At 41.5% G+C, this 57,671-nt stretch carries 50 protein-coding genes and 4 tRNA genes (2 of these 54 cut by a window edge); 33 read left to right on the top strand and 21 right to left on the bottom strand.

The genetic code is table 11. The annotated features are described in order from the left end of the window. A protein-coding gene (locus J1N51_RS13695) for a HEPN domain-containing protein (protein ID WP_208831804.1) crosses the window boundary here: on the bottom strand, positions 1–412 show its 5' portion. The gene continues 236 nt to the left of window position 1, outside the view; 412 of the gene's 648 nt are visible here — the first part of the coding sequence; it begins with the start codon at positions 410–412; its stop codon lies beyond the left edge, outside the window. Positions 413–654: 242 nt separating this feature from the next. Here J1N51_RS13695 and J1N51_RS13690 point away from each other — a divergent pair, with 242 nt between their 5' ends. From J1N51_RS13690 to J1N51_RS13675, 4 genes are all read left to right on the top strand, one after another. Next, entirely contained in the window at positions 655–984 is a 330-nt protein-coding gene (locus tag J1N51_RS13690; RefSeq protein ID WP_208831803.1) for a hypothetical protein, read from the top strand. Between the two features lie 4 nt (positions 985–988). After that, on the top strand, positions 989–1,288 hold the full coding sequence (locus J1N51_RS13685; protein ID WP_208831802.1) for a hypothetical protein: 300 nt from the start codon (positions 989–991) through the stop codon (positions 1,286–1,288). Between the two features lie 200 nt (positions 1,289–1,488). Further along, positions 1,489–1,839, top strand: a complete 351-nt coding sequence (locus J1N51_RS13680) for an HIRAN domain-containing protein (RefSeq protein WP_208831801.1) — start codon at positions 1,489–1,491, stop codon at positions 1,837–1,839. A gap of 2 nt (positions 1,840–1,841) precedes the next feature. Then, the gene (locus tag J1N51_RS13675; protein ID WP_208831800.1) at positions 1,842–3,074 is read left to right on the top strand and encodes a hypothetical protein; all 1,233 of its coding nucleotides are present in this window, start codon (positions 1,842–1,844) and stop codon (positions 3,072–3,074) included. A 17-nt stretch (positions 3,075–3,091) separates the two neighbouring features. Here the strand turns inward: J1N51_RS13675 and J1N51_RS13670 are convergent, their stop codons facing one another. The 5 genes from J1N51_RS13670 to J1N51_RS13650 form a co-directional block, all read right to left on the bottom strand. Continuing rightward, positions 3,092–3,703, bottom strand: a complete 612-nt coding sequence (locus tag J1N51_RS13670) for a site-specific integrase (RefSeq protein WP_208831799.1) — start codon at positions 3,701–3,703, stop codon at positions 3,092–3,094. A gap of 41 nt (positions 3,704–3,744) precedes the next feature. Then, positions 3,745–3,821, bottom strand: a tRNA-Pro gene (locus tag J1N51_RS13665). Between the two features lie 74 nt (positions 3,822–3,895). After that, a complete protein-coding gene (locus tag J1N51_RS13660) occupies positions 3,896–6,439 on the bottom strand; it encodes an EAL domain-containing protein (protein WP_208831798.1) in 2,544 nt (847 codons plus the stop codon). A 58-nt stretch (positions 6,440–6,497) separates the two neighbouring features. Next, on the bottom strand, positions 6,498–7,103 hold the full coding sequence (dcd, locus tag J1N51_RS13655; protein ID WP_208831797.1) for a dCTP deaminase: 606 nt from the start codon (positions 7,101–7,103) through the stop codon (positions 6,498–6,500). 19 nt (positions 7,104–7,122) lie between these two features. Further along, a complete protein-coding gene (locus tag J1N51_RS13650) occupies positions 7,123–8,325 on the bottom strand; it encodes an Mrp/NBP35 family ATP-binding protein (RefSeq protein ID WP_208831796.1) in 1,203 nt (400 codons plus the stop codon). A gap of 110 nt (positions 8,326–8,435) precedes the next feature. On the opposite strand from J1N51_RS13650, the gene metG reads away from it, so the two are divergent. After that, positions 8,436–10,469: a methionine--tRNA ligase gene (gene metG, locus J1N51_RS13645; RefSeq protein WP_208831795.1), complete on the top strand. Its 2,034-nt coding sequence runs from the start codon at positions 8,436–8,438 to the stop codon at positions 10,467–10,469. 199 nt (positions 10,470–10,668) lie between these two features. Continuing rightward, positions 10,669–12,321 carry an AMP-binding protein gene (locus J1N51_RS13640; protein WP_208831794.1) on the top strand — a complete coding sequence of 551 codons (1,653 nt, stop codon included), beginning with the start codon at positions 10,669–10,671 and terminating at the stop codon, positions 12,319–12,321. 80 nt (positions 12,322–12,401) lie between these two features. Here J1N51_RS13640 and uvrB read toward each other — a convergent pair whose 3' ends face one another. Both uvrB and J1N51_RS13630 read right to left on the bottom strand, forming a co-directional pair. Beyond that, on the bottom strand, positions 12,402–14,423 hold the full coding sequence (gene uvrB / locus J1N51_RS13635; RefSeq protein ID WP_208831793.1) for an excinuclease ABC subunit UvrB: 2,022 nt from the start codon (positions 14,421–14,423) through the stop codon (positions 12,402–12,404). A gap of 20 nt (positions 14,424–14,443) precedes the next feature. Further along, entirely contained in the window at positions 14,444–15,838 is a 1,395-nt protein-coding gene (locus tag J1N51_RS13630) for an MATE family efflux transporter (protein ID WP_208831792.1), read from the bottom strand. 617 nt (positions 15,839–16,455) lie between these two features. Here J1N51_RS13630 and J1N51_RS13625 point away from each other — a divergent pair. From J1N51_RS13625 to J1N51_RS13560, 14 genes are all read left to right on the top strand, one after another. Continuing rightward, a tRNA-Asn gene (locus J1N51_RS13625) sits at positions 16,456–16,532 on the top strand. A gap of 20 nt (positions 16,533–16,552) precedes the next feature. Beyond that, a tRNA-Asn gene (locus J1N51_RS13620) sits at positions 16,553–16,629 on the top strand. An 18-nt stretch (positions 16,630–16,647) separates the two neighbouring features. Beyond that, a tRNA-Asn gene (locus J1N51_RS13615) sits at positions 16,648–16,724 on the top strand. Positions 16,725–16,908: 184 nt separating this feature from the next. Next, positions 16,909–18,840: an EAL domain-containing protein gene (locus J1N51_RS13610; protein ID WP_208831791.1), complete on the top strand. Its 1,932-nt coding sequence runs from the start codon at positions 16,909–16,911 to the stop codon at positions 18,838–18,840. 150 nt (positions 18,841–18,990) lie between these two features. Next, on the top strand, positions 18,991–19,572 hold the full coding sequence (gene rsxA / locus J1N51_RS13605; RefSeq protein ID WP_208831790.1) for an electron transport complex subunit RsxA: 582 nt from the start codon (positions 18,991–18,993) through the stop codon (positions 19,570–19,572). Beyond that, positions 19,572–20,132: an electron transport complex subunit RsxB gene (rsxB, locus tag J1N51_RS13600; protein ID WP_208831789.1), complete on the top strand. Its 561-nt coding sequence runs from the start codon at positions 19,572–19,574 to the stop codon at positions 20,130–20,132. The genes rsxA and rsxB overlap by 1 nt, the downstream gene beginning before the upstream one ends. Positions 20,133–20,144: 12 nt before the next feature. Next, positions 20,145–22,235: an electron transport complex subunit RsxC gene (gene rsxC / locus J1N51_RS13595; protein WP_208831788.1), complete on the top strand. Its 2,091-nt coding sequence runs from the start codon at positions 20,145–20,147 to the stop codon at positions 22,233–22,235. Between the two features lie 5 nt (positions 22,236–22,240). Then, complete coding sequence (gene rsxD, locus J1N51_RS13590) at positions 22,241–23,305, top strand: electron transport complex subunit RsxD (RefSeq protein WP_208831787.1); 1,065 nt, start codon at positions 22,241–22,243, stop codon at positions 23,303–23,305. Beyond that, positions 23,305–24,051, top strand: coding sequence for an electron transport complex subunit RsxG (gene rsxG, locus J1N51_RS13585; protein ID WP_208831786.1), 747 nt, complete (start codon positions 23,305–23,307; stop codon positions 24,049–24,051). The genes rsxD and rsxG overlap by 1 nt, the downstream gene beginning before the upstream one ends. Positions 24,052–24,074: 23 nt before the next feature. Continuing rightward, complete coding sequence (locus J1N51_RS13580; protein WP_208833446.1) at positions 24,075–24,821, top strand: electron transport complex subunit E; 747 nt, start codon at positions 24,075–24,077, stop codon at positions 24,819–24,821. A gap of 22 nt (positions 24,822–24,843) precedes the next feature. Beyond that, positions 24,844–25,533 carry an endonuclease III gene (gene nth / locus J1N51_RS13575; RefSeq protein WP_208831785.1) on the top strand — a complete coding sequence of 230 codons (690 nt, stop codon included), beginning with the start codon at positions 24,844–24,846 and terminating at the stop codon, positions 25,531–25,533. Positions 25,534–25,697: 164 nt separating this feature from the next. Then, positions 25,698–26,219, top strand: a complete 522-nt coding sequence (locus J1N51_RS13570; protein ID WP_208831784.1) for a DUF6841 family protein — start codon at positions 25,698–25,700, stop codon at positions 26,217–26,219. Positions 26,220–26,327: 108 nt separating this feature from the next. After that, positions 26,328–26,870 carry a cytochrome b gene (locus J1N51_RS13565; protein ID WP_208831783.1) on the top strand — a complete coding sequence of 181 codons (543 nt, stop codon included), beginning with the start codon at positions 26,328–26,330 and terminating at the stop codon, positions 26,868–26,870. Between the two features lie 31 nt (positions 26,871–26,901). Continuing rightward, positions 26,902–27,468: a YceI family protein gene (locus J1N51_RS13560; RefSeq protein WP_208831782.1), complete on the top strand. Its 567-nt coding sequence runs from the start codon at positions 26,902–26,904 to the stop codon at positions 27,466–27,468. A gap of 114 nt (positions 27,469–27,582) precedes the next feature. Here J1N51_RS13560 and J1N51_RS13555 read toward each other — a convergent pair whose 3' ends face one another. The 3 genes from J1N51_RS13555 to fadR form a co-directional block, all read right to left on the bottom strand. Further along, positions 27,583–29,688: a TonB-dependent receptor plug domain-containing protein gene (locus J1N51_RS13555; protein ID WP_208831781.1), complete on the bottom strand. Its 2,106-nt coding sequence runs from the start codon at positions 29,686–29,688 to the stop codon at positions 27,583–27,585. 173 nt (positions 29,689–29,861) lie between these two features. Beyond that, positions 29,862–30,215 (bottom strand): DUF1289 domain-containing protein, encoded by a 354-nt coding sequence (locus tag J1N51_RS14800; protein ID WP_208831780.1) that lies wholly within the window; start codon positions 30,213–30,215, stop codon positions 29,862–29,864. A 110-nt stretch (positions 30,216–30,325) separates the two neighbouring features. After that, entirely contained in the window at positions 30,326–31,039 is a 714-nt protein-coding gene (gene fadR, locus J1N51_RS13545) for a fatty acid metabolism transcriptional regulator FadR (protein ID WP_208831779.1), read from the bottom strand. 202 nt (positions 31,040–31,241) lie between these two features. On the opposite strand from fadR, the gene nhaB reads away from it, so the two are divergent. The 4 genes from nhaB (at position 31,242) to J1N51_RS13525 (ending at position 39,840) form a co-directional block, all read left to right on the top strand. Beyond that, complete coding sequence (nhaB, locus tag J1N51_RS13540; protein ID WP_208831778.1) at positions 31,242–32,825, top strand: sodium/proton antiporter NhaB; 1,584 nt, start codon at positions 31,242–31,244, stop codon at positions 32,823–32,825. 5 nt (positions 32,826–32,830) lie between these two features. Continuing rightward, on the top strand, positions 32,831–33,361 hold the full coding sequence (gene dsbB / locus J1N51_RS13535; RefSeq protein ID WP_208831777.1) for a disulfide bond formation protein DsbB: 531 nt from the start codon (positions 32,831–32,833) through the stop codon (positions 33,359–33,361). Between the two features lie 233 nt (positions 33,362–33,594). Beyond that, positions 33,595–35,778, top strand: a complete 2,184-nt coding sequence (locus tag J1N51_RS13530; protein WP_208831776.1) for a S8 family peptidase — start codon at positions 33,595–33,597, stop codon at positions 35,776–35,778. Between the two features lie 285 nt (positions 35,779–36,063). Further along, positions 36,064–39,840 carry an EAL domain-containing protein gene (locus J1N51_RS13525; RefSeq protein WP_208831775.1) on the top strand — a complete coding sequence of 1,259 codons (3,777 nt, stop codon included), beginning with the start codon at positions 36,064–36,066 and terminating at the stop codon, positions 39,838–39,840. Between the two features lie 57 nt (positions 39,841–39,897). On the opposite strand, the gene J1N51_RS13520 is transcribed toward J1N51_RS13525, so the two are convergent. Genes J1N51_RS13520 through prmB form a run of 5 tightly spaced genes read right to left on the bottom strand, consistent with a single transcriptional unit; the run spans position 39,898 to position 44,001 of the window. After that, a complete protein-coding gene (locus tag J1N51_RS13520; protein ID WP_208831774.1) occupies positions 39,898–40,182 on the bottom strand; it encodes a YfcL family protein in 285 nt (94 codons plus the stop codon). Next, positions 40,182–41,324 (bottom strand): ATP-NAD kinase family protein, encoded by a 1,143-nt coding sequence (locus J1N51_RS13515; protein ID WP_208831773.1) that lies wholly within the window; start codon positions 41,322–41,324, stop codon positions 40,182–40,184. Before J1N51_RS13515 ends, J1N51_RS13520 begins: the two co-directional genes overlap by 1 nt. Continuing rightward, on the bottom strand, positions 41,308–41,934 hold the full coding sequence (locus J1N51_RS13510) for an elongation factor P hydroxylase (RefSeq protein WP_208831772.1): 627 nt from the start codon (positions 41,932–41,934) through the stop codon (positions 41,308–41,310). The genes J1N51_RS13515 and J1N51_RS13510 overlap by 17 nt, the downstream gene beginning before the upstream one ends. Positions 41,935–41,952: 18 nt before the next feature. Then, positions 41,953–43,047: a chorismate synthase gene (gene aroC / locus J1N51_RS13505; protein ID WP_208831771.1), complete on the bottom strand. Its 1,095-nt coding sequence runs from the start codon at positions 43,045–43,047 to the stop codon at positions 41,953–41,955. 9 nt (positions 43,048–43,056) lie between these two features. After that, entirely contained in the window at positions 43,057–44,001 is a 945-nt protein-coding gene (gene prmB / locus J1N51_RS13500) for a 50S ribosomal protein L3 N(5)-glutamine methyltransferase (RefSeq protein WP_208831770.1), read from the bottom strand. Between the two features lie 83 nt (positions 44,002–44,084). Here prmB and smrB point away from each other — a divergent pair, with 83 nt between their 5' ends. Next, positions 44,085–44,717 (top strand): endonuclease SmrB, encoded by a 633-nt coding sequence (gene smrB, locus J1N51_RS13495; RefSeq protein ID WP_232842817.1) that lies wholly within the window; start codon positions 44,085–44,087, stop codon positions 44,715–44,717. A gap of 2 nt (positions 44,718–44,719) precedes the next feature. Here smrB and sixA read toward each other — a convergent pair whose 3' ends face one another. Continuing rightward, positions 44,720–45,199: a phosphohistidine phosphatase SixA gene (sixA, locus tag J1N51_RS13490; protein ID WP_208831769.1), complete on the bottom strand. Its 480-nt coding sequence runs from the start codon at positions 45,197–45,199 to the stop codon at positions 44,720–44,722. Between the two features lie 201 nt (positions 45,200–45,400). Between sixA and J1N51_RS13485 the strand changes: the two genes are divergently transcribed. Further along, positions 45,401–48,097: an insulinase family protein gene (locus tag J1N51_RS13485; protein ID WP_208831768.1), complete on the top strand. Its 2,697-nt coding sequence runs from the start codon at positions 45,401–45,403 to the stop codon at positions 48,095–48,097. A 136-nt stretch (positions 48,098–48,233) separates the two neighbouring features. Beyond that, positions 48,234–50,501 carry a bifunctional diguanylate cyclase/phosphodiesterase gene (locus tag J1N51_RS13480; RefSeq protein WP_208831767.1) on the top strand — a complete coding sequence of 756 codons (2,268 nt, stop codon included), beginning with the start codon at positions 48,234–48,236 and terminating at the stop codon, positions 50,499–50,501. Between the two features lie 74 nt (positions 50,502–50,575). Here the strand turns inward: J1N51_RS13480 and J1N51_RS13475 are convergent, their stop codons facing one another. After that, positions 50,576–50,779 (bottom strand): hypothetical protein, encoded by a 204-nt coding sequence (locus J1N51_RS13475; protein ID WP_208831766.1) that lies wholly within the window; start codon positions 50,777–50,779, stop codon positions 50,576–50,578. A 74-nt stretch (positions 50,780–50,853) separates the two neighbouring features. Next, positions 50,854–51,426 (bottom strand): hypothetical protein, encoded by a 573-nt coding sequence (locus J1N51_RS13470; protein WP_208831765.1) that lies wholly within the window; start codon positions 51,424–51,426, stop codon positions 50,854–50,856. A 97-nt stretch (positions 51,427–51,523) separates the two neighbouring features. On the opposite strand from J1N51_RS13470, the gene J1N51_RS13465 reads away from it, so the two are divergent. Beyond that, a complete protein-coding gene (locus tag J1N51_RS13465; RefSeq protein ID WP_208831764.1) occupies positions 51,524–52,342 on the top strand; it encodes a substrate-binding periplasmic protein in 819 nt (272 codons plus the stop codon). 45 nt (positions 52,343–52,387) lie between these two features. Here J1N51_RS13465 and J1N51_RS13460 read toward each other — a convergent pair whose 3' ends face one another. Further along, positions 52,388–52,720, bottom strand: coding sequence for a hypothetical protein (locus tag J1N51_RS13460; RefSeq protein ID WP_208833444.1), 333 nt, complete (start codon positions 52,718–52,720; stop codon positions 52,388–52,390). Positions 52,721–52,803: 83 nt separating this feature from the next. Next, on the bottom strand, positions 52,804–53,466 hold the full coding sequence (locus J1N51_RS13455) for a DUF2982 domain-containing protein (RefSeq protein WP_208831763.1): 663 nt from the start codon (positions 53,464–53,466) through the stop codon (positions 52,804–52,806). Between the two features lie 142 nt (positions 53,467–53,608). Here J1N51_RS13455 and msrA point away from each other — a divergent pair, with 142 nt between their 5' ends. The 5 genes from msrA to J1N51_RS13430 form a co-directional block, all read left to right on the top strand. Continuing rightward, on the top strand, positions 53,609–54,145 hold the full coding sequence (msrA, locus tag J1N51_RS13450) for a peptide-methionine (S)-S-oxide reductase MsrA (protein WP_208831762.1): 537 nt from the start codon (positions 53,609–53,611) through the stop codon (positions 54,143–54,145). A 392-nt stretch (positions 54,146–54,537) separates the two neighbouring features. Then, the gene (locus J1N51_RS13445) at positions 54,538–54,882 is read left to right on the top strand and encodes a VanZ family protein (RefSeq protein ID WP_208831761.1); all 345 of its coding nucleotides are present in this window, start codon (positions 54,538–54,540) and stop codon (positions 54,880–54,882) included. 2 nt (positions 54,883–54,884) lie between these two features. Beyond that, a complete protein-coding gene (locus J1N51_RS13440) occupies positions 54,885–55,820 on the top strand; it encodes a ketopantoate reductase family protein (protein WP_208831760.1) in 936 nt (311 codons plus the stop codon). An 83-nt stretch (positions 55,821–55,903) separates the two neighbouring features. Further along, positions 55,904–56,371, top strand: coding sequence for a Fur family transcriptional regulator (locus J1N51_RS13435; protein ID WP_232842816.1), 468 nt, complete (start codon positions 55,904–55,906; stop codon positions 56,369–56,371). 120 nt (positions 56,372–56,491) lie between these two features. Next, positions 56,492–57,671, top strand: the 5' portion of a protein-coding gene (locus J1N51_RS13430) for a choice-of-anchor I family protein (RefSeq protein ID WP_208831759.1). Its footprint extends 647 nt past the window's final position; 1,180 of the gene's 1,827 nt are visible here — the first part of the coding sequence; it begins with the start codon at positions 56,492–56,494; its stop codon lies beyond the right edge, outside the window.

Here is a 57,671-nt window from a genome sequence, read left to right as displayed (position 1 = left end):
TAGCCTTTACTTTGGCTTTGGAAAAGCGGTGTTTCCAGTCCTCCTCGGCTATTTTTCCGTTGTGGTAATCCCAAAACGGCTGAAACACATACTTATTATCCAGCAACACTCTAATACTTGAGGAAAACTCCTCCCAAGCCAGTTCAAAAAATCGATTTTTTTGGTCCAAATTTACAAGCTTACTCATAAACTGGGAGAACGCTTCTGACTGTGTATGTCTTAATACTTCAGTGTCTTGTGCATATGCAGCGTTAAATGCAATCCACAAGAATATAAACTCAGAGTCAAGGTCATGGTCACACATTTCAGCTTTTGCAAGCCAACTTAGAGAGCGATGAACACGCAAGGCTAAACTTTCTGAAAACGCATCACGAGTCGTCCGCTGCTTCTGCTTAAGAGAGGTAAAGTCCATTTTTATCTTTGTCCGTTATCTTTATTCAAAACTAACGTATCACATATTCAAGATCTGTCACTAAACAAAGTTACATCAGCTATAAGTAACAATGTGTGTACTATTTTATGTCATTGAATTAGGTACAATTTATGTTTAACCTCATTTTACGCAAGGATAGCGGTTCTCAAAAAGTGTTTATTTACTTTTACTTACCTGTCGATCTTTGCTTTCAAATTTCAATACTTTTTAAAGGATTTAAAATGAAAAAGTTAGCATTATTTGCGGCTGTTTTTATTATGGATGTTGAAGCAGAAATGGCGAAAAACTTAACTTCACCAATTGCAAATATCATGGTCACAGAAACAACAAACAGCCAACATTCGATTCAAAACTTATCTCCGTACACCACATCATTTGAAATAAATGGTGAACTTATCACCCTAAAGCCATCAACTGGCGTGTCGCTGGATTGTAAATTTTTTTCTGAATTAGAGTTAATTGTTAAGAACGTCGAGCATGACTACTTTGTAGTTCCATGCCAAAGCAAAGTCGTTCTTCAACCAACATTCAAAATTAAATACAAGGGATAAGTAAATGAAAAATTTAGCACTTATATTTACCGCAGTAGTACTTTCCGCTTGCGGTGGGACGAACGACGACGGTTCATCCAAATCCACTTACTCATCCTGTAAGATCACTAAATCAGAAGCACTTTTCGCAGAAGACCGTGACCAAGATTTAAAACAATGTTGGAATGCCGCTGGAAAAGGTTACGAGAGCCAAGGAGATGCTTTGCAATGGTGTGAGCGCCAAGTAAATTCTTACATAGCGTCTAGGTATGTAGTCGGTCACACAGTACAGTACATGGTCGAATCAACAAATTGTAAAAGCTAGTTCGAATAAGGAAGAGTTTGCATCCAAATAGAAATAAGCGGCTTGGGTGCAAATATTTATGTTCATCCAGACTCCTCTTCTAGGAAGTAATCACATTGATCTCTCAGAATTTTAGGCAGAAACATTGTCCAAAACCCAACTATAGACACCTGATTATCAGTGCTTTACGATGACCCTAGGCTTAACTACATGGATTGAGTATGGGTACATTTTTCACAAAGTTAGTTGGTGTCACACATGACTGCCCTAACGGAACAAATCGACAGAGAGTAATACGCAAATACGTCAAGGCAGGACAACGTGTGTTTCTAATTCGAGAACCTGAAAACCAATTCGACCCTGAAGCAATTGCGGCATGGATAGTCCACAAGGGCTTTTTCAAGAACACAAAGTATCACATCGGCTACATATCAAGCTCCATATCTTGTGACCTTTCTGGTGAGATTGACGACGGAAAAAGAGCAACTGCACAAGTGAAAAATGTTACCGGTGGCATTGGTGGTCAACCATTTGGAGTGAACATAGAAGTCAGTACAGCATTTAAGAAGTGATTATGAAAGCGAATTGGAAAGACAAATCAGAACAAACAGTAAAACATGCTCTAGCAAAGCTTGAGCCCATGTTCAAAGTTACAGACACAGGTAATGTTCAATGGGAGCTAGATCCAGAGCTATACCTTCAATTCTTGTATTCAAATGTCGCATGTAAAACTCCCTTATGCTTCGATACCCAACTTGAGCTCTTTTTTGAGGCATACCGAGAGTGCAGAGCAAAAAGTAACACCGTCGATGCAGATGAATTAATCAGTTCATTTCAATTAAAAGTCGAATCACAAGAAAGGAAGTCAAAAAACTTCACTTTAGTTACAACAATAAATGTCAATAACAAGTGCAAGTTAGACACAATGAGTATTGGTGAACTAGAAATCTCGTTTCAATCAACAATTGACAACAATCTTAAGTTAGAGAGAGAAGATAAATTAAAATCCATTCATGCCGCTTGCGACAAGCCAAGTGAAACAACATTTGTTGTTGTCAAAGCGAAGTCCTGTGGGGTCAAAACGTTCTTACATGATGCTCTAAGAGTCATCAATTTGTGCAGAGGAATGATTGAGCTGCAACTAGACTTGATTGGCAATAGGTTCGATTGGAGTAACAAAGAAGCTGTGTATCCATCAGCATCATTCACAAAACTGGGAAAATATCATTCAATTCACTGCGATAACGAGACGCACCTTTACCGTGAAGATTACCCAGAACCCACCAAATCAGTCTCATTTAAGAATATGCAACTCCTTAACCAGCAGCTAAAAAGCAACCTAGATAAAGTGCTAAAATCTAAGTTTAGCAAGCGACTCCAAACCATAGTTGACTCAATAATAGCGGCTTTAGATACTCAGCCCCCAAGCCTAAGATTCCTGCACTTATGGATTTCCGCTGAAATAATGTTAAACGCAAAAGAAGAAAAGACACTTGCACGCCGTCTAGCAACTCTCTTTGCCGATAGAGAGTTCCACTCAAAATTATTTGCAAGCTTAAAACAAGATAGAAACCACCATATACACCGCTTTGAGAAAACCAATTCAGTGGAGCTTAAGTGCAACGTTATGCGCAAGGCATTATCTTACTACTTCAACTTTCTCATAAACAACGAGTTAGAGCTAACGAAGTACGAGGACATCATTAGCTTCTTAGATTTTACACATGACCCAAAAGCCCTTGAGCATCAAAAAGCGTTGTTGGAAAAGCAAATAGCCTTTTTAGACAGTAAACTTCCAACAATCTAAATACAGTTCAATAATCACTATATGCCCAGGCAAAGAGTGTCAGTCTCATGGATTCTCTCGATGTAACTCCACATCTCCTCTTTGTTCTGGTACTTGCTGTAAAGGTTATAAGTCAGTGATAGTCGCTTATGACCTGCCAGCTGTGTTGCTAGTTGCTCAGGACAACCAATCTCTTCAAGTGCTGTCGCAAAGTGACCTCTAAACGAATGTAAACCAGTCTTGTAGCCTTCAAGCTTCTTGAATCGACTGGTTATCTTGCTGAACCATGAGGAGATACTGTTAATTGCTTCATCAACTAACACAAACTGTTCAACGTCGGACTGACTGGAATTACAAAAAACGTTCTGTTTTTTTTGCCCTTCGGGCCGCCATGAATGGCGTTCCAAATTGCTCCCGGCAATTTGGTGAACCGCTTCGCTGGTTCTTAAACCAAAGGGACTTCTGCTTGCAATTGAGTGTACTGAACACTCTGAGAGATAGACTAGATTAAATTGGTCGGACTGACTGGAATTACAAAAAACATCCTGTTTTTTGCCCTTCGGGCCGCCATAAATGGCGTTCCAAATTGCTCCCGGCAATTTGGTGAACCGCTTCGCTGGTTCTAAATCCAGAGGGATTTCTGCTTGCAATTGAGTGTACTGAACACTCTGAGAGATAGGCTAGATTGAATTGGTCGGACTGACTGGATTTGAACCAGCGACCCCTGACACCCCATGACAGTGCGCTACCAAGCTGCGCTACAGTCCGACAACAATTACTTTGAGATAATATAAAACTATCAAAGATTTGCAATTCAAATCTTTGGTTCTGCTGGCGAATGCTTAAAGTTCCACCAGCAGACTGCGATCTTTTTTGTAAAGCTCTTGTAGCCAACGCATATGTTCAATAAACGGCTTAGGTTTTGAGAACAAATACCCCTGCCCTACAGGACAACCAAATTCCTGCAAAATCTCGGCGACTTCTTTGTTTTCAATACCTTCAGCCACTGCGGTAACCCCAAGCTTTTTAGCCAACAACAGAGTGACTTCTGTGATTGTTTTGTTGCGCTCTGACACGTCTATATCCATGAAACATTTATCTATTTTAAGTTCATGAAACGGTAACTGACTCAAGTAATCTAGACTTGAATACCCAGTGCCAAAGTCATCAATCGCAATTTTAAAACCTTGATCGTACAACTCTGTGAGAACTTGCTTGGCATGTTTTGGGTCTTCAGCTGTGGCAGACTCTGTAACTTCGAACGTCACCGTTGATGGATCAACACCATATTTGGCTGTGGTCGTTAAAATATGTGCAACTAAGCCGTTATCATTAAAGTCTTTGCCCGAAATATTGATTGATACGTTAGTTTCAAATCCTAACTTATATAATTTTGAATGTTGCTCGAGGCCTTTGTTTATCACCCACTCCGTCAGTTGATGAATAACGCCCATCTCTTCCGCAATTTCTACAATATAATCGGGTGAAATAAATCCTTCAACTGGATGAATCCAACGCAACAACAACTCACTGCCGTGAACGCGCCTGGTTTCCATATCTATTTGAGGCTGATGATACAAGTCTAGATCATCGTCTTCTATCGCGGTTTGTAAATCTGCGGCCAACCTAAATTTTTGCTGAATATCCACACTTCGTTGCTCATCATACCGTGCCCACTTTTGGTCTAATTTACGTCCTACAACCAGAGCTTGCATCGTTGTACTAAGTAATTTTTCGCTCTCGGTAGTATCCTCTGGGAAGGTTGCCCAACCAGCTACAGTGCTGACCGACATTGCTAACCCGTCTACCTCAACAACAGTTGCAGCTGCGTTCTGTATCATCAAAAGCTTGTCTCGTAACGAATCAGCGTCGTTATTCCCAACAAACAATAATGCAAATCGAGACTCATCAATTCGGACAATTTGTAATGCTTTACCACTTTCGTCTCGGGCAAATGAGTATACGTTTTTCATTTCACGCGTGTAGCTGTGGATGTTTTTGAATAACCCACTGAAAAATCGATTGGCAGTCTCTGTCCCCAGCGATGGAATTACATCTTTACTTTGGGTAATTTCAAACACCATAAGAGCCATAGGCTGATCGGCATGGCCGGCATTTTTTATCGCACTTTCTAACAAAATTTGGTTTGGTAGGCCTGTCGCTAAATCGTGATTAACACGGTAGTCACGATCTATTTGGTTGGCTCTAAAGCGGTCCAATAACGCAACCGCCATAATACAAACTTCCAACATAACCCCTAACAAAGATGCATTTTTGGTAAAGAAGTTATAAGGCAAATCACCGTTGTACGTTGCGATAGAGATCAAAGCGCCTGCTAATAAAGGAATCCAAGACATAAGGTAGTATCGAACCCAAATTAGCTTTGTCTTAAGCACCATCAGCATTAAGACAACGGCATAGGAATATCCCAGTGCAACACACAAAAAGTACATTGGTAGCATGGTGCCTTCTGGTAACGCAATGCTTACAAAGCTTATTACCAAAAGGAAGTTTGAAAGATTTTGACCGATGCGAACAAACCATGGTTTGACAGTTTCAAAACGTAAGAAACTGATAGCAAACCTAATCGCGAACGCCAATGCCACAAAGTGGACCGGGATAATCAAATATTTGTTCGCCCACTGGGCTACGTCGGTTGGCAGAATAAAAAACGTAAAGCCATTGATCATACTGATGGCAATGACGGCGCCAGCAACGTAAATGATGTAGTGAAGATAAGATAAGTCACCCACACCACGATACATGAAGTAATTATAAATGATCATAATTACACCAATGCCAAACAAGCTTCCCAACAAAATAAGCTGGGCACTGGTTCTAAACTGAGAAGTCTCTATAGGCTCTATCAATATTGGTGTGGCAGGGGCACCATTGGTTTTAATTCGAATGTAAATGGTGGATTCTGGACTCATGCCACCAAATAAGCTTATTTGTGGAGAAACATGTTCATTGCCATATTGCGCCGTGTGCTGATCACCAAGCTTTTTATCAAAAACAACCTTACCGTCATAATGAGCATTAAAATGAATAAGATCGAGCGTCGGGTTATCAACTGTAATCGAAAATGCTCTATTGAAGCGTTCGTCACCATCTACTTTGATTTTGTACCACATTGAGAAATCAAGGGAGTCTGGCTTGTGCATTTCTTGTTTGTCGTTTGCAAACACACTATCTGGTAAGTTATGGACCTGTTCTATTGTGAGAGGGTTGGTCGTATCGTCGATATATTTTATTGAAAAGTGCTCAACTAAGTCGGCATTTGATCGGTCGCCGACATAGAAGATCGAATAAGAAAAACCCACCAGCACAATAGCTAGCCAAGCAAAAATGACAAAAAAATAAGTGTGTTTAAACTTAAAAGGCACCTACTGCTCCCTTTTAATAGACTTACTTTGATAGCCTATTGGTTTGTGTTTCCATTAATTATTGTACTGACTCGTCGTCTTCACGGTCGTGGTTGATTCTGCTACCCACGGCGCCGTCTTGGTTTTTGTACTTTGCATCGGTTCTTGATGTGTATGGCTTTTCGGCCGGGCCTGTCATTGTTTCAAAGCTAAGTGCACCAATTTTCATATGTGGTTTTAGCGCCAGTGGTAGTTTGCCAGAGTTATAAAACTCAAGAACAATGTTACCTGACCAACCAGGATCAATTCGGTGTGCAGTAACGTGAACCATCAAACCCAGTCGAGCCAATGACGAACGTCCATCTAACCAGCCTACAAGATTATTAGGTAGAGTAATTGACTCGTGTGTAATTGCTAGAGCTAACTCACCTGGGTGCAGAAAAAACGCTTGGTCTTCTTGCATCACAATTTCGTCGCCCATTACAGACTCTAATGCCTTTTGAGTGGCTTCTTTGGGGCCACTTAAATCTATATACGGAGCATGGTGATCCTGAAAAACACGGAACTTGTTTCCCAGCGTCAAATCTACCGTAATACCGGAGATCAACTCATTTGAAGGGCGAGGAACAATGTTGATTTCACCTGCATCTAGTTTTTTTATAATATCTGTATCACAAAGGCGCATTATTGGTTTCCGTGTCTAATTAGCTAATTGATATTGTTTTTGGACTGCGTTTAGAAAGTTGCATGATAAGAGATAATGCCATTTTCTCATACTCATAATTTGACTCTTTTAACGCCCAAGGGCAACCCTCATCACCAGCTTCTCGGACCATTGCATTAATCGGAAGTTGCCCTAGCAGTGGGATTTGATGTTTTTCAGCACATTTAGCGCCACCGTCACGACCAAACAAGTCGTGTTCGGCTCCGCAACTTGGACATATAAATTGACTCATATTTTCAACTACACCTAACACAGGAATGTTGACCTTGTTGAACATCTGAATGCCTTTTTCGGCATCGGCCAAAGCGACATTTTGTGGTGTAGTAACAACGATTCCGGCATGTGATTTAACCGTTTCTGACATTGTTAATTGTATGTCCCCTGTGCCAGGTGGCATGTCAACTAACAATACATCGAGTTCTGGCCAATTGGTTTCATTAATCACCTGCATTAAAGCGCGGGATGCCATAGGGCCTCGCCAAATCGTAGCTTTGTCTTCTGGAATTAAAAAGCCAATGGAATTTAAGTAAACACCGTGCTGATAAAAAGGTTCCATGGTTTTTTCATCGTGGGTCACGACGTTTTTACCCTGCAAGCCAAACATTAACGGCATTGACGGTCCATAGATATCGGCATCCAAGACCCCTGTTCTATAACCTTGTTTGGCTAATGTCACCGCTAAATTACTAGTGACAGTACTTTTGCCAACACCACCTTTACCAGAAGAAACAACGATAACCAATTTAGCTTGAGCTGGCTGACTCGGCGCTAATTCTGTTGGTTCGTAATAAAAGTTAATCACCGACTTTAACAATTTCGCCGCAATGGCTTCGTCCGTCTGCTTTTGATCACTCAAAACGCTTTTGTGTCGCAACGCCTCTTTCAACCCCTCAGTCAATTCTGAGCGGTAATGCTCTGGCTTAAACGGCACGCCAATTCGAATGTCTAAACTGTTAGTTACCTCGACGCTGATTTGGCCAAAAATACCACTAGGAAAATGTTGTGTGTTAACTAAGGGTAAAAGTTTAAAAACAAGTGCTTTAAGGCTAGATTTAGAAACGTCGCCGACACTAAGATTGGTATCTGTGTCGAGGGGGTGTTCTGTATTGATCTCAGATTCATGTTGAGGCTCTAGCTCGGAATTATTGTTAGTTTTTTTACCAAACCATTTGGAAAGTTTCATTTATTGAACATCTCGACACGTTATAGTGGTGCATAATGGTAACAAATTATGTAACATCACGGCCCTAAATAGTAGTGTTTACTAGTGATATTAATAAGGTTTCTGAGACTATGACAGCTCCTCGTAAAATTCTTGTGACAAGTGCCTTGCCATACGCCAATGGTTCATTGCATTTGGGTCACTTGATGGAATATATCCAAACGGACATTTGGGTACGTTTTCAAAAGGCACAAGGTAACGAATGTTACTATGTCTGCGCCGACGATGCGCACGGCACACCGATTATGCTTAAAGCGCAACAGCAAGGTATTAGCCCAGAAGAAATGGTTGCAGCTGTACGCGAAGAGCGCATCGTTGACTTTGCTGACTTCCATGTCGAGTTTGACAACTATCACAGTACTCACAGTGATGAAAACCGCGAACTTGCTTCGCTGATTTACAACCGTCTTAACGACGCTGGCTACATCGCCAAACGTTCTATTTCTCAGTTGTTTGACCCAGAAAAAGAAATGTTTTTGCCTGACCGTTTTGTAACGGGTACCTGTCCAACGTGTAAAGCACCAGATCAAAACGGTGACAACTGTGACAAGTGCGGTGCAACTTATAGTCCTGTTGATTTAATCGAACCAAAATCTGCGGTATCAGGCGCAACTCCTGTTCTTAAAGACTCAGAGCACTACTTCTTCGACTTGCCTAAGTTTGAGCCGATGTTAAAAGAGTGGCTTCGCAGCGGCAGTATCCAAGCTGAAATGGCCAACAAGCTAGAAGAATGGTTTGAACAAGGTCTACAGCAGTGGGACATCAGCCGTGATGCGCCTTACTTTGGTTTTGAAATTCCAAACGCCCCAGGCAAATACTTCTACGTATGGCTAGACGCACCAATTGGCTATATGGCGAGTTTCAAAAACTTCTGTGACAACAACCAAGTTGATTTTGACGCGTTTTGGCAAAAAGACAGCGACGCAGAGTTATACCACTTCATCGGTAAAGACATTATCTATTTCCACAGCCTGTTTTGGCCTGCAATGTTAGATGGTGCTAACTTCCGCCAACCAACTAACGTTTTTGCTCACGGTTTTGTTACTGTTAACGGCGAAAAAATGTCTAAGTCACGTGGTACCTTTATCAAGGCACGTACTTATCTTGATCACTTAAACCCTGAGTACTTGCGTTACTACTTTGCATCTAAGTTAAACAGCGGTATTACAGACCTTGACCTTAACCTAGATGACTTCGGTCAAAAGGTTAACTCAGACCTAATCGGTAAAGTCGTAAACATTGCAAGTCGTTGTGCAGGCTTTATCAAGAAGCGCTTTGACGGTAAGTTGTCAGCGAACATCGATAATCCTGATTTGTTAGCAGAATTCCAAGCGGCTAAACCTGCGATTATTGAAGCATTTGAGGGTCGTGAGTTTGCTAAAGCAGTTCGTGAGATCATGGCGCTTGCAGACAAAGCTAACAAATACATCGACGACAAGGCGCCTTGGGTAACGGTAAAAGATGAAAATCTACAGCAGCAAACCCACGATGTATGCTCTATGGGTATCAACTTATTCCGTATCTTAATGGCTTACTTAAAACCAATTCTTCCGGCAATGGCCAAAGAAGTAGAAGCCTTCTTAAACGACGAGCTGACATTTGATGGTATTGATGCACCGTTACAAGATCACAGCATCAATAAGTTTAAAGCTCTAATGCAACGCGTAGATATGGATAAAGTTGCCAACATGGTAGAAGACTCAAAAGAAAGCCTACAAGCAGCAGAAGAGACTAAACCTGCAGTAACAGGTCCATTAGCAGATGAGCCTATCGCAGACGAAATTGAGTTTGGTGACTTTGCCAAAGTCGATTTGCGTATCGCAAAAATCATTTCAGCCGAACATGTTGAAGGCGCAGACAAACTGCTTAAGTTCCAATTAGATTTAGGTGGCGAAACACGTCAAATCTTCGCAGGTATCAAAGCCGCTTACCCTAACCCAGAAGAGTTAATCGGTAAGTTAACGGTTGTGGTTGCGAACCTAAAACCTCGTAAAATGCGCTTTGGTATGTCAGAAGGCATGATCTTAGCAGCAGGTCCAGGTGGCAGTGACCTTTGGATCTTAGAGCCACATGAAGGTGCTCAACCAGGAATGCGCGCGATGTAATTCGCCGTTAGGTTTGAGCAACGCTTTAATTAAGCCAACCCCTGGGTTGGCTTTTTTTATAGCAAATTCGTTCCATTTATCAGCCATTTAATGAGATTTAACGCCAAATAGGTTGGCTAAGTCCTGAATTTTTATACATAATGGACGGATAACTATCAGCAGTGATTACATAAAACTATAACAATAAAAGGAAATCGGAATGGACGTAACAGTAATGAGTCCGATTCATTGGTTGGAACATTGGGTCAATGAAACACCCGACAAAGTGTTTTTACATCAACCGAAAAATCGCCAATACGAAACTCACACTTGGGCCGAGATCAAACAACAAGTTGAGGGCGTCGCAGCCAGTCTTCATCACCTAGGGCTTAACAAGGGTGACAAGGTTGCTATATTAGCCAAAAACTGTGCCGAATGGTTTATCGCTGATTTAGCTATCATGCGAGCAGGCATGGTGAGCGTTCCTATTTACCCTTCTGCCAATGCCGACACTATTCAATATGTCCTAACCCACTCAGAGGCGAAAGCTGCTTTTGTTGGTAAACTTGATAACCAAGACATGGCGGACCAAGGTGTTCCGGGCAACATAATTCGCTTAGGTATGGGTTATGATACGGTTCCGTGTCAACATAGTTGGGAGCAGCTTCAGTCACTTGGCGCGCCTATTCCTGAGTACCTGCCACAAATGGACGACTTAATGTCGATCATTTATACCTCAGGCAGTACTGGTAATCCTAAAGGTGCCATGATCAAGTATCAGGCATACAACTGGGCCAACAACAAAATTGTTGATGTGTTGAATTTTGACGCCAAAACCCGTTTTTTATCTTATCTACCATTAGCGCATATTACTGAGCGCTGTTTAGTAGAAGGGGCTGCATTCCACAGCAACATGACCATTTACTTCACTGAGTCACTCGAGCACTTCGTTGAAGACTTAAATTACGCCAAGCCTACGGTATTCTTCTCTGTACCTCGTTTATGGAGTCTGTTCCAGAAAAACATCATTGATAAACTAGGTCATAAAAAACTAGAGTTTTTGTTAAAGGTGCCAATTGTTTCGGGCCTTATCAAAAAGAAAATCCAAAAAGCATTGGGCTTAGAGCACGCTCAAATTGCAGCGTCAGGCTCAGCCCCTATTTCACCAGCATTGATTTATTGGTACCAAAAAATCGGTATCAATATTTGCGAAGCTTGGGGTATGACAGAAAACTGTATTTACGCTATCGGTAACTTCCCGTTCCGCGAAGAAGCGATTGGCACTATAGGTCGTGTGTTACCTGGCTGTGAGATTAAAATTGCGGAAAACGATGAGTTGTTGTTTAAAAGCGGTGGCCTATTTACCGGTTACTACAAAAACGAAGAAGCCACCAAAGAAGCATTTGATGAAGATGGCTTCTTTAAAACGGGTGACTTAGCTCGTCAAGAAGCCGACGGCTCAGTTCGAATTATCGGTCGCGTGAAAGACAACTTTAAAACCGCCAAAGGTAAGTTTGTTTCTCCTGTTCCGATTGAAAAACGCATGGCACAGGATCCGCACATCGAACTATTGTGTGTGTTAGGTTCTGGTATGGCCGCGCCAGTAGCGCTTGTACAACTTTCTGAAGGCGCGTCAGTTATGCCACGCCCACAAGTTAAAAAGTCACTTGCCGAAACTCTAAAGGACGTTAACGGTCATTTAGAAAGCCATGAGAAGATAGGTGCTGTTGTCGTCGTTGACGAGCCATGGACGCCTGAAAATGACATCCTAACCCCGACATTAAAAATCAAACGTCATGTCTTACACGAAAAATACGCTGCGCGTATTGAGATGTTAAAAGGCGACGTGATTTTATGGGAAGATGAGTTGTAATATTCTGCTTTAACTCAAATAAAAAACCAGTTCGAAAGAACTGGTTTTTTTATGCTTGTCACTAGTCAGAAAAAATACAGCTAGCTGTTTTTGATCAATTGAGCCTGTAAAGATTGAACTTGGTCTCGAAGCTCAGCGGCTTTTTCAAACTCAAGATCTTTAGCGTACTGCAACATTTTAGCTTCGAGCTCTTTAATTTCTTTACTAATTTCAATTGGCGACTTTTTGGCATAATCGGCCAAGCCTTCTTTAACTAGGATACGCTGCGCTGCATTTACTGGCTTATCTGCTTCACCTACGTCCATGATATCGGTAATTCGTTTGTTAAGAGCCGTTGGAGTTATGCCGTGTTTTTCGTTATGGGCAATTTGTTTCTCGCGGCGACGCTCGGTTTCATCAATAGCTCGGCGCATTGACTTGGTGATGCGATCGCCATACAAAATTGCTTTGCCGCGAATGTTACGAGCCGCACGACCTATGGTTTGTATTAGCGATCGGTCTGATCGTAAAAAGCCCTCTTTATCTGCGTCCAATATAGCAACCAGAGATACCTCAGGCATATCGAGGCCTTCCCTTAGTAAGTTGATTCCGACTAACACATCAAACTTACCTGCACGTAAATCTCGAATGATTTCAATACGCTCTACCGTATCAATGTCACTGTGTAGGTATCGCACTTTAATATCATGGTCTGACAGATAATCAGTTAGGTCTTCTGCCATACGTTTGGTCAACGTCGTAACTAACACTCGTTCGTCAACTTGCACACGCTTTTGAATTTCGGACATTAAGTCGTCCACTTGAGTTGCAATTGGACGTACTTCTATTTCAGGGTCTAATAGACCAGTTGGACGAACGACTTGCTCGGCAACTTCGCCATCAGACTGTTCTAGCTCATAATTACCAGGTGTGGCCGAAACATAAATGGTTTGCGGTGCCAGGCGCTCAAACTCATGGAATCGCAGCGGACGATTATCAAGGGCCGATGGCAACCTAAACCCATATTCGACTAGATTCTCTTTGCGTGAGCGGTCACCTTTGTACATAGCGCCAATTTGCGAAACCGTTACGTGGGATTCGTCAATGATCAACAGGCCATCACTTGGAAAATAATCAATAAGTGTAGGGGGAGCCTCGCCAGGCGAGCGATTTGATAAATATCTCGAATAGTTTTCGATACCAGAGCAGTACCCTAGTTCTTGCATCATTTCGATATCAAAAAGAGTACGCTGACTGATCCTTTGTTCTTCAATGAGCTTATTTGCTTCTTTTAGCTGTTGTTTGCGCTCTCTGAGTTCATCTTTGATATGATCGATAGCCTTTAAAATCTTCTCCCTTGGTGTCACATAGTGAGTCTTAGGGAATACCGTCGCGCGAGTTATTTTGCGCTCTAGTGCACCAGTAAGCGGATCAAACTCTGTGATGCGTTCGATTTCTTCATCGAATAACTCGACTCGAATAGCAAGCTTGTCTGAGTCGGCAGGAAAAATATCTATGACATCACCGCGCACTCTGTAACAACCGCGTTGAAAGTCAACGTCGTTACGGGTGTACTGCAACTCAGCAAGGCGCAATAAAATTTGGCGTTGATCGACAATGTCACCCTCTCGAAGGTGCAATAACATCTTCATGTACGATTGGGGATCGCCCAAACCATAAATCGCCGAAACTGACGCTATGATAATAACGTCTCTGCGTTCCATCAGGGCTTTTGTTGCGGACAAACGCATTTGTTCGATATGTTCGTTTATCGATGCATCTTTTTCAATAAAGGTGTCTGTTGAAGCAACATAAGCCTCGGGCTGATAATAGTCGTAATACGAAACAAAATACTCTACAGCGTTATTTGGGAAAAACTCTTTCATTTCACCATACAACTGAGCCGCAAGTGTTTTGTTGTGGGCCATAATTAAGGTCGGGCGTGATACCTGCTCTATCACATTAGCCATAGTAAAGGTTTTACCTGTACCAGTCGCCCCCAATAGAGTTTGATAAGCTAAGCCGTCGTTTAACCCTTCGACTAACTGCTTGATCGCAGTTGGCTGGTCGCCACTTGGTTCATATTGGCTGTTAAGTTCAAAAGGTCTTTCTAACTTTTGCATCAAACTTTACCTGTTTTATTTTATTTGGGTTCAACGGCACTTGCGTCCGCTTGACGGTCGTTGTTATGTTCTGCGGTAAGTGCGCTTCCTAACGTACGAGTGAACCATTGATAGGAGATCATCGCAGTAAACACGTTGCCAATTAAACAGCCAATGAACAAGCCTGGCAAACCAAACCACTCACTGCCCAAGTAAGCAAACGGCAGATAAAACACAAACAAACGGATCACACTAAGTACTAACGCTTGCATCGGCTTGTGTAACGCATTAAAAGACGAATTAGTTAAGATAATAATGCCTTGCAAACCATAGCCTAACGGCAGTGTATAAATGAACAACTTGATAATATTGAGTACCTCAGGATCGTCTTTGCTAAACGCCAATGCAATATAGTGCGCAACAATAACCAACAAAACATAGACCGCAAACTGCCAAATCATCACAAATTTAATGACCTGCTTATAGGCGTCAGATACACGTTGCCACTGATTAGCTCCGTAATTTTGAGAAATAAACGGCGGTAGCGTCATCGACAGTGCCAGTACCACCATACTTGCGATACTTTCGATTCGAGAACCAACCCCGAATCCTGCCACTGCTGCATTACCATGTACCGCGATCATGGCAGTTAAGATCGCCATAGCGATAGGAGTAAGCATATTAGCCCCTGCCGCTGGCAAGCCAATTTTTAAGATCTTACGGCTAATTTCTACAAGTTCTCCGAGCCTAATCAAATGTGTCGCAATCAAGCCTCTCTTAATAGCAAGAACATAAATGATCACTACCAAGCCGACCGCCCATGAAGTCACGCTGGCAATCGCGGCCCCTGCAATACCCATCGCCGGTATAGGTCCAAAGCCAAATATCAAGATAGGGTCGAGTACCGCATTTATAAGGCCCGTCCCAGCCATTAACATACTCGGCGTTTTGGCGTCTCCTGAGGCCCTTAATATGGCATTACCTATCATAGGTAGCATTAAAAACACTGAACCAATGTACCAAATATCCATGTACTCTCGGATCAACGGCAACGTTTTATCCCCAGCGCCAAGCGCCTGAAAGATCTCGTCTGTATATAGATACATTGTACTTGCCAATATGATCACCAGTACGATACCCATTATCAGCGCCCCTTGGCCGTCGTTTTTGGCTTCGCTGACATTGCCACTGCCGTTGGCCTTGGCAATAATTGCAGAGGTGCCAATCCCTAAGCCTATTGCCAAACTAATAACAGTGAAGGTAACGGGAAAGGTAAAACTGATTGCGGCTAGAGGCTCAGTACCTAACAAGCCAATAAAAAAGGTGTCGATGAGATTAAAAGACATTAACATCACCATCCCAAACAACACTTGTTTTGTCATCTTTGACAACGTTGGTGCGATGGGTGCGGTTAATAAATCTTGCGAAGACGACATAGAACTTATCTTTTTGGGAGAATATGGCCCTATTCTAAAGAATGTTTTAGATCGGTTCACCCTTAGAATGTGGTTTTTTGATCACTTTTTAACTTATTAACAGAAGATCCTAAAATTTCATTTTTTCAACAATTTTTTTCGTATTTTTGAGCAAAAAATACTGGGTTTGTGCACAGCCCTCAGGTTATCCCTGAATAACTTGATTAAAAATCGCACCAAGCTATTAAAAAAAACACAAAACACCACCTAACCTATTGTTTTTATTGAATATCACAAAATTTACTATTTTTTTTGTTTGATAGTATTGACACCCGAATTTACTGGCCTAGAGGATTGTATTACATTATCACCCACAGAGTTATCCACAGAATCAGTGGATAACAAGCTGAACCCCTTGATTTTCGTAACATGTGGATCATTTTTAAACGATCGTCCATTACGGTGGATAAATTAAGATCGAAACGAGTCTGAATATTGAACAATAATTTTCTATTTGATTAGAGATTGAACAAACGGTTAAAAATATGAGATTTCGAGACAATTTGTAGTTGACAGGTCAGTGCCGTCTAATTAACATTGCGCCCCGTTGTTCAGCACACATGTGTTGACTTCGTGATTCCCCCTTAGCTCAGTTGGTTAGAGCGACGGACTGTTAATCCGCAGGTCCCCCGTTCGAGTCGGGGAGGGGGAGCCACCTTTTATAAAGTATTTTGTTCCCCCTTAGCTCAGTTGGTTAGAGCGACGGACTGTTAATCCGCAGGTCCCCCGTTCGAGTCGGGGAGGGGGAGCCACTTTATAAACTAATTTGTTCCCCCTTAGCTCAGTTGGTTAGAGCGACGGACTGTTAATCCGCAGGTCCCCCGTTCGAGTCGGGGAGGGGGAGCCAAAATTAGCCTTCTTTCTTTCCTTGTACTATCTTACTTAAACAAATCCAGCTAACGTTTCTAAATTGTTTATTTAACAGATTTTTTCTGATTTAATATCCAAAATTCTATTAATTTGTACTTAGCTGCCAAAGACATACATTCACAGTCTATTCAGCGCAAAGTCAGTGTAGCCAAGGAGCACCAATGAACAAGCTGAGAAATCTGCTTATCATTCAAATTGTTAGCGGCATATTTATTGGACTTATTTTAGTCATCGCAAGTCTAATTATGGTATCGGACTTGATTGAAAACCAACAAATAGACAACACCAAACTAGTCCAACTTCTCGCTGACAACAATATAGCTGACGATCCCAAATTACTTTCTCAACAAATAAAAGAAGGTGTGGCGGTAGATTATCTAACGATCCGAGATAAAGACGGCAATCAACTTTATAGCTACACGCGACCAGATAACCAAAGAGCCTTTCTCGCTACTGTTTTAGAAAGTGTTGACCTATATACCAAGCCTCGTACCGTGTCGGCGAACGGTGGCACACTGATCATAGAGTTCCACTCTAATTATAAAAAGCTACTATCACCGTTTTTAAATACAGTCATCGCCGCGTTTTTATTACCGATTGTGATCATTATTGTCAGCTTTATGCTGTTTAAGTCCTATATCAAAGTAACATTTGTGAAAGCTTCAGAAAGTATTGCTAACCTTATTCGTCAGTTTATAAAAACTAAGTCGATTGATGCTAGCCAAGCCTTCAAACACTTTCCTATCCAATTTTCGTCAACGATTACAGCGATTAAGCAACTGAGTAAGTTTGTTAACTCTACCCTTTCTGAATACGAAAAGTCGGCAACTGAGCTTAAATCAGAGGCATTCAAGGACAGCTTGACTGACCTGCCAAACCGCACCAAGTTTGTGGAGTTTTTTGAAACCGAAGTTACCAACTCCGACAAAGCCAATCCATTTGGTGTTCTCGCTTTACTAAGAGCGACAGAACTACAACACATAAACCAAAGTAAAGGTTATCAAGAGGGTGATAAGTACATCAAAGGCTTATCTGAAATCTTGTCAAAAGTGGGTGATACATATAACGGTGCCAAAATTTATCGTTTGAATGGTTCGGACTTTGGTATTGTCATACCTAATATTACGGCCAAAGAAGCAGATTCCATGGCACAAACAGTCCACTCCCGACTAAATGAGTTTATGCGCACTTCTGAACTGCCTGCGATTGGTAGCATGGGTATAGTGACCTACTCCAAAGAAAAGCCATTAGGTGAATTACTGGCCTCTGCAGACACGGCGATAAGTTTGGCACAAACCAAGCACGTAAATGCTTGGCACATTCACAAAGATTCTAATTTGACCCAAAGTGCCACATCCGCGTTTGGTAACCAAAACTGGCGTCAGATCATTGATGAGGTTATTGCTAAAGATAATGTGACCTTATTATTCCAGCCTATCCACGCAGCTAATCGCGGCTCCAAGGCTTACACCGAGGTATACTCTCGCTTTAAATCTGACGATGGCCAAGTATTACCAACGGCTTCTTTCTTAGCGATGGCAGAAAAACTAAACCGAGTGGTCGATATTGACCGACTCATTATTGAAAAAGTATTTGCCATCATTAAATCAAAAAGCATGGCCGATAAGTTTTTCGGAATTAACCTTACCCCAGCGTCTGTTCACAATGAGCAATTTATGATCTGGCTCGAGCGTCGTCTATTAAAAGAAGCAAACATTGCGACTAAGTTAATTTTTGAGATTTCGGAGTTTGGTTTACAACAAAACGTAAATTCAAGCCGTCGCTTCATCGATATGATCCACCGTGCTGGTTCACGTGTCACAGTCGAAAAATTTGGTGTAGGGATCACTTCATTCAAATTCTTCCAGGAGCTCAAGCCTGACTTCATCAAGTTAGACGGCAGTTACACCCGAGACATAGAAGATGAAAAGAACAACCAGTACTTTATTCGCATGATTGTCGATTTGTCGCACCGAATTGGTGTCAACGTTCTTGCTGAATGCGTTGAAACCCAAGAAGAAAAGCATGTTCTAGAGAAACTTTTCGTTGATGGCTGTCAAGGTTATTACATTGGCAAGCCAGGGCCGCTGTAAGCTAACACGGACAATATTGAGAGCAAACTACCAAAAAAGCGTCTTTTTAGACGCTTTTTTTGTAAACCGCTATATCCTTACAAATCGTATGTTGTTAAACCGTCCAGAAAACAGGATAATATCGCGACTTAAATACACCAGTGGGCACTAATGACTGAATATTTCTTACTTCTTATCAGCACAGTATTAGTTAACAACTTTGTCTTGGTTAAATTCTTGGGCTTGTGCCCATTTATGGGTGTTTCCAGCAAAATTGAAACTGCGTTAGGTATGGCAATGGCAACAACCTTCGTTTTGACACTTGCCTCAATGTCGAGCTACCTAATCAATACCTATATTCTGCGGCCTCTAGATTTGGAATTCTTGCGTACCATTTCATTTATCTTAGTGATTGCCGTCGTTGTGCAATTTACTGAAATGGTCGTGCACAAAACCAGCCCAAAACTCTACCGCTTACTGGGTATATTTTTACCATTAATAACAACTAACTGCGCGGTATTAGGCGTTGCGCTGCTAAACGTAAACGCAGAGCACAATTTCACACAATCTATTGTTTATGGATTTGGCGCTGCAGTTGGCTTTTCTCTTGTTTTAATACTTTTTGCGGCAATGCGTGAGCGATTGGCCGTAGCGGACGTACCTAACCCATTTAAGGGTTCGGCCATCGCTATGATTACAGCTGGACTCATGTCGCTAGCGTTTTTAGGTTTTGCTGGATTGGTGTCGTTCTGATGAGTACCGTATTATTTGCCCTACTTGCTCTGGCCCTTTTAGCCGTCATTTTTGGCGCGATTTTGGGCTACGCGTCTGAACGATTCAAAGTTGAAGCTGATCCACTTGTCGATCAAATCAATGACCTACTGCCCCAGACTCAGTGTGGCCAATGTGGTTACCCAGGTTGTAAGCCATATGCTGAAGCCATCGCCAATGGCGACGAAATAAACAAGTGCCCTCCTGGTGGTGAAGCAACAATAAAACATTTAGCTGACTTAATGGGCGTTGATCCTAAGCCTCTTGACGACGCGCACGGTGAAGAAGATGTTAAGAAGGTCGCTTACATTCGAGAAGATGAATGTATCGGTTGTACCAAGTGCATCCAAGCCTGCCCTGTAGACGCGATAGTCGGTGCTTCAAAAGTGATGCATACGGTTATAGTTGACGAATGTACGGGCTGTGACTTGTGCGTTGACCCATGCCCTGTCGACTGTATTGATATGGTTCCAGTTCAGACGCCAATGACGCATTGGAAATGGAACGAACCTCTTATCCCTGTTAAAAACGTAAACGAATAATTAGGTAACGCTTTGCAGCAAGAATTAACCCTTTTAGAACAAGTAAAAAGACAAAGAATCTGGGATTTTCCGGGTGGCATTCACCCACCTGAGCAAAAAGAGCTATCTAACCAGTTACCTATTGCTGCCCTTCCAGTGGCGGCTAGATATTACGTTCCTATAAAACAACACATTGGTTCTACCGACGACATTATTGTAGAAGTCGGCCAACAGGTTAAGCGCGGTCAACCACTAACTGGTGCCAACTTAACAATGACGGTTCCGGTTCATGCACCTACATCTGGAACCATAGCTGCAATTGCCCCTCATGTTTCTGCTCACCCATCTGCAAAACCTGAGATAACTATTATTATCGATTCAGATAACTTGGACCACAGCGAAGCGCCAAAGCCACTTGCAAATTGGCAAGACGCAGATAAAGAAACACTAATCAACCAAATCAAAACGATGGGCATCAGTGGTATGGGTGGCGCAGGTTTTCCGACGCACATCAAAATGCACCCCAAACAGCAAGTGGACGTTTTAATCCTCAATGCCGTTGAGTGCGAGCCTTATATCACGGCCGACGATACGTTAATGCGTGAGTACGCTGAAGAGATTATTGTTGGTGCTCAAATCTTACAGCATATCGTCGCTGCCAAATTGATTTTGGTCGGCATAGAAGATAACAAACCCGAAGCAATTGATGCCATGAAAAAGGCCTGTGCGCCTCATGACAATATCGAGGTACGAGTCGTACCAACCAAATACCCTTCGGGCGGTGAAAAACAACTTATTCAATTGCTTACAGGGCTTCAAGTTCCAAGTGGTGGTATCCCTGCCGACCTTGGCATTGTTATGCAAAACACGGGGACTGCATTTGCCGTTAAACAAGCGGTAATAGATGGTATACCTTTAACGGAGCGAGTGGTCACTATCACTGGAGAGACTATATCAAAGCCTCAAAATGTTTGGGCACGATTAGGAACACCGGTACAGGACTTGTTGGACTTTGGTGGGTTTAACCCAGAACCAGAACAACGCGTCATCATGGGTGGCCCTATGATGGGCTTCGCTATCTTAGATCCAAGTATGCCAGTCGTTAAAACAACGAACTGTATTTTGGCGCCGTCGTCTTACAAGCTACCGCCACAAGGTGACGAACAAGCCTGTATTCGCTGTGGATTGTGTGCGGATGCATGCCCTGCAGAACTTCTTCCTCAGCAACTACAGTGGTTTGCTAAAGCAAAAGATCACGAAAAATTGGAAGAGTACAATTTATTTGACTGTATTGAATGTGGTGCATGTGCGTATGTTTGCCCAAGTCAAATTCCGTTGGTCCAGTATTACCGTTCAAGTAAGGCGGAAATTCGTGAAGCAGAACAAGAGCGAATTAAATCTGAAAAAGCAAAGGTTCGTTTTGAACAACGCCAAGCGAGGCTTGAACGTGAAAAAGAAGAACGTCTAGCTAAACACAAAGCCGCCGCCGACAAGCGTAAAAAAGCGATGGAGCAAGACAGTAGCGCCAAAGATAAAATTGCTGCAGCCCTTGCTCGAGCCAAAGCGAAAAAGCAAGAAAAAGCGGACGCTTCTACAGGTGAGGATAAAGCTGAAAATAAGCCTGAAATTACAGACAACAGCACAGGCGTAAGTAACGACTCACAAACTATGAGTCAAAAAGACAAAGTAGCAGCAGCTGTTGCTCGCGCCAAAGCTAAAAAAGCAGCACAAGCAGCTGAAGCGACAGACAAATCAGAATCGACTACTGAACCAAAAGAGCTGACACAGAAAGAAAAAGTAGCAGCAGCTATTGCTCGAGCCAAAGCGAAAAAAGCCGCGCAAGCTTCAGACAATGCTTCAGACAATAAAGAAACTTCAAGCAACGAAAGCAATTCAAAATCACAGGACGTAGATCCTGCTGAAGCTGAACGCAAAGCCAAAGTCGCAGCTGCGATAGCGCGTGCCAAAGCCAAAAAGGCAGAGTCGGAGACTTCTGAAGCTGCGGTAGAAAAACCAACTGAAGAAATTGAAAAAACACCCGAACAAATAAGAAAAGAAAAAGTAGCTGCAGCTATCGCAAAAGCTAAAGCCAAAGCTGACGCAAAAAAATCGGAAGGTAACTAATCATCATGTCGTTATTCTCGACCATTTTTAAAAGTTCGCCACATGGTGCTATGGGCATGACCACAAATCAGGTCATGCGTACCGTTTGTTATGCGACTATTCCTGGCCTACTTGCTCAACTGTATTTTTTTGGCTGGGGCACATTGATTCAATTGGTGCTCTGTGTTGCCGTAGCTATAGTTGCAGAAGCGATTATTTTAAGCTTAAGAGAAAAGAAAGTACGCCGTACGTTATCAGATGGCTCGGCAATCTTGACAGGCCTCTTATTGGCGCTGAGCATTCCTTCTCTAGCGCCATGGTGGGTTAGTGTTATTGGTGTTGGCTTTGCGATTGTTATCGTAAAACAATTGTATGGTGGCCTGGGCTTTAACCTATTTAATCCAGCCATGGCTGGTTATGTCGTACTGCTGATTTCGTTTCCTGTCGCTATGACGAATTGGCTACCGGCACAATCATTAATGCTCAACGAAATCGGCTTTTTTGATGCTTTATCAGTGATATTCACTGGCTATAGCGTTGAAGGTTACAGCATTGACCAACTGCGTTTACTGGTTGATGGCTCGTCCATGGCAACGCCGCTAGACCACTTTAAAAACGCAGTGGGTAAACAACTCACTTCTACCGAGGTATTAGCAGCCCCTATTTTTGGCGAATATGGCGGCTTAGCGTCGCAATGGATTAACCTAGCCTACCTTATTGGTGGTATTTGGCTGATCATGAAGGGCGTTATTCGTTGGCATATACCTGTGGGTATGCTGACTGCACTCTTTGTTTGTGCATTCATCAGTACTGCAATTTCACCTGATTTAACCTATCCGCCTACGATGCATTTGTTTACAGGTGCAGCCATGTTTGGTGCTTTTTTCATTGCCACCGACCCAGTCTCTGCATCGACAACGCCAAGAGGCCGACTTATATTTGGTGCCATGATTGGCTGTTTGGTGTTCATTATTCGTCACATGGGTGGTTACCCTGACGGCGTCGCATTTGCAGTTTTAATAGCGAATATGTGTGTACCGCTTATTGATCATTACACACAACCTCGAGTATACGGTCATAAGAGGAAATAATGTCTGATACATCACCTAATCCCAATAATCGTGTGACCTTATTAACTACGCGTAAAAATGCTCTGCTACTGACAGCCTTTGCAGCCGTGTGTACGCTATTTGTGGCTCTAACTCACCTGTTAACTAAGCCGGTCATAGAGCATCAAAAACAACAAAACGTACTCAACAAGCTAACTCAGGTGCTTGACCAAAGTAAGTTTGATAACAACCCCTTATTCAATTGTACCGAGATTACTGATTTTGAATTAACTGGACATAGTTCGCCTGTCACTGTCTATCGTGCCACATTAGACAGTGCACCATATGCCGTTGTATTTCAGACTCAAACCAATAATGGCTACAACGGTAAAATCACCATGATGGTCGCCGTTGATAAAAATGGAATCGTACAAGGCGTAAGAACTCTGGAACACCAAGAGACGCCAGGTTTAGGAGACAAGATTGAGCTGGCTAAATCAAATTGGATTTTAGAGTTTGCAGGTAAAGCCGTCGAGTCTGACGCTGATCCCAAGTGGTATATCAAAAAAGACGGAGGCCAGTTCGACCAATTTACTGGCGCTACGATTACTCCACGAGCTATGGTTAATCAGCTTCGCGGCAGTATTTATCGAGCTACCCAATCTTTTGACGCTCTATTTTCTGCACCCAATCAATGTGAAGTGGCACCTGAATCACAAACTACAGGTGGCTTGAGCTCAGACTTAGAACTTGAGCAAAAATCAAATAAAGAGGTAGATAACGAATGACTGCCAACTCAAGCACAGAATCAATGAAGAATACCGAGGCTGCAGCGATAGAAGCCTCAAATACAGCAGATAAGCCAGCAACCGATTGGCGCGAGATCATTCGTTCAGGTTTATGGACGAATAACCCTGCCCTTGTTCAACTACTGGGCCTGTGTCCACTGCTGGCGGTTACCAATACTTTTATTAATGCTTTGGGTCTTGCGATCGCGACGTTGCTCGTGCTGGTTGTTTCAAACCTTACCGTAAGCTTGGTGAAACAATGGGTAACCAAAGAAATCCGTATTCCGGTTTTCATCATGATCATTGCGTCGTTTGTTACCATCATTCAATTACTGATGAACGCGTACACATTTGGTTTGTATCTATCATTGGGTATTTTTATTCCGTTAATCGTGACCAACTGCGCGATCATTGGCCGTGCAGAAGCATTTGCCTCCAAAAATGCGCCATTAGAGTCTGCAGTTGACGGACTTATGATGGGACTGGGCTTTGCCGTCGTTTTAGTATTATTGGGCGGCGCTCGAGAAATACTCGGCCAAGGTACGTTATTTGACGGTGCTCACTTATTGTTTGGCGACTGGGCAACGTCTATGAAAGTACAAGTTTTTGAGTTTGAACAACAGTTTTTACTGGCTATATTGCCACCTGGTGCCTTTATCGGTATGGGTCTCATTATCGCCATTAAAAATGTGATTGATGCTAAACAAGCGAGTAAAAAACAAAAACAGAACAAAAAGGTAGAACGCGCACGTGTCACTCACGTAGGCTAATTCAAAAGATTAAGAACCGGTAATGACTGAAGTAAATAAAACCATAACAAAACAAGAAAAAGTACAAGCTATCATGGAGATCTTGGATGAGTTATATCCCGAGGTCCCGATCCCACTTGATCACAAAGACCCATACACTTTACTTATAGCGGTTTTATTGTCAGCGCAATGCACCGACGAGCGCGTTAACCAAATCACTCCAAAGCTATTCGCAAAAGCGGATAATCCTTACGACATGGTCAAGATGACCATAGAGGAAATCAAGGAGATCATTAAACCTTGTGGCTTGTCACCAATGAAGTCAAAAGGCATTTGGCATCTGTCAGACATGATCATCAAACAACATGGCGGTGAAGTTCCAAAAGACTTTAAATCGCTTGAGGCTATGCCGGGTGTCGGCCACAAAACCGCATCTGTGGTTATGGCTCAAGCCTTTAATGTACCAGCGTTTCCGGTCGATACTCACATCCATCGTTTGATGTACCGCTGGGGCTTATCCAACGGGAAAAGTGTCGAGCAAACAGAACGTGATGGCAAGCGCCTATTTCCACGCGATCGCTGGAATGACCTGCATCTACAAATCATTTACTACGGCAGGGAGTACTGCCCGGCAAGAGGCTTTGATTTAGACAAGTGTATTATCACTCGACAGTTTGGCCGCAAAAGCTTTATTAATGAAGTGCTCAAAGAGAAGGCTAAAAAGAAAAAATAGCAAAAGCCACGACTCTACAAGCTAACCCGTTTAACGGTCGACACCCCAGCCCTTTTTACTGCTACATTGTTGTTAATGTATCCATTTGTTACAAACAATAATGAAGCAGTTGTATCGGGTGTCGTTTTTCCCTTTTGTTTCACCAGAGCCAAAAAGGAATTATCATGAAAGCCCATCTTAAATACAGCATCGCTGCACTACTCTGTGGATGTTTTACCTTCTCAACTCAACCTCAAAGTGAGCCCTTAAAACCTCAAACCAATACCTCAGCAAGTCAAGAGGTGAAAAACATCGAAGCTTTTTTTGAAGCTTACATGGCAAAGTACAATCACTACATCAGTCAAAACGAATTTAAATCACAGCCCTATTTATATCATGACTCTATAATGGTCATGTCCTCTTCCGTAAAGCCCTATGTCATAGACGCAGAAGCTTTTTATGTTCAGACCCAGCGCTTCTTAGACAATCTAGAAAAACAAGGCGTACGTCGCATTGATTGGGATGACGTAAACATCAAAATACTTGATAAGAACCTTGCGATGTCGAGTAACACCGCCGTCCGATACGATGAAAACAATGCCGTGTTCAATAGAGTGGGTGTAACTTTCATGTTGAGAAAACAAGAAAGTGAATGGCGAATTACGTCATTTACCGTCCATGACGAAGGTGGCGTAATAAAACTATAAACGCGTTGATTGTACTATTCTATTTATTCGAACCTTTTATTCAACTTTTAGCGTTTTACTTCAGGTTTTTTGAAGATAAACTTAGGCAAATAACTTTGAGGTAACACTATGTTAAAAAACACCGAACACCAATTTGGCCTTATCCAAATCATTATTCATTGGTTAAGTGCGATTGCCGTTTTTGGTTTGTTTTTTGTGGGTATTTGGATGGTAGACCTGAGCTACTATAGCGAATGGTACCGAACCGCTCCGGATTTACATAAGTCAGTTGGTTTAACGCTGCTGGCGCTGACTCTGTTTAGAGTTTTTTGGGTGTTGATAAACCCCAAGCCACAGGCTCTAGCCGAGTCCAAACTCGAACAAAGTGCCGGTAAATTGGGCCATAGCGCACTATATATTTTGCTGCTAGTCATCATGGTAAGCGGTTACTTAATCTCAACCGCTGATGGCCGAGGTATAGAAGTATTTGGTTTATTTGAAGTACCAAGCTTAGGTGAATTTATTGAAAATCAAGAAGATGTAGCAGGTGACATTCATGAATGGGGCGCCTATATTCTTATGGGGGTAGTAGCCTTACATATTGTCGCCGCATTAAAACATCACTTTTTGAATAAAGACCGTACTCTTATTCGTATGATCAAACCCAATTAAAAATAATCATTAACTAACAAAGGAATAAAACATGAAAAACATTCTTATTTCTGCATTAGCTTTCGCAGCTCTTAGCGTAAGTTTTGTTGCAGACGCAGCTAAGTACAAAATCGACATCAAAGGTGCACACGCTTTCATTAACTTTAAAGCTTCGCATTTAGGTTATAGCTGGTTAACGGGTCGTTTTAACGAGTTTGACGGTGAGTTTGACTTCGATCCAAACAACATCAACGCAAGTAAGATCACCGTTGATATCAATCCAGCGAGTATTGACAGTAACCACGCTGAGCGTGATAAGCACTTGCGCAGCGAAGACTTTTTGTCAGTTGATAAATTCCCTAAATCAAAATTTGTAAGTACAAAAATCACTGATTTAGGTGACAATAAATTGAAAGTAGAAGGCAACTTTACGCTTCACGGTGTGACTAAGCCTATCGTAATCGATGCAGTTAAAATTGGTGAAGGTAAAGATCCATGGGGTGGATACCGTGCAGGCTTCTCTGGCACAACAACCATCAACGTTGCTGATTACGACTTTAAGAGCGCGTGGGTAGGAAACGTTGAACTAGAACTACACATCGAAGGTATTCGCCAATAATTGGTCGATACGATGTTTCATCTAGCTACTATTTGAAATTGAAAATGAAAACGGGCTCCATGCCCGTTTTTTAATACTCTTTTTACAGAATTCGTTTTGACTGCTGCATTGGTTTTAAAAAACCATTTGAAAACCTATCGAAGGAATGGGCGATTCAGGAAATTGATATTCCTCTTCCCGCTCCGTGTAATCGGCATTGTATTCGTACCCTTCTACGCTTTTTTGGCCGTATACGTTGAGCACTTCAAAATAGACATTTGTCTGTTTACCAAACCACTCTGTTTTATAATCGACACGTACGTCTAAACGATGGAAATAGTCTAGGCGCTCTGAGTTAAACTCACCTTCAATAGGATCATAAAAAATAGCATCTTGGCTTTGATCTGGTTGGCCGTTACTATCAAGAGGATAGACAGCATCAGCACCTACAATAGGTGTTGTTAGCGCACCACTTTGCAAGCGCCAGCGTCCGCCAATTTGCCAACGTTCGTTGTATTCATAGTTCGCGACCATGTTTACTATCCATGGCAAGTCATATTCAAAGTCAAATTCTTTGCCCGTGATGGGGTTATAACGCTCGGTATGACTGTAGGCGATACTCACCCAACCATACCATTTATTGGAAATTGCTTTGTTTAGCAAAAACTCGACGCCGTAAGCGTCACCAACACCGGCATTTAAGTAGTTTGGGGCGCTACCCGACATACCCTGCTCTGACAAGCTGTTACTCTGTTGAGCTGGGTTACTGACGATGAGCTTATCCATCTCTTTGTAGTATGTTTCTAATCGCCATGCCCAATCAGAATCACCTACGTACTCCAAGCCAGCAACATAATGATCAGAGGTGACCAGCTCTAGCTCTTTGGCACCAAAGGTTTCTGATAAGTACTTGTATTGTCTAAACCATTGATGATGTTGACCCGCAGCCAACTTGATACGATAGTCATTACTCACTTGCCAACGAATTGTCGCCCTCGGCTCAATAAACGATTCGTCCGTGTAATCATTGTGTGAATAAACTACCCCAAGCTTCGCGGTCCAGTCCTCAGTTACATCCCAATCATAATCAGCATATAAAGCTGTAAAGTTAATATCGATACTGCTTTGCTCAAAGGTCGAGTCGCTGTAATAAGTGGGTGGACATATCTCAAACTCATTATTACATGGCTGTTGTTTACCGGTTACGGCATAATCGACATTTTGACGACGCCATTCTGCTCCTACGAACAATTCACCTTGGTTTATTTCTTGATTATTTTTGACTTTGAAGAGGTAGTCAGTGGTCGTGGCATCCAAATCTAATATTTGGCCAATAACAATGTCGCCACTGCGTTCTAATCGGTTAAGAATGGTTTTTGTCTCGCCATACTCGCTGTAGTTGGTCCAAATCAAACTTTGATTGTGATAATACTGATCTGCACCTATTTCGCCTCGTAAATCCGGATTCTTGAGCACTTCATCAGAATTATCATCAAACAATAGCGCGACTTCATCATTGGATCCTGTTGCTTGGACCGTTAGTTTATTATCGTCATTTATCGCGGTTACAAACTTAAATTGATAGTCATTGTTGATGGGAGCTTGATCAAAACTAAAGTCTTCTTCGTCCTCTAAAATGTTTTCGATATAAAGATGCACAAGGCTTTGGCGAACCGCAAAATACATCGCTGAGTCGTCACCTACCTTTGACTCATAAAGTAACCCCGTGCGTAAAAAGCTCAAATCAAAGATAAACCTAGGTTCAATCGCTTCAGGCTCGCGCAAGCGTGTGTCAATCACTCCACCAATGGCATCATAAAATTCAGCTTCCCATGCCCCAGTTTTTAATTCAAAGCTTTGGATCAAATTCGGATGAAACGTACTAAAGCTATCTAAGTGGAATACATTACCGACGGGAACGTCATCAGATTGATAGTACATATCATTGGGAGAGCTACCACGAACTGCAGGTGCAAACCCTCGCGCCAAAACTACACCTGGTAAACTTTCAATTGCCTTTATCGGATCATTGCCCGCCCCTGGCACTTTGAGAATTTTTTCTGAGCTTAATTCCAGTCCTGCATCTTTAGCACCAATCACTCTAATTTTTTCTATTTTAGAAGTGGGCTCGTCGTCCTCGACAGCCTGTTGGCTTTGGGCCCAAGTAAATTGACTATAAGAAGTACAAAGAATGGCAGTTAAAACGGCAATAGCCACTGAAGTTCGATTGGCACTGTGCATTATTGATTTCCTTTGAAATGCAAAACAGGATTTTAACGATATCAAGCCTTTACGATAAAAAAGACCATTGAGTTCAGTTTAAGGTTAGCAAAGAATAATGAAACAAATGTTGCAACTTGTTAAAGCGAGAGAATTAAATGTAATCCTTTGTTAAACAGTTTCTATTTGAACTTTTATTTTGGCTCATCAAAGCCAAACATATCGAAGGAACTTTGCCCGTCCTGGTCGATGGAGGAGTTATCTGAAGTGTTTGAAGAAAACAACTCTTGAGTTGAGTGTTTTGAGACCTGATGACCATCTGCAGGTAAGTTTTGAGCCTCGATACGGCGCTCTTCTTGTTTGGCAAGCCAACGTCTTTTGCGCATTTTGCAAAGCTTTATAACATGGCGCTTTTGCTCGTCTTCTAACTTGGTCCAATAAAACCGCTCATCTCGACTTCTAAAACAACCATAGCAGTAGCCATTGGGACCATTTTGGCAAATCCCAATACACGGACTCGGTATCTGAAACATTTCTAATTGCGGCATATATCGAGTGTATTAAACGCTCAGCAATTATGCAATCTGGTCTATACCTAAGCCTATGCTAGACAACAAAAAAAAGCACCTTAGAGGTGCTTTTTTCTGTTTTTCTTATTCTATTCGATTAAGTCTGTCGGAAACTCTTCTCGAACTCTCTGCCAGATTTTGCCAGAGTCGATACCGTATTTACGGATCATATAAATTGAATCATCGTGTTTACCGGCTTCAGCAAATCGAACGAGATCAGCGTAGTAGGCTTTAGCAAGTTCTCGTGCTTCATCATGAGAGAAGTAGTAACTTGCGATTTTTTCCCAGAAACCTTTAAAGCCATTAAGAACTAACACGTAAATCGCATTACCCGAAGCGTGGGCTAATTCGTGGTTCAATCGATAGTCGACATCAGCAAACTGTTGAGGATCGTCACCAACCTCTAGTGCTTCTTTAGCGAGTTGAATCACTTTTTCTGGATTGTTTTTAATCGCACCACGGATATATATTGCACTCAAATTTGTTCGAGCGGACAATAATTGGTCAATCAAATCGACGGCACCGTCGATATCCAACTTTGCTAAAGTCGACAAAATGTTGACGCCACAAGTATCCCAAAAGTTGTTCACTCGGGTTGGTTTACCATGTTGAATTGTCAACCATCCATCTCGTGCTAAACGCTGTAATACTTCTCGCAATGTTGTACGAGTAACACCGATTAATTCTGACAACTCACGCTCTGCAGGCAGGATAGAACCTGGAGGGAAGCGGTTGTTCCAAATTGAATCTACAATGTATTCTTCGGCAAACCCTGCTGGGCTCTGCGCCTTTATTATTTTCATGTAACTACTTCGTTTCTGGAATAATTAAAACTGATTGTACCAGAAGGTTTGATTTGCACAACCAATCAATTTAACGCTAATTTTACTAGTATATTTTCTTAAAAAACCGTTAAATGATTATGAATTCAATTGCATTTTTAGTACATTAAATTTCAAATAAGAACTAAAATTCTAAAAAAAATCATAAGGAAGGCTAGGAACAATGCAACAAAGTTCATTGAGTGCTTTTTATCAAAACTTCTTAGGCAATTCGCCAGAATGGTACAAGTTAACCATTATCGCATGTCTTATTATCAACCCTATACTATTTGCTATTGACCCATACATTGCTGGTTGGGCATTAGTACTTGAGTTTATTTTTACCTTAGCTATGGCGCTAAAGTGTTACCCACTGCAACCAGGGGGGTTGCTTGTCATTGAAGCAATTGCAATTGGTATGACAACGCCAAGCCACGTTGAACATGAAATCTCAGCTAACTTAAGCGTAATCTTGTTGTTGGTATTCATGGTTGCTGGTATCTACTTTATGAAAGAGTTACTCATGTACTCTTTTACAAAGATGCTATTGAGAGTCCGCTCTAAAATTGCTCTGTCGCTTTCATTTACTTTTGCGGCTGCATTTTTGTCTGCTTTCTTAGATGCGTTAACCGTTGTTGCCGTAATCATTACCGTTGTTACTGGCTTCTATATGATTTATCACAAAGTCGCCTCTGGAAAACAATTTCATCACATCGATCACGACCACACGGACGATGACCACTTAGACCACCTTAAGCGCCAAGATCTTGAGCAATTCCGCGCGTTCATGCGAAACATTATGATGCACGCTGGTGTTGGTACTGCACTTGGTGGTGTTTGTACTATGGTTGGTGAGCCACAAAACTTGGTTATTGCTGAACGTGCTGGATGGCAATTCGTTGAATTTGCAATCCGTATGTCTCCTATCACAATTCCAGCATTAATAGCTGGTCTATTAACGACTTACTGTTTAGAGAAGTTCAAAATATTCTCTTACGGCGCAGAGTTACCAGAGCAAGTTCGCCTGATCCTTATGGACTACGATGCAGACAACGACGCAAAAATGACTAAACGTGACAAAGTTAAGCTTTGGTCACAAGGTGTTATTGCAGTTTGGCTAGTTATTGGCTTAGCACTTCACCTAGCTACCGTTGGCTTAATTGGTCTATCAATTATTATCTTAGCAACCTCTGCTGCGGGTATTACTGATGAGCACGCATTAGGTAAGGCATTTGAAGAAGCATTACCATTCACCTCTCTACTAGTGGTGTTCTTTGCTGTCGTTGCAGTAATTGTTGACCAAGGGTTGTTCGCACCTGTAATTGAATGGGTTCTGACTTTTGAAGGGACGACTAAGCTAGTTATGTTCTTTATTGCTAACGGCCTTCTTTCCATGGTCAGTGATAACGTTTTTGTTGGTACGGTATACATCAACGAAGTTGCAGCTGCTCTTAAAAATGGTGTTATCACTCGCGATGAATTCGATATGCTTGCTGTTGCAATTAACACTGGTACTAACCTACCTTCTGTTGCAACGCCAAACGGTCAAGCGGCTTTCTTGTTCTTATTAACATCTGCACTTGCACCGTTAATTAGATTGTCATACGGCCGCATGGTATTCATGGCTATACCGTATACACTTGTATTGTCTATTGTCGGTATTTTAATGACCTACTACGGCTTAAATGATATGACAGCATGGTTGTACGATCACGGTTACATCCAGCACCATACTGGCTTGGGTGAAGCAACCAGCTCAGGTCACTAATAGACATGTCAGTAGTACACACTCTTTCATCATGGCCAGCATCTCGCTGGCCATGGTTGTTATTAGCAGCATCAGCATTTACGTTTGAAGCTATCGCGTTATATTTTCAATATGGAATGGGCTTAGAGCCTTGCATTATGTGTGTCTATCAACGCACAGCGGTTGCAGGAATATTGTTTGCAACTATTCCGGCCCTAATCAACCCATCTTCGCGTATTTTGAGAGTAAGCAGCCTATTGGCATGGCTTGTAGCTAGCGTGTGGGGGTTAAAACTCGCCATCGAACATGTTCGAATGCAAAATCCCGATAACTTCATGTTGTTAATGAGCTGTGATGTTTTCCCAAATTATCCAAGCTGGATGCCTATCCACGAGTGGTTGCCTTCGGTATTTGAGCCAAGAGGCACCTGTGGTGACATAGATTGGCTGTTTTTAGGCTTGTCCATGCCACAGTGGATGGTTGTTGTTTTTGGCGGCTACTTACTGATGGCTGTACTCTGTATTGGAGCACGACTAATTAAAGTCAGGGGACTATAGCGACATTGTCGTTTGACCGCGATAAACCTAAAAAATCAAAACCAGCGTCTATTGCCGCTGGTTTTTTGTTATAAATATCCTCTAACACCTTATTTTTTCTATATTTGGTAAAAACACTACTTTTATTAAAACAAATTTCACAACGTCAGAATTTTGTCTAATTTCTCATAATGTTACTGGCATGAAACCTGCTTTAAATTTAATCCAATAATAAAAAAAGGGTATACATCAGTATGTTTTTACCAAGATTAAGCAATAAGAAATGGAGTTTGGTGTTTGCTGTAGTAAGTCTTGTGGCCTCAGTCATCGCCTTGACTGGCATGAAGAGCTACCAGCCAACAAACGCATACATCTTGCAGGGTGCAAGCAAAGGGTCAATGATCACTTTGGTCAACAAAATCGGTGGTAAGGTTGTACACGACTTTGCCGTTATTCCGGCAATTTCTGCCTTATTAACAGATGAACAAGTTTCTGCGATCAAAAAGACAAACCCACTGATCCGTATGTTCTCAGATGCAAAAGTACAAATAAATTCAAAGTCGAATGAGTGGCAAAACAGCCAACCAATCCGCTTCAAAACCGACAAGAAAAAAGCGGTGTGGGTTGCCAAAAACCGCACTAAAGAAACAGGTTTTGTTGATAGCGTTGCAATTGATTGGCCTGCCGAAAACGGTGAACTTAAAAAGTTAAAAGTGAATGGTCAGTTAGTTGCAAAAAAAGTAACTGGTCAACACATCACTTATTACTTCGATGAGCCAGTTGAAGTAAAACCAGGTAAAAAATTAAAGCTAACTATGAAGTTTGACGATTTACAAAACGTCAATGACCAAGACTACCGTATTAGCTTTAACCTAATGAGCGGTGAAACAGTAGCAATGAACTCTGTTAAGGAAGAAGTAACCCGTGGTGAAAACCGTGATACCTACTTCCCTGCTCAGGTAAACGCTGATCAACTACACCAAGTTGGTATTACAGGTCGTGGTGTTGGTGTTGCAGTTATCGACTCAGGTCTAGATAGCTTTGAACAGCTAGAGTACAACACTTACGGCGAGCAACGTAATATCCACCGCGTAAGCGTTATTGACGTACTTGAAGACGAGTATGGCCATGGTTCTCATGTAACTAGCTTAATTGCTAACAGCTCGTCAACGACAACAGACGAAGGTTACGCTACCCTTTCTTACAACGGTATCGCACCAGATGTTGACCTAATCTCTATCAAAGCGTTTGATGGTGAAGGCAGCTCTACATATGCCGATATTTTGACAGCGATTGATTACGTTCTTCAAAACAAAGATGAACTAAACATCAAGGTGTTAAATTTATCGTTTGGCTCTGAAGTACAGTCTCTTTATAACTTCGACCCAATTAACCGCGCTTTAATTAAAGTTTGGCAAGAAGGCATCACTGTCGTTGCGTCAGCTGGTAACACAGGTCCAGATGCTCTTACTGTTGGCGTACCAGGAAACAACCCGTTCATCATCACTGTTGGCGCTACAACTGATAACTACACGCCTTACAACATCGGCGACGATATGTTGGCGTCTTTCTCAAGCTCAGGTCCGACGCACGCTGGTTTCATCAAGCCAGAAATCGTTGCTCCAGGCGCTCACATGCAAGGTCTTGTAGGTCAGGATTCGTTCCTAATGCAAAACTATGGCATGTATGGTGATGAGTATAACTATTTCTCTATGTCAGGTACTTCGCAAGCGACGGCTGTTACAACCGGCATTGTTGCATTAATGCTGCAAGAGCAACCTGATTTGAGCCCAGACGACGTTAAATGTCGACTAATGGCAACAGCTCGTATGGCCCAAACAGACGATGAAGAGTTACTTTACAGCATCTTCCGCCAAGGCGCAGGTCTAGTTGATGCATTTGCTGCTGTAACTAGTCAATACAAAGGCTGTGCTAACCGCAACATCGACGTTGAAGAGCAACTAGCTAACCTTGACGGTTTCTACATTGGCCCAGCTCGTTACAACAAAGAAACACAAGAGTACTACCTAGTACACAACGAAGACTATGTTTGGGATGGCTCAACTGACCAAGATATGATCGACGATTTTGTGGCTTCTAAGGGGTTGATTTTCTATGACAAGGAAATACCAACTTCTACAAAACCAAAATCAAAGGGGCTTATTTTCTATGATAAAGAGGTACCGACTTCAACTAAATCTAAGTCGAACGGCCTTATTTTTTATGATAAAGAAATACCAAGTTCATCTGGGTCTAAGACTAAAGGCTTAATTTTCTACGACAAAGAAGCACCATCATCAACAAAAGCTAATACTAAAGGATTAATCTTCTACGACAAAGAAGCTCCTAGCTCAACAAAGTCGTCTACTCAAGGGTTAATCTTTTACGACAAAGAAGCTCCCTCACGAGTTAAAACGAACTGGGTCGTTTTCGACTAAAAATAGAGACCAAACTAAAAGCACTGCAAGTCAGTGCTTTTTTCACGCATCCACATCTCTATAAAATGTGACTTACAACAATCAACATGATATAACATTGGTATAATAATAAAGTTGATTTATCGCTCTCGTATGTCTTTTCTCAATGTAAAATCAAAAATACTAAATCTTATACAACTAACTACTATCGTCATATCAGGACTATTTTTCTCTTCGACTGCCGCTATCGGTAATGAGGCTTTCAATAAAACTAAAATATTTTTTTCGCAACTAGACTCAGTTACGTTGCCACACCCAACAATCAACGCTATTGAACAAGACAAGCTTGGATTCATGTGGTTTGGTACTCAGGGGGGACTCGTTAAATTTGATGGGAATAACAGTACTGTCTATCAGTTCTCAAAATTCGAGCAAAAATTTGGTGTCAGTGATTGGATTAATAAAATATACACTGACTCGGAAGGTAGGATTTGGGTTGCATCTGGAAAATCCATAAGCATGTATTTACCAGAAACTGATTCTTTTGAGCACTTCGATCTTCCTCAATTACTTCAACATGACTTCAATGATATCGTCATCGATATTATGGAAGACAAAAATAATAACATTTGGTTTCTGACATCCAAATCAGGTGTTTTTATTTTAGAAAATAAAAATAATAAATTAAAGCGTGTTGAATTAAGAACCAACAATGGTTCATTCGAAGGTATCGCGAGAGGTTTTTCTTCAAACGACAATGGAAGCATAGTCATTGTTACTAAAAGTAATGGTGTGTTCTACAAAAGTTTTGGATCAGATCTTTTTATCAACTTTTCTAGTAAAAATATTACCTCTTGGCCTGAAAGTCATCCCAGAGATGTATTTTTAGACAAAGAAGATAATATCTGGATAGGAACGAGTAGTGAGGGACTATTTTCCTTTTCTCCTACCTCTAAACGACTTTCAAATATCTTCAAAGAAATTGAAACGGATTGCTCCCTTCAAATTAACCAAATTACAGGAAATATAACAGAGAAACTCTGGCTTGCTACTAATAAAGGAATATGTGAATACAGCTACTCAAACAAATCAATTATTGTTCATAACAAGCTTGATTTCGCTGCAAACTCTCTGGTAAACAATCAAGTACGGGTCCTCACACAAGATGAAGGAGGCGTGATGTGGGTAGGTACACAAAATGGAATAAGTTATTGGAATGCGAAATTCCCATCATTTCAACACATAAATAAGCAAAGCTACCCCGTTATTCAAAGTGAACACACAATTTCCTTCACTGAGGATAAAAATGGTAATTTTTATATTGGCTCTTTCGGCGGGGGAATTACTAAATTTTTACCTGATGGTAGTGCTGAACCATTTTTCTTAGCGGTTGAGCTAAAAGAAATAATTGCGTCTATCGTTCCAAGTCTATTAGTTGATCGCCACAATAATATTTGGGTTGGTACACTGAAAAATGGACTATACAGAGGAGAGTTAGGCACTGACAATTATAAACATTTTGTCAATGAAATAGGCCTAAGAGTTGATGATGCAAACTATAGCGATGAAAAAGCAACTACCATTAATGGTATAAGCCGTCTTAAGGAGTTAAAAGACGGAACTATAGCAATAGGCACGTGGGGTGGTGGAGTAATCCTCCATCACTTTGACGAAAATGGAAATTCTGTATTTGAAAGACTGGACAATTATGTAGACTCTGGTGATAACCTTCCTCCCACATTAATAGTTGATATTATTGAAGATAATGACGGTGCATTATGGTTTGCTAGCCACCACGGTGGTCTAGTAAAATTTGATCGAAAAACGAAAAAAGCTCAAGCGTTCCTCAAAAATCAAACTAATCCACAATCTCTTCAATCTAACTCTGTGTTTGGATTATTAAGTACAGACGAGTATATCTGGATGACAACTCCAGACGCCGGCATTGCAAGACTCGATAAAGAGAAACTCGCTATGGGTGAAGTCGTTTTTCAACACTTTGGTAGTAACGAAGGCCTGGCCAGTGATTTTACCTATGGTATTTTGCAAGATGATGACAGTTATATCTGGATTTCTCATTCTAAGGGTTTAACACGTTTCAACCCTTATACTCTAAGCTCGGTAAACTTTAACACCAGCCATGGTTTACAGGGCAATGACTTCAACTCTGGTGCGTTTTTTAAGGCCAGTGATGGCCGAATGTTTTTTGGTGGCGCTAACGGTTTTAACACGTTTTTACCTGACCAAATTCCGATTAATACCTATAAGCCACCAATTCGCCTGACTAAATTTAGCCAATCGAACAATATACGTCCGATACATGAGTTGTTCAGAGAAGATGGAGTTTTAGAGCTTCAACACGGTGAAACCGTTGTTGATTTTGAGTTTGCAGCGCTAGATTACACAAAGCCTTCAAACAACCGTTACAAGTATAAGTTGGAGGGTGTGGCTGAGGTTTGGAGCGATCTAGGAACAAACAACCACATTGCTTTGTCTCATCTTAATGATGGCTTTTATACCTTAAAAGTAAAAGGTAGTAACAACGACGGTGAATGGAGCGACGAGCTTGCCATTCCAATCCGAGTGTTGCCACCTATTTGGCGCACTTGGTACGCGTACTTAACTTACTTTGTCATTTTCAGTGCGATATTTTTAATCTTGGTTCGCCAACAACAGTTGAAAATCCAGCGGCAATTATCTCAAGAGCGCAAGCTGCATAAACTCGCTTATTTCGACAGTCTAACTGGCTTGCCTAATCGTCAAAGTTTCTATGAGAGCATGGAGAAATTTTTATCTCTGGCCAAACGCGGAAACTATAACGCAGGAGTCATGTTCATTGACCTAGACCGCTTTAAACGGATTAATGACACCCTAGGTCACAACTTTGGTGATAAGGTCTTAAAAGAGGTTGCAGAGCGCTTAAGACACAGCGTCCGTAATAGTGACTTTGTCGCGCGTAATTACGACGTAAAGTCTTTCAAAAACGAAATCGCCCGTCTCGGTGGCGACGAGTTCACGGTATTTTTGAGTCATATTGATAACCCAGAAGAAACTACAGTTGTCACACAGCGTATTATAGATAGCGTATCCAAACCTATTATGGTTGACGGATATGAAGTGTCTGTCACACCATCAATTGGTATTGCTATGTATCCTGAAAACGGGTTGACGGTGCAAGAACTGATGAAACACGCTGATGTTGCAATGTACCAAGCAAAAGAAGAAGGCCGTAGAACCTTTAAGTACTTCTCCAATGAGCTGAATGAAAAAGCATTTGAGCGATTACAACTCGAAGAACACCTGCGCAATGCACTGAAAAACCAAGAATTTGAGCTGTATTATCAACCTCAGGTTGATTTATTTAACAATCGTATCGCTAAAGCCGAAGCTCTGATCCGATGGAATCACCCAGTTATGGGCTTTGTCTCTCCGGCTGATTTTATTCCAATCGCTGAAGAGTCTGGATTAATTGTTGAATTGGGTGAGTGGATTTTACAAACAGCCTGTTTCCAGGCCAAACAATGGCACGATGAAGGAATCGAAAACCTAAAGGTTTCGATTAACGTATCGAGTGTCCAGTTCAAACAAACTAACCTAGTAGACAAGGTTAAAAACGCCCTATCGCTTACTGGGTTGCCTAGTAACTTACTTGAGCTGGAGTTAACAGAAAGTGCCGTCATGTCTGATGTTGAGGATAACATTGAACGTCTTCAACAATTAAAGAACATGGGCGTAACGATTGCGGTTGATGACTTTGGTACCGGTTATTCTTCACTGAGTTACTTGAAGAAATTCCCAATTGATACATTAAAAATTGATCGCTCATTTATCATGGATGTAGACCAGAGTGAAAACGATGCAGCTATCGTTAAAGCCATCATGCTACTGGCTGAAACCATGCAGTTAAATGTCGTGGCTGAGGGTATTGAAACGTTAGAACAGCTTAGGGTACTCGACAGCTATGGCTGTAAATACATCCAAGGCTACTTCTTTAGCCGCCCTTTACCAGTGCGTGAATTTGTTGACTTTGTAACCGAAGACTTCAAAGAAAAAGCAACCTGGAAGCTAGATTTGATTGGTTAAATTAAAACAAAAAAAGGGACCGTCAGGTCCCTTTTTAGTCTCTTGGATTTAGCTATGTTACGCCGCTAAGTGTTTAATTAGACTGTTCAACATTGTGTTTACAGTTTCGATATCACCCTGCTCTAATTCACCATTTTTGATCGCTTTGTTTACGCTACTTTCAACGTTATCAACAAACTCGTCTAACGAAAGCTCTGACTCTTGCACCATCGCCGTACCGATAATCAAATCAACGTGACCGCGTAAATAGCCACTTGCAAATAGCTCATCGTCCGTACCTTCCGCAACAAAACCATCAAAATATAATTGTGCGTCGTCACTTAACTGCTCTAAATCAACCACTATAACTCCTCGTAGCCTATTGGATAAACGACCATGTCATGATAACCGGTAACCACCTCAATTGGGCCAGATAAGGCTTTGTCCAACTCTGCGTCTCCCGTATCGGCTATCAAAGGGCGGCCGTTCAATGCTTTTAATTTAGTTTTGGTCGCCACTACAATAATGTTTTCGCGACCGATATTTTTTATAAAGTCAGGAGAAAGCTGCTGATTGCCTCTACCAAAAATATGGCCCTGCCCACCGATGAGGGTGATCACCAACTTAACTTTTTTACCGCTGGTCAACTCGATTAACTCAGACGAAGTTACATCAGATGCGATAACTTGATGATCAAGCACAACGTCGACACCCAACAGCGTATTATCACAACCTAACTCTTCCATTAAAAACTCTACTGTGCTTCCAGAGCCCATTACGTATAGAGTCTCTTCTTCCATTTCTTCAATAACATGTGCGGCAATGTCCTGTAATACAAGCTCATCGGATTCTTTACCGCCCATTTTGACGTTTTGTACATAGCGTAGCTCGGCAGGGATTTTTAACTCACCAAAACGTTTTGCTTTTACGATGCCTTGGCGAAATAAAACTTCGTCAATATCCATCACATCGGCTTCATGCAACGATAATAACTCACCGGAGATCATCATTTTTACAATGCGACCAGCCGCTTTAGGAGTAATTGCATAGACGCCTGAATGAATCTTACAGCCAGCCGGAACCCCAAGCACCGTTGCCCCTTCACTAACCGAAGCACAGATATTACGAGCAGTTCCATCGCCACCAGCAAATAAAATTAAATCCATATCAAGCTCTGACAACACTCGGGCCGCAGTCTCAGTGTCCTTTGCTGTGGTTATATCGCCCTGCGTGTCATAAACGACATGATGGTCAATATTCAATGACTGGCATAAATCAGAGCCCATTCCACCAGATACTGTATAAACATCAACGTCTTGCAACAATTCTAGACACTCGTGTAAAGCGACTTTTATTCGCTCATTTGCCAAAGGTACAGCACCTTTAGACAATGCCAATTGCGCTGTCTCAGAGCCATCAGAGCCCTTTAATGCAACCGCGCCACCTATACCAGCTAAGGGATTTACAATGATACCTAGACGAAACTTTTTACGCTGCTGCGTCATGAATAGCCTCTTCTTTTCTGTTTAACACTGCCAAACAGGCGTCTAACTTAAGCGGAGTCGACTGACCGTAATGTTCTGCTAAGGCGTCAATAAATTGTCTCGCCCTTGCTGGAAAGCCTTGTTGTAAATAACCTTCAAGCTGTTTTTGTACATCTTGCTCAAAGCCAAAGCGGTCTGGCTGTTGGCCGTGCTCATCACCGGATAAATTGTCACAGCTCACTCTAAAGGTAAAATTAGCGGCTGCACATAAAGCCCACTCTATGGCCTGAGGTTTTATTTCAACATGTTGAAACTTAGCCTGTTGCTCAGCGGTACGACCATCAGGGCAATACCAGTAGCCATAATCAACTTTGGTACGACGTTCGGCGCCGGCCAAACACCAATGGGCAATCTCATGCAAAGCGCTCGCAAAAAAACCATGAGCAAACACAACTTGTGCATATGGCTTGGCGTTAATGCTACCTTCTCCAGCGCCAGCAGGAAGATAAATGGGCTCGTCTTGGCCCTTCACCAACCGAACATTGAACTCCTTTTCAAAAGTTAGATTAAAGAGTTCGATTAACTGTTGGACACTGTGCTTTTGTTGTTGATTGTCTGATAACGGCAACATATCGATGACTTTTAAACTTTAAATCGATCCAGGGATTACTGGCGTAGAAACATTTACGTCGGCATTTTGCGCGCGGTGACGCAACACGTGATCCATAATGGTTAAAGCCATCATTGCTTCAGCAATCGGTACCGCACGGATCCCAACACATGGATCATGACGCCCTTTGGTAATCACATCTTGCTCTTCACCGTTAACATCAATCGTCTTGCCAGGAACACTAATACTCGAAGTCGGCTTAAGGGCAATTGAAGCAACTAAGTCTTGCCCCGTCGAAATGCCACCAAGTACCCCGCCACTGTGATTTGCTGCAAATCCAGCTTTGGTAAGTTCGTCGCGGTGCTCAGAGCCCTTTTGGTCAACTACGTCAAAGCCATCACCAATTTCAACACCTTTTACGGCGTTGATACTCATTAAAGCCTTCGCAACATCAGCATCTAAACGGTCAAACACCGGCTCACCTAAACCCACTGGCATGCCTGAGGCAATCACTGTTATTTTTGCACCTACTGAGTCGCCTTGCTTTTTGAGGTCACGCATGTACTCGTCCCATTTAGGTACGGTAGTTGGATCAGGGCAGAAAAAATCATTATTACGAATCTCATTTTGGTCCACAGTATCGATTTTTATTGGGCCAAGCTGTGACATGTACGCCACAATTTCAATACCTTGCTGCTTTAACCAAGCTTGAGCAATTGCCCCAGCAGCAACACGCATAGCAGTTTCACGAGCCGAAGAACGACCGCCACCACGGTAATCGCGGTGACCGTATTTATGTAAATAGGTATAATCCGCATGGCCCGGACGAAACTTATCTTTGATATTTGAGTAGTCTTTTGAGCGTTGATCTGTGTTTTCAATCAACAAACCAATCGGTGTTCCGGTTGTTTTACCCTCAAATACACCGCTTAAGATCTTTACTTGGTCAGGCTCACGACGTTGTGTGGTAAATCGTGATGTTCCAGGTTTGCGCTTATCGAGTTCGATTTGGATCATGGCCTCATCGATTTCTAGTCCCGGTGGGCAACCATCTACGATACACCCTAATGCTAAGCCATGACTTTCACCAAAAGTCGTGACTTTAAATACTTCTCCAAACGTGTTTCCTGCCATGTTTTATCCCTACAGCGTTTCGTTAATCAGTGTCTGGTATTCATCCAGCTGCTTTTTGGTAATTGAAAAGACTCCTAAGCCACCATTTTTAAACTCAATCCAGTTAAATGGAACCTCAGGAAGTAAATCAATTAAGTGCACCATTGAGTTGCCGACTTCAACAATTAACACACCGTGCTCAGTTAAGTGAGAAGCCGCTTTTTTGAGAATAATGCGAGTGATGTCTAAGCCATCCGGACCACTGCCTAAGCCAATCTCCGGCTCGTGGTGAAACTCTTCAGGCATATCGCCAATATCTTCGGCATCGACATACGGAGGATTAGAGACGATAAGATCATATTTTTGGTCGCCTAGGCCAGAGAACACGTCCGACAAATATGGTGTTACTCTGTCTTCAACACCTAACCTTTGAATGTTTTCATCAGCAATTGCGAGTGCCTCTGGACTAATGTCTGCACCATCGACTAAGGCCTCTTCAAAGGCGTATGCACACGCAACCGCAATACATCCTGAGCCAGTACACAAATCTAAAATATGATTAGGTTCAAAGTCGATAACAGATGCGAACCTTTCTTTGATTAATTCACCTATTGGTGAACGAGGTACTAATACGTTTTCGTCGACATAAAATGGCAAATCAACAAAATAGGCTAGGTTAGTTAAATATGCGGCTGGCTTTTTCGTTTCAATTCGAGCAACCACTGCGTTTATTATTCGAGCGCGCTCAGAGCGAGTCAGCTTAGATGAAAGAACCTCTGCATTGACACTCGGTCCAATGTTTAAGCCCCAACTCAATAAAGCAAATGCCTCATCCCAAGGGTTGTCGGTGCCATGACCAAAATAAATATCCGATTCATTAAATCGGCTGACGGCCCAACGCAAAACATCGTTTGCGGTAGAAAGTTCTTGGACTGCCTCTTCGGCTAACTCTTGGAGGGTCGGTTGCTCAAACATATAAAACCTAATTAACTGTGGTCGGATTAAGGCGGATATTTTACAATATTTCACCTAGGGTCGGCTATTGAGAACTGAGCAACATGACAAAAAAATCGATGTTTAATCCATTTAATGAATCAAATAACGACGAACTAAACAACGAAAGTATCGATTTTGTAGATTTTGCAAAAGAAATGGCCGGTGTAAAGAAACTAGACCAGAACTCAGTTCACTTTCATCAGCCTAAAAAAAAGGCCACTCAATTTCAAGCTCAAACCAGTCCAACTCGTTATTCTGCTAATGTAAAAGAAAAAGAGACGGCCCGAGCCGCCCAACGCTTTCATTTTTCTGACCAATACGAGCCTTACATAAACGAAAATGAGACTTTAAGTTTTGTTCGTGAGGGATACCCAAGCTATTTGACCAAAGTACTTCGTCGGGGCGACATTGCACCTGACTTAATATTGGATCTACATGGATACACCAAGCAACAGGCTCAAACGGACTTAGCGGACTTGATTCAGGACTGTATCGACCAGCATATACCGTGTGCATGTGTCGTACACGGTGTCAGTGGTGGTGTTTTGAAGCGAAAAGTTCCTCATTATCTCATGCAGCATCCGGATGTATTAGCGTTTCACCAAGCTCCATTGGAGTGGGGAGGCCAAGGAGCAATTGTACTGATTGTCAATTTAGGCGAAGAGCTGACCCATATTTTAGGTCGAGACTTATAGCGTTAAAGCATTTGCTCCGGAGCTATCAATGTCTCTAATTGACCTCGCCACTTAGTTAAATCAACTTTTATCTTTGCCACGCCCGCAGTCGCCATAATTGGAGTGTAACCTGCTAATTCGCCGATGAGATAACTGACAAGCGGCATATGGGATACACAGAGAATATCCGCATCAACTTGGTCTAAGTTGTCAATTCTTGCCAGAATTTCATCAGCAACTGCAGCAGCATCACCAGAGGGGATAATTGCTTCTGATACCAGTTGCTCTTTGAAGTTTATATGCTCGGCAATTTCATCTTTTGTTTGTTGTGCTCTAACAAATGGACTTGCCAATACTAGGTCAAACTCCGTGACTTGTTTTTTTAACCAAATTGCCGTTTTTTGCGCTTCGTGACGACCATGGTTGGTCAATTCACGGGACGCATCATCTGCTAAAACCGGTTCTGCCTCACCGTGTCGAACGATATATAAATAAATTGCCATAATTAATGTTCAAACCAACTGTTGTGTACCAAAAACAAACACATTTGTACCCAAGAGCTGAATTGTACTCTTAAATGACCAAAAGTTGCTATTTTTTTGTTCAACGAATAGTAATGCTCGATTTTTAATAAAAACAAGCTAGGATAAATAGTTAAGGATCAGGAACAAAGGACATTTTCTCTACTTGAATCAAGGTACTCAATGAACGTTAGTCAAAATGACAAAAATAGCTACCAACACGTAACTTTAGACAACGGCCTCCGCCTTCTTTACGTTGTTGATGAAGACGCTTCAAAAAGTGCCTGTTCGCTGGTCGTCAATACTGGTAGTTTTGACGATCCTAGAGACCGGCCGGGATTTGCTCATTTCATCGAGCACCTGCTCTTTAATGGAAATGAGAAGTTTCCTGAGCCTAATGCAATTAATGACTATGTGGCAAAACACGGAGGTCACTGCAATGCTTGGACTGCGACTGAACACAGTAATTTTTTCTTTGACATTAATCACAATGCGTTTGGTGTAGCGCTGGATTATTTTGTTCACTTGTTTATAAATCCAAGCTTTTCTGAGACTGCAATCAGCAGAGAGCAAGAAGCTATTCACGCTGAATACAAATTAAAACTTCGTGATGACACCCGTCGTATCCAACAAGTTCACAAGGAAACTTGTAATCCCGAGCATCCATTTAATAAGTTTTCAGTTGGTAACCGTCAAACCTTATCTAATTTACCAGGTAGGCCTGTTCAAGATGAGTTAAAAGTATTCTGGGAAACCAATTATCAAGCTCAATACATGACCGTTTGTGTGGTCACTCATTCGAATGAGTTTTATGAACCGACAAAACGTCTTTTTTCATTATTACCGTCGACTAATCCGCTCCAAAATAAACCAGCCATAAAGACCGACTTGTACCGAAAACAAGATCTAGCTCAGTTTATTTGTATCAAGCCAGTAAAAGAACTACACAAATTAAATATTACCTTTGCGATGCCGTCGGTAAACCAGCTGTACAATTCAAAGATAATCAGTTTTATTGCTCATTTAATTGGCCACGAAGGCACGGGCTCGTTAGCTGACAACTTAAAGCAACAAGGGCTGATAAATTCTCTCGGCGCAGGTCATGGCATATCTGGTCAAAACTTTAAGGACTTTAATATTTCACTAGAGTTAACAGAGCTTGGCGAGCAACAATTAGATCTCATCCTTACGCAAGTGTTTAGTTACCTCAAATTTATGAAGTCAGAGTATCCACCTGACTATTTATATTCAGAGCAACAGCGATTGGCTCGAACTAGTTTTGAATTCCAAGAACCGACCAAACCAAGTAAGTTGGCTAATGCACTGTCTTTGAGTATGCAACATTATCCTCAAGAAGACGTTTTATATGGTGAGTACCGCATGGATGGGTTTGATGAGGCTTTGTGGAATCAGGTAATGACGTATTTTACAGCACAAAACATGCGCGTTACTTTGGTGAGTCAAAACACCAAAACTGATAAAGAAGCACATTGGTATCACACCCCTTATTCAGCGCAACCGATAGACGCTTCAGTATTGTCCGAATTAAATAACCTAACACCCAATACTGGTACATTTGCTTATCCGGCCCCCAACCCTTATCTAAAAAACGCCATAACTGTGGAGTCTGCAGAATCAAAAAGCATCACACCACAATGCATAGAATCTTCCCGTGGCTGGCAATTGTGGTTTAAACAAGATATTGAGTATCGCGTGCCAAAAGGCAACATCTATGTTGGGTTTGACTTACCCAAAGCGGTTATGAACAACCGCCGTCAAGCTGCTATGAGGCTTTTTTGTGAGTTATTCCTAGACAGTGTCAGCGAAACACATTACCACGCAGAAACTGCAGGCTTAAATTACAACCTATATGCTCATTCTGGTGGTATTACGCTTTATACATCTGGCTTATCTAATAACCAGCCAGAGTTACTTTATACTCTAGCCAGCCATCTGTTTAAGCTAAAACCAATGCGAAGCCGCTTTGAAGAATTGAAGCGACAACTCGTTAAACATTGGCGCAATACTGAATCAAACAAACCAATAAGCCAATTATTTAGTTTGCTAAATGCTCATTTAATGGATAGCGTCGCAACCGCATGCCAACTTGCCGATGAGTTAGAGAAACTTAACTTGTCAGAGTTTAACGAGATTATTAAAGACGTCTTAACCGAGGCATACGTTGAGTCTTTGGTATACGGTAATTGGACATCGACTCAAGCCGAAGTGATCAATCAAACCCTCAAAGAGGTTTTAAGCTCATTGACTCCTTGCTCTGAGGTCCCTCGAACTATAAAAACCATTCCTGAGCAAGTTGTTTTCCAATTATCGAAAGAGATTGATCACCAAGACTCGGCAGCGCTACTCTACCTACAAGGCTTAAATGGGCAAGTAAACAGCTCGGACTGCACAGAAAAAGCATATTTTATTTTGCTCAGCCAAATCTTAGCACCCTTTTCGTTCAATTATTTACGGACAGACCGTCAACTAGGTTACATGGTCGGTAGTGGTTATATGCCCATTTGCAACGTTCCTGGGCTAGTCGTTTATGTTCAATCTCACGACTACACAAGCGATCAGTTAATTTCTGAGTTACATCACTGTTTAGAAATATTTGTTAATGAACTCAAGTCATTAGCAAAAGAAGATTTCGAAAAGCACAAACAGGCAGTAATAAATCAATACAAAGAACAAGCAACCAGTTTATCGCAACATTGTCAGCAACTTTGGGTCTCTATTGGTAATAAAGATTACAAATTCAATCAAAAAGAAGAAATCGTCAAAGAACTCGAATTAATAAAACACGAAGAGCTAAGCTCATGGTTTGCTGGACATTTTAACCCAAATCTACAAAAAGGTATCGAAGTAAACAGTCGGTAACCACTGTAAAAATAGGGTTTTCAACGTTTTTTGTTAAAAAACAAGCAAACTCATTATTACTCGATTTTAGCTTTTGACACACCCCTGACTATTCGTTATCTTGAGAAGGCATTTAATTCGCAGTATTAAGATTTTTGTGGTCTCAAATAATAATAAAATCATTTCTACGTTGTGCCTAAGCTTAATCGCACCCGTAAGTTATGCGTCAAACAGCCCTGTTTTAGAAAATACATCAAGTATTAGTCAGTCCCACTGGTTGATTGGCTTTCTTATTCTTGGTGTTATTGTCTTTGTTGCACTTTCGGTCTTTATATACTCGCGACTAAAACGATACCAATCAGCTATGCGATATAGCGATCAGAGACTGAACTTTTCGCTATGGGCAAGCGGTGACGAAATGTGGGACTGGCATATCAATGACGGTCAGCTATTCCGCACCAACAGCAAAGGGACTTATCGCCTATCTAAAGTCCACCCGAATTTATTTCCACCAAATAAGCCACACATTCACCCCAACGATGTCAATCGAGTCCGACTTAATCTGAGTAGCCATTTAAAAGGTGAAACTGACGCTTTCGAGTGTGTCTACCGCATTAAATATCAAACAGAATGGCGCTGGATTTTAGACAAAGGTCGAATCGTTACCCGAGCAGATAATGGCAAGCCTCTGCGCATGACAGGCATTTTTAAAGATATTCAGCAGCTCAAACAAGCTGAATCTGAATTAGAAGTATTTGCCAAGAGCATAGATAACCTTTCTGAGGGTGTAATTATCCTCAACCCTGATCTCAACATCATTCACGTAAATCCAGGCTATAGTAAAATTACTGGCTATCAGCCAGAAGACGTTATTGGTGACAAGATTCGCTTTACCAGTATCAGTCCTGCTTTACTTAATGAAATAAAACACCAAGTTGATACCACAGGTATTTGGCGTGGCGACATAACAGGTCAGCATAAAGCCGGAGAAATGTTTTTAGCTTACGTTACCGCCAACTGCATTAAAGACGAAGCTGGCAATATAAGTAACTATGTGGCAATTGTTTCTGATACCACTCGTCGCAAGACTGCCGAAGCTAAACTTAAAAAAATGGCGAGTACAGACGCTCTAACTGGCTTACCAAACCGCAACGTATTTTTTGAAAAACTCCAAGATTGTGTAGATAAACGAAGACCTACCGCAGTTCTGGTATTTGACTTGGATAACTTTAAAAAGATCAACGACTCATTGGGCCATCAACTAGGTGACTCACTATTAGTTGAGATTGCCAAGCGTATTCGAGTAATGACTCATAACTTCCATACATTGTACCGTTTGGGTGGTGATGAGTTTGCCTTTGTCATGGAAAAGACTAATGACATTCAAAAGGTGACTTCCGCTGCTAAAGAAATACTGGCGCATTTGTCTAAACCATTTACTGTGCAAAAACATGAACTCGTCGTCGCTGGTAGTATTGGTATCGTGCTTTATCCTGATGATGGTAAACAACCAGAAACCTTACTCCGAAACGCTGACACAGCGATGTACCACGCCAAAGAAGCTGGTAACCGCTACCTGTTTTTCAGTGATGACATGAACAAACAAGCGGTTAAACGTTTGCAAGTTGAAAACCTGATCAGATTGGGCTTGAAGGAAGATTACTTCCAAGTTTATTACCAACCCAAAATGAGTTTTGAGACAGGTAAGCTAGTGGGAATGGAAGCCTTGGTTCGTTTTGTTACCCCACAAAAAGGGGTTGTTAGTCCAGGTACATTTATTCCAATTGCAGAAGAGACCGGCCAAATTGTCGAAATTGGTGACCTTGTACTCAAAAAAGCCTGTGTCGATATGAAGCGTTGGGTTGACCAAGGTCTAATTGACGGCCGTGTTGCAGTAAACTTATCAGCTCGTCAATTTAATTTACCAAATCTATTGCAGCGCATTGATGAAGTATTAGAAGAAACAGGCTTATCACCAGCCAACCTTGAATTAGAGATTACCGAAGGTACTGTTATGGATAGCCCACAGGGCGCTATCAATACGATGTATCAACTTCGCGATAGAGGCATCCATTTGGCAATGGATGACTTCGGGACAGGCTACTCTAGCTTATCTTACTTGCGAAAATTCCCGCTTAACACACTTAAAATTGACAAAGCCTTTGTTGACGACTCTAAGAGTGACATAGGTAAGGCGATGATAGATACAATCATTACAATTGCTCGTAACTTGGGACTTTCAACCGTCGCCGAAGGGGTTGAAACTGTTGAGCAACAACGTTTTATGGCGGATAAAAACTGTGATGTATTGCAGGGCTATTTATATAGTAAGCCGCTTTCTGCCGAAGAATTTGCCCGCTTTGCAAGAGCAGAGATCAATTTTGATATCGTTCCTCCGGCTTTGGTACCAGAAAAAACAGCATAACGTTGCTGGCTTACTTTAAATTTGCATAAGAGGCTAAGACTTAAAACTTCGCCTCTAACGCTTTGGCCTTATGCCTAGGCTCGTAAATAGGCTACTTGATTACCAACCTGCTTGCGCAGTGACATTTGTTTTTTTACGTTAAGTAGAGGCCAGGCAAATGGTCCAATGACTAAACCAGTAAAAAACCAGCGCTTTTTACCAGCACCATGTTTCATTGCATCAACCATAATCAAACATGCAAAAACAACAAACAGACAAACTACAAAAAATACGGCCACGTCTACTTCCTACTACAGTTCTCGAATAAAGCGGCCGCGAATTATACACAAGATTGAACAATAAACAACCAAACTTAGTTGAAAATTACATCACGCGTTGTTCTTTGATAGGTCCTAGTTTCTGGTTTTGTCCACTCGCCATTTTTAAGATAGGAGGTAGAAACTTCCATTTTATCGCCAAGCAACTTAGAACTACTTTTGACCTTCGTAATACCTTGGCTAACAACCCCCTCTCCTGTTACATCTTCGTAAGCAACAAATTCATTATCTGAAACAAACTCTAACCAACCAGTAGTAAAAAAGTCTGCCGTAGTAAAGTAATGAAACTCTAGTCGGTTCGTTTTGTTATTCCAAAAAATATAAGATTCACCGCCATACACGCCTTCATTTATCGAGTGAGTGGTTTTTAACGCCTTTCCATTCAATACTTTTTCAAAAAGCGTAACATCGATTACTGGTGGTTGACCCGGCTGCGCTGGAAATGTTGCTGTCCAACCACCTAAATAAGAGTCAAACTTTTGTAATTGTGGTGCAAATGCCGCGGTGTTTTTTCTGACAATTTCAGTTTTAGAATCGGCTGTTACATCACAAACAGAACCCAACAATGTGGATAATAAAAACACATTTGCTAACAATTTCTTACTCATTTCCTTTCCTTTTTTTATTGTTTTAACTTGCTGAGATCGAATACATGGGACATTATTAATACTGGTATGTACCAAAAGTATCCACAGAAGTTCGGTTATGTCATTGATTTTTATTCGTCGCTTAGTAATTTTTAGCATAATTGTCTGCACTTTTTCGACAATGACACCCGCAGTGCATGCAAATTCCAACAGTATCTTTATCGATCAACCTACCCAACTTACACCTATTGACGTTGTAGTTGGGCTAAGTCGCCCCCCTTTTGTTATCGAACGAGGCGATAAGGGTTACGAAATAGAACTTGTTACTGCCATTCTCAAAACGATGGAGTATCAACCAAAGTTTATGTACGTGCCCCTTGGACGAACACTAAGAATGTTAGACCAAGGAATGGGCGCTATGCTGCTCACCATTAATAATAATATAGTGCCAAATTCAACGATTCGAACCAATCCTTATATCACTTATCAAAACAGAGCTGTATATAAAAGTGACACTAAAGTCAGTGTGACCAAGTTTGCTGACCTGCGTAATTTAAGAGTTGTTGCTTTTCAAGGCGCGACCAAATACCTAGGCTCTGAATTCGCCAGTGCTGTTCGCTATAACAAAAACTATTTTGAAGTACCTAATCAACTGCAACAAGTTAGGCTCTTGCTTGAGGGGCGTATCGACGTTGCTGTAATGGAAGAAAACATCTTTTTGCACGTTCTAGAGTTAGTAAAGCCCAAACCTAGCGATGAACAAGCAGAAATTACCAGCGAAGACTTTAACTTTGCTCCACTCTTTCCACCAAATAATTACAGTGCGGCTTTTAAAGATCCTTCTCTAGTACCAATTTTTAATAGTGCGTTAGATGATTTTAAAGGTACCGAAGAGTTTAAAAAGCTTAAAGCAAAGTACAATATTAAAAATCAGTAGGTATAAAAAAAGCCGCTTAGCGGCTTTTTTTATACCTTTATTCTTTTAAATGTAGCTCTGTTGGTGAACTCGAATAAACAGTGGAGTGCCAACTTTGCTGTAGTCCACTTTATACTCTTTACCATTCAGGCATTGAACAAATAGTAGTGTCTTCGGCTCACCAAATACGTCTGGGCTAGAAATGTTAACGACTTCGCAGTATGAGTCTTTTGCTTCTCTTCTATTTCTAGGAACTGGACCATCGTGTTCAATCAAACCATTTTGAGTCACTTTCACGACAGGATTTTCCAAGTCATTTACCAACAAAAGGTCAAGTTTTCTAACTTTGTGAATTATGGTGTTTCTACCACTTCGAATATATGCTGCATCAGTCATAATTACGTTCTACTAATATTATTTGTTTAAATACTTCTACCCGAAGACTAGCTCTTTGAAAGTTATTGATCAAGAATTTCGAGTGATTAGACTCTGTTTTTTGTAAGAAATTTTTTAATTGAATGGATAACTATCTCAGGCTTATCATCAAAAGACTGATTAGATATATAAAAGTCGTAGCCTAGGGCGTCCCGTAGTACTTCCGTACGATTTGCATACATACCTACCACCCCATTAAAGATTTCGCCTGTCGGACTTTTCCACTCTAGTTTATCAATTATACCGTCCAAGTTACACGCCCCAGAAGCGCACTGTTCTTTGCCAGCTACTAGTTGTAGATCTTTTTGTTCGATTAACAAACGGCTCGCCAACCTAAGTGGAATAGTTTGAATTAGGTCTACAGGGCTCTTTAATCGAAACCCAATGTAGCCAGTGCTCTGCCTACCTGACATTTGATTAATGGTTACCAAATCACATCGTTGAATATTGTCTATGTCAAACGAAACGGAGCCGCGTTTGTGGTAAAAAGTAATCTTTTGTTCAGCCATGACCAAAACATCAGCGGGCTCCGAATTCAAGGCAAGCGCAAACAGCACTAATGCGATTGCTGCTACGAATGACACTGTGGCTATCAAACTCTGACCAGGGATAGAGCTTAATGAAACAAACAAGCCCAACGCACCAAGAGCTGCAGCAAACTGTGCTACAACTTTAGCATTGACCTGTTTGTTAGAACTAAATCTTTGCATGTATCCAAACGTTAAAATGGTTCAAAAATAAAATAAACCGCTAGGCAAATGATCGCCCAAGCCAATGCGGCTCGTATTCGTTTACAATAGGCACAATCGGTGTTAAACATTTTTACTCCTAACTGAGGTTTACCTAAATTATATGTCAATGGATCAAGTAGCAACATTTGGTGGTGGCTGTTTTTGGTGTATCGAAGCTGCACTAAACAAAATACAGGGCGTACACAAAGCGGTATCTGGCTTTGCGGGAGGAAGACGGCCGAATCCAACCTACCAACAAGTCATCACCGGTATGACAGGTCACGCTGAAGTAGTTCAGGTACATTTTGATGCCGAAGTATTGTCTTATGAATCTCTACTGGAAATGTTTTTCCAGCTTCATGACCCTACAACACTTAATCGTCAAGGAAATGATGTTGGTACCCAGTATCGCTCCATCATTCTTTATCACGACAATGAACAAAAAAACACAGCTATTTCGGTAATTCAGCGTCTTAACTCAGCTCATGTTTGGCCAGAACCAATAGTAACGGAGCTCCAAGCTTATTCGGAGTTTTATCAAGCAGAGGACTACCATCAAGGTTACGCTGAGGCAAACCCAGACCAACCCTATTGTGCTTTACTAATTGGTCCAAAGCTTAAGGCATTCAAACTTAAATTTAGTGACAAATTAAAGTAACGTTTGTAGTTTATTTGAAGGAAAAATTTAATGAAAAGTTGGAGGGCATAATTGACGCTGGAAGTAGCCACGTCAATGGGAGATATGCCCTCCGGGAGCTAGGCTCCAGTGGCGAATACTACAAATCAACTTGGCAAAAATCCTTTCAAATTTCTATTAATTTACTCTTTGTATTTTATTAACTTTTTTGACGAAAAAAGCACCATAACTTGTTAGTCGTACAAATTCTTACAAGCCAATAATAAAAAGCTATAAAACCCATACCAAAAACATTTAATTTCAATTATTTACAAAAGTGACCCATGGTCAGAATAAAATTTAAATCTAGTAAATACTCTCAGCATTTGCTTTGGTATACTTTTGACATGTCTAAGTACTATAAAATTTAAAACATGACTCTATTTCAGTATCGAATGATTTTTTGGCTGGCCTTTATAATCTCCTGTTTTGGCTTTTTTTCTGAAGTGGAACAAGGGCCTGTTCTATTTTCACACTTTGACAAAGTAATGCACTTTGGCGTGTTCGCTGTTTTGACCCTACTTTTTCAAAAAGGTTTTGGTCTAAACTGGAAAATAGGTTTAGCCCTAGCTGTAATTTATGGTGCAGCAGTAGAAATTATTCAAGGAGCTTTTGCGGGACGACAAGCGTCTTTTGGAGATTGGGTCGCCGATATATTGGGTGCAATAGCCGCTTTATATGTACTTTATGTTCTCAACCGAAAACAAGTTGAGCAATAGACATGAGTGTTGCCCTAAAGCACAAAGTATGGATATGCGGTCAAGGTGCGATTGGTAGCCTATTTGGAGCATATTGCGTTACTAAAGGAGTAGACGTTGCATATATTACAACTCGGCCGCGTAATATTGGAACTTGTGTTGAATTACTTCCCGAAATAACCGAATCACAATTAAATGAAACAACTCACTATGAGTTACCTACGCCCCAACTCCTCCCGGTTAAAGAAAAGATTGAAATATTGATCATAACGGTAAAAGCGGCTCACGTCATACAAGCGCTAAATCAAGTTCAGCCGTTTTTAACAGATCATTGCCATATCATCCTATCTCACAATGGCTTAGGGACTATCGAAGAAGCTAAATCGATTATGCTACCCACCCAATCACTGTATTTTTGCACAACTAGTTTTGGTGCACTAAAACAAGGAAACCAAGTGATTGAAACAGGTATAGGAGAATCAATTTGGAGTCTGGTACAAAAAGGCGTAAGCGTTCAGCCACTTAACCAGCAACACATGGCTAATCTATTTCCAAACGCTAAAGAGTCTGACAGTTTAACTGAAATACTATGGACCAAACTCGCAGTCAATGCAGTAATAAATCCACTGACAGTGCTCCACGACATCAAAAATGGAGAAATAAACCACCAAAGGTTTGATAAAATTAAGGTTGCCGTGCTCAATGAACTGATTTTAGTCGCTAAACATAGTGGTGTAACTTTAGAGTTGCAGCCTCTACTAGAACTCGTTGAAAGTGTCGCCAACAGAACAAAAGACAATAGCTCTTCGATGCGCCAAGATATAAAAAACAAACGAGCCACCGAAGTAGACTTCATCAATGGCTTTATTGTCCAAGAAGCAAAAGCAAACAATGTAAAAGCACCAATAAACAGTCAGCTATGGCAGCAAGTCAAAGACTTAGAATCTAGCTTAAGTTGATTTAAATAAAAGTAGATTCGTTTACATTCAACAATGCATTTAATAAACTGCAGTGAAAGCACATTTAACATTTAGAGGCTAGCGTGGGACATTCGCATCACGACGATGATATTCAAACAATCATTGAAAACGCACAAAAAACCTGTGTTGAAGAAGGTGTCAAACTAACACCTAAACGTGAAAACATTTTAATCGCCATCATCAAAGCTGGTGAAGCTGTCTCAGCATATGAGCTGGCCGAAGTTTATAGAGAGCTTTATAAACAGCCTATCCCGGCGATGTCCGTTTACCGAATACTGGACTTCCTTGTTGAGTTGTCTTTAGTCCACAAACTTACATCAGCAAATAAGTACATCGCTTGCTCGCACATATCTTGTTCACACAATCATGAAATCCCTCAGTTTTTGATCTGTGAAGAATGTCAGTCCGTAACCGAAATTGGCGTTAAAAATAACGTTATTGAAGAGTTACGTGGCAGTGTAGAAAAAACAGGCTTCAAATTAACCACGCAGCAACTCGAACTAAAAGGTATTTGTGCCAACTGTCAGTAAGCGTTCACACACATGTAACAATCGATGGTTAACACTTCATAAATTTGAAACTTAACCATCATAAATCCTTCAAATATTTCAATTAGCGTATTTCTTAATTACTCACATTAAGGATATGCAATGAACAACTTTAAACTCGCCCTACTTTCTTCTCTTATCATAACTACACTCACTGGTTGCGAACTAGATGGTGATGATGGTGCTCAAGGCCCGCAAGGCGCATCCGGTACTGATGGCACAAATGGCTTGGATGGTACAAATGGTAAAAACGCACCAATAGCGTTTAACACCAAACTCATAGGCAGAGCAGTACTCAACGCGCAAGACCCAGAGGGCGCGGCTGAAATCGTCGCATACCAGTACTCAAAAGGTTGGGTTTATGCCATCAATAGTTCTATGTCTCCTGCAACAGTTGAAGTCATTGATATTAACGATATGGACCCTACCGCTTTGAGTGCTGATTCAGAGGGAATTATCAATAACACCAACTTATCATCAGCTATTACCATTGAGCTCAACCAAGTCACTGGAGCCAACCTCTCCGGTGATGCCAACAGCATTGCTATCGATAACAATAATGAACTGTTAGCTGTGGCCGTAGATTCTGGAACAACCGGAGAGGTAGGTATGGTAGCGTTTTATGACATTGCAGGAGCCAGCCCTGTATGGCTCAAAAACGTCACTGTGGGCTTTTTGCCGGACAGCCTGGCGTTTTCACCTGACGGCAATAAACTTGTTGTTGCTAATGAAGGCGAGCCGAGCGGTGACTATTCGATTGATCCAGAAGGTTCAATTTCTATCATCAATATCGAGTCAGGTGTACCAGCCGACACAAGTGTCAATATTACTTTTACCAGCTTAAATACCCAACAGGCAGAATTACAAAATGATGGTGTCGTATTTGCCAACCCAAATGGTAGAACTATTAATGGTAACTTGTATACAGGGACAGTTGCTAAAGACTTAGAACCTGAGTATGTCACTATTTCAAAAGACAGTAAGACCGCCTATGTATCGATACAAGAAAACAATGCATTGGCGATAATAGACCTAACGACTAATACGTTAAAAGCCGTCAAAGGCCTTGGGTTTAAAGACTGGGGCCAGCTCAAACTAGATGCGTCTGATAAAGACGGCGGTCTAAACTTACAGAGTTACCCTGGCCTATATGGCATGTATCAACCAGATACCATTGCGACTTACACTTGGAATCAGGCAAACTTTATTGTCTCTGCAAACGAAGGTGATGGTCGAGAATACTTTTTCGATGCAAACAGTGAGGCCGAATGTACCGCAGCCG

It is taken from the genome of Psychrosphaera ytuae (assembly GCF_017638545.1).
Lineage (GTDB): Bacteria > Pseudomonadota > Gammaproteobacteria > Enterobacterales > Alteromonadaceae > Psychrosphaera > Psychrosphaera ytuae.
Note: the sequence above shows the minus strand (reverse complement) of the source record. Positions and strands in the feature narration are given on the sequence as shown.

Bases quoted from the DNA above. Each gene is read 5' to 3' on its own strand.
- J1N51_RS13440 (WP_208831760.1), top strand. From the start codon at position 54,885: ATGAGTGTTGCCCTAAAGCACAAAGTATGGATATGCGGTCAAGGTGCG.
- fadR (WP_208831779.1), bottom strand. From the start codon at position 31,039: ATGAAAATAATAAAGGCGCAGAGCCCAGCAGGGTTTGCCGAAGAATAC.
- J1N51_RS13685 (WP_208831802.1), top strand. From the start codon at position 989: ATGAAAAATTTAGCACTTATATTTACCGCAGTAGTACTTTCCGCTTGC.
- rsxB (WP_208831789.1), top strand. From the start codon at position 19,572: ATGAGTACCGTATTATTTGCCCTACTTGCTCTGGCCCTTTTAGCCGTC.
- J1N51_RS13680 (WP_208831801.1), top strand. From the start codon at position 1,489: ATGGGTACATTTTTCACAAAGTTAGTTGGTGTCACACATGACTGCCCT.
- J1N51_RS13465 (WP_208831764.1), top strand. From the start codon at position 51,524: ATGTCATTGATTTTTATTCGTCGCTTAGTAATTTTTAGCATAATTGTC.
- rsxA (WP_208831790.1), top strand. From the start codon at position 18,991: ATGACTGAATATTTCTTACTTCTTATCAGCACAGTATTAGTTAACAAC.
- J1N51_RS13565 (WP_208831783.1), top strand. From the start codon at position 26,328: ATGTTAAAAAACACCGAACACCAATTTGGCCTTATCCAAATCATTATT.
- J1N51_RS13530 (WP_208831776.1), top strand. From the start codon at position 33,595: ATGTTTTTACCAAGATTAAGCAATAAGAAATGGAGTTTGGTGTTTGCT.
- J1N51_RS13455 (WP_208831763.1), bottom strand. From the start codon at position 53,466: ATGCAAAGATTTAGTTCTAACAAACAGGTCAATGCTAAAGTTGTAGCA.
- J1N51_RS13570 (WP_208831784.1), top strand. From the start codon at position 25,698: ATGAAAGCCCATCTTAAATACAGCATCGCTGCACTACTCTGTGGATGT.
- J1N51_RS13485 (WP_208831768.1), top strand. From the start codon at position 45,401: ATGAACGTTAGTCAAAATGACAAAAATAGCTACCAACACGTAACTTTA.
- J1N51_RS13445 (WP_208831761.1), top strand. From the start codon at position 54,538: ATGACTCTATTTCAGTATCGAATGATTTTTTGGCTGGCCTTTATAATC.
- J1N51_RS13555 (WP_208831781.1), bottom strand. From the start codon at position 29,688: ATGCACAGTGCCAATCGAACTTCAGTGGCTATTGCCGTTTTAACTGCC.
- J1N51_RS13675 (WP_208831800.1), top strand. From the start codon at position 1,842: ATGAAAGCGAATTGGAAAGACAAATCAGAACAAACAGTAAAACATGCT.
- rsxD (WP_208831787.1), top strand. From the start codon at position 22,241: ATGTCGTTATTCTCGACCATTTTTAAAAGTTCGCCACATGGTGCTATG.
- J1N51_RS13515 (WP_208831773.1), bottom strand. From the start codon at position 41,324: ATGACGCAGCAGCGTAAAAAGTTTCGTCTAGGTATCATTGTAAATCCC.
- rsxG (WP_208831786.1), top strand. From the start codon at position 23,305: ATGTCTGATACATCACCTAATCCCAATAATCGTGTGACCTTATTAACT.
- sixA (WP_208831769.1), bottom strand. From the start codon at position 45,199: ATGGCAATTTATTTATATATCGTTCGACACGGTGAGGCAGAACCGGTT.
- dsbB (WP_208831777.1), top strand. From the start codon at position 32,831: ATGTCAGTAGTACACACTCTTTCATCATGGCCAGCATCTCGCTGGCCA.
- J1N51_RS13510 (WP_208831772.1), bottom strand. From the start codon at position 41,934: ATGTTGCCGTTATCAGACAATCAACAACAAAAGCACAGTGTCCAACAG.
- J1N51_RS13560 (WP_208831782.1), top strand. From the start codon at position 26,902: ATGAAAAACATTCTTATTTCTGCATTAGCTTTCGCAGCTCTTAGCGTA.
- nth (WP_208831785.1), top strand. From the start codon at position 24,844: ATGACTGAAGTAAATAAAACCATAACAAAACAAGAAAAAGTACAAGCT.
- J1N51_RS13580 (WP_208833446.1), top strand. From the start codon at position 24,075: ATGAAGAATACCGAGGCTGCAGCGATAGAAGCCTCAAATACAGCAGAT.
- smrB (WP_232842817.1), top strand. From the start codon at position 44,085: ATGACAAAAAAATCGATGTTTAATCCATTTAATGAATCAAATAACGAC.
- nhaB (WP_208831778.1), top strand. From the start codon at position 31,242: ATGCAACAAAGTTCATTGAGTGCTTTTTATCAAAACTTCTTAGGCAAT.
- J1N51_RS13690 (WP_208831803.1), top strand. From the start codon at position 655: ATGAAAAAGTTAGCATTATTTGCGGCTGTTTTTATTATGGATGTTGAA.
- dcd (WP_208831797.1), bottom strand. From the start codon at position 7,103: ATGCGCCTTTGTGATACAGATATTATAAAAAAACTAGATGCAGGTGAA.
- J1N51_RS14800 (WP_208831780.1), bottom strand. From the start codon at position 30,215: ATGCCGCAATTAGAAATGTTTCAGATACCGAGTCCGTGTATTGGGATT.
- prmB (WP_208831770.1), bottom strand. From the start codon at position 44,001: ATGTTTGAGCAACCGACCCTCCAAGAGTTAGCCGAAGAGGCAGTCCAA.
- J1N51_RS13470 (WP_208831765.1), bottom strand. From the start codon at position 51,426: ATGAGTAAGAAATTGTTAGCAAATGTGTTTTTATTATCCACATTGTTG.
- uvrB (WP_208831793.1), bottom strand. From the start codon at position 14,423: ATGCAAAAGTTAGAAAGACCTTTTGAACTTAACAGCCAATATGAACCA.
- msrA (WP_208831762.1), top strand. From the start codon at position 53,609: ATGTCAATGGATCAAGTAGCAACATTTGGTGGTGGCTGTTTTTGGTGT.
- metG (WP_208831795.1), top strand. From the start codon at position 8,436: ATGACAGCTCCTCGTAAAATTCTTGTGACAAGTGCCTTGCCATACGCC.
- J1N51_RS13640 (WP_208831794.1), top strand. From the start codon at position 10,669: ATGGACGTAACAGTAATGAGTCCGATTCATTGGTTGGAACATTGGGTC.
- aroC (WP_208831771.1), bottom strand. From the start codon at position 43,047: ATGGCAGGAAACACGTTTGGAGAAGTATTTAAAGTCACGACTTTTGGT.
- J1N51_RS13610 (WP_208831791.1), top strand. From the start codon at position 16,909: ATGAACAAGCTGAGAAATCTGCTTATCATTCAAATTGTTAGCGGCATA.
- J1N51_RS13630 (WP_208831792.1), bottom strand. From the start codon at position 15,838: ATGTCGTCTTCGCAAGATTTATTAACCGCACCCATCGCACCAACGTTG.
- J1N51_RS13650 (WP_208831796.1), bottom strand. From the start codon at position 8,325: ATGAAACTTTCCAAATGGTTTGGTAAAAAAACTAACAATAATTCCGAG.